This is a genomic window from Streptococcus troglodytae (genome assembly GCF_002355215.1).
Taxonomy (GTDB): Bacteria; Bacillota; Bacilli; order Lactobacillales; family Streptococcaceae; genus Streptococcus; species Streptococcus troglodytae.
Genome location: NZ_AP014612.1, coordinates 1,153,426 through 1,211,096, shown reverse-complemented (window position 1 = coordinate 1,211,096; position 57,671 = coordinate 1,153,426). Strand labels below are relative to the sequence as shown.

General features: G+C 38.5%; 45 protein-coding genes and 13 pseudogenes (2 of these 58 only partly in view). 41 read left to right on the top strand and 17 right to left on the bottom strand.

Going from position 1 to position 57,671, the window contains the following annotated elements:
* Both SRT_RS05875 and SRT_RS05870 read left to right on the top strand, forming a co-directional pair.
* Nucleotides 1–16 carry the end of an aldo/keto reductase gene (locus tag SRT_RS05875; protein WP_128833388.1) on the top strand. The gene continues 836 nt to the left of window position 1, outside the view, so only the last 16 of its 852 coding nucleotides appear in the window; its start codon lies off the left edge, out of view; its stop codon occupies nt 14–16.
* 308 nt (nt 17–324) lie between these two features.
* Nucleotides 325–1,327, top strand: a pseudogene (locus SRT_RS05870) (aldo/keto reductase).
* A gap of 60 nt (nt 1,328–1,387) precedes the next feature.
* Here SRT_RS05870 and SRT_RS05865 read toward each other — a convergent pair.
* Nucleotides 1,388–2,272, bottom strand: coding sequence for a LysR family transcriptional regulator (locus tag SRT_RS05865; protein ID WP_128833387.1), 885 nt, complete (start codon nt 2,270–2,272; stop codon nt 1,388–1,390).
* Between the two features lie 139 nt (nt 2,273–2,411).
* Between SRT_RS05865 and SRT_RS05860 the strand changes: the two are divergent.
* Together SRT_RS05860 and SRT_RS05855 are read left to right on the top strand one after the other, a co-directional pair.
* Nucleotides 2,412–3,382 (top strand): annotated as a pseudogene (locus SRT_RS05860) (alpha/beta hydrolase).
* Nucleotides 3,383–3,493: 111 nt separating this feature from the next.
* Nucleotides 3,494–4,338: pseudogene (locus SRT_RS05855) on the top strand (alpha/beta hydrolase).
* A gap of 295 nt (nt 4,339–4,633) precedes the next feature.
* Here SRT_RS05855 and SRT_RS05850 read toward each other — a convergent pair.
* Nucleotides 4,634–5,782, bottom strand: coding sequence for a low temperature requirement protein A (locus SRT_RS05850; protein ID WP_128833386.1), 1,149 nt, complete (start codon nt 5,780–5,782; stop codon nt 4,634–4,636).
* A 217-nt stretch (nt 5,783–5,999) separates the two neighbouring features.
* Between SRT_RS05850 and SRT_RS05845 the strand changes: the two are divergent.
* The 5 genes and pseudogenes from SRT_RS05845 to SRT_RS05825 all read left to right on the top strand — a co-directional run bounded on the left by SRT_RS05845 (nt 6,000) and on the right by SRT_RS05825 (nt 10,008).
* Nucleotides 6,000–6,568, top strand: a pseudogene (locus SRT_RS05845) (DapH/DapD/GlmU-related protein).
* Between the two features lie 57 nt (nt 6,569–6,625).
* Nucleotides 6,626–7,612, top strand: coding sequence for a Gfo/Idh/MocA family protein (locus SRT_RS05840; protein ID WP_128833385.1), 987 nt, complete (start codon nt 6,626–6,628; stop codon nt 7,610–7,612).
* Nucleotides 7,613–7,670: 58 nt separating this feature from the next.
* Nucleotides 7,671–7,882, top strand: a pseudogene (locus SRT_RS05835) (DapH/DapD/GlmU-related protein); the annotation flags it as partial.
* A gap of 127 nt (nt 7,883–8,009) precedes the next feature.
* Entirely contained in the window at nt 8,010–8,906 is an 897-nt protein-coding gene (locus tag SRT_RS05830; RefSeq protein ID WP_230401480.1) for an alpha/beta hydrolase, read from the top strand.
* A gap of 163 nt (nt 8,907–9,069) precedes the next feature.
* A complete protein-coding gene (locus SRT_RS05825; RefSeq protein ID WP_128833383.1) occupies nt 9,070–10,008 on the top strand; it encodes an alpha/beta hydrolase family protein in 939 nt (312 codons plus the stop codon).
* A 49-nt stretch (nt 10,009–10,057) separates the two neighbouring features.
* Here the strand turns inward: SRT_RS05825 and SRT_RS05820 are convergent, their stop codons facing one another.
* Nucleotides 10,058–10,273, bottom strand: coding sequence for a hypothetical protein (locus SRT_RS05820; protein WP_128833382.1), 216 nt, complete (start codon nt 10,271–10,273; stop codon nt 10,058–10,060).
* 564 nt (nt 10,274–10,837) lie between these two features.
* Here SRT_RS05820 and gtfD point away from each other — a divergent pair.
* Entirely contained in the window at nt 10,838–15,229 is a 4,392-nt protein-coding gene (gene gtfD, locus SRT_RS05815; protein ID WP_128833381.1) for a glucosyltransferase-S, read from the top strand.
* Between the two features lie 199 nt (nt 15,230–15,428).
* Here the strand turns inward: gtfD and SRT_RS05810 are convergent, their stop codons facing one another.
* Entirely contained in the window at nt 15,429–15,953 is a 525-nt protein-coding gene (locus SRT_RS05810) for a DUF308 domain-containing protein (RefSeq protein WP_128833380.1), read from the bottom strand.
* 530 nt (nt 15,954–16,483) lie between these two features.
* Between SRT_RS05810 and gdhA the strand changes: the two genes are divergently transcribed.
* Nucleotides 16,484–17,833 (top strand): NADP-specific glutamate dehydrogenase, encoded by a 1,350-nt coding sequence (gdhA, locus tag SRT_RS05805; RefSeq protein ID WP_128833379.1) that lies wholly within the window; start codon nt 16,484–16,486, stop codon nt 17,831–17,833.
* Between the two features lie 103 nt (nt 17,834–17,936).
* Here the strand turns inward: gdhA and SRT_RS05800 are convergent.
* From SRT_RS05800 to queC, 5 genes and pseudogenes are all read right to left on the bottom strand, one after another.
* Nucleotides 17,937–18,314, bottom strand: a pseudogene (locus SRT_RS05800) (DUF3021 family protein); the annotation flags it as partial.
* Between the two features lie 109 nt (nt 18,315–18,423).
* Entirely contained in the window at nt 18,424–18,912 is a 489-nt protein-coding gene (gene queF, locus SRT_RS05795; RefSeq protein ID WP_128833378.1) for a preQ(1) synthase, read from the bottom strand.
* A gap of 12 nt (nt 18,913–18,924) precedes the next feature.
* Nucleotides 18,925–19,641 (bottom strand): 7-carboxy-7-deazaguanine synthase QueE, encoded by a 717-nt coding sequence (gene queE, locus SRT_RS05790; RefSeq protein WP_161940030.1) that lies wholly within the window; start codon nt 19,639–19,641, stop codon nt 18,925–18,927.
* Nucleotides 19,638–20,084 (bottom strand): 6-carboxytetrahydropterin synthase QueD, encoded by a 447-nt coding sequence (gene queD / locus SRT_RS05785; RefSeq protein WP_128833376.1) that lies wholly within the window; start codon nt 20,082–20,084, stop codon nt 19,638–19,640. The genes queE and queD overlap by 4 nt, the downstream gene beginning before the upstream one ends.
* The gene (gene queC, locus SRT_RS05780; RefSeq protein WP_128833375.1) at nt 20,059–20,736 is read right to left on the bottom strand and encodes a 7-cyano-7-deazaguanine synthase QueC; all 678 of its coding nucleotides are present in this window, start codon (nt 20,734–20,736) and stop codon (nt 20,059–20,061) included. The genes queD and queC overlap by 26 nt, the downstream gene beginning before the upstream one ends.
* 544 nt (nt 20,737–21,280) lie before the next feature.
* Between queC and SRT_RS05775 the strand changes: the two are divergent.
* From SRT_RS05775 to SRT_RS05740, 8 genes and pseudogenes are all read left to right on the top strand, one after another.
* Nucleotides 21,281–21,714 (top strand): annotated as a pseudogene (locus SRT_RS05775) (MarR family winged helix-turn-helix transcriptional regulator).
* Between the two features lie 3 nt (nt 21,715–21,717).
* A pseudogene (locus SRT_RS05770) lies at nt 21,718–23,520 on the top strand (ABC transporter ATP-binding protein).
* Nucleotides 23,510–25,264 carry an ABC transporter ATP-binding protein gene (locus SRT_RS05765; protein ID WP_128833374.1) on the top strand — a complete coding sequence of 585 codons (1,755 nt, stop codon included), beginning with the start codon at nt 23,510–23,512 and terminating at the stop codon, nt 25,262–25,264. Before SRT_RS05770 ends, SRT_RS05765 begins: the two are co-directional and overlap by 11 nt.
* Before the next feature lie 197 nt (nt 25,265–25,461).
* Nucleotides 25,462–25,947, top strand: coding sequence for a thiol peroxidase (tpx, locus tag SRT_RS05760; RefSeq protein ID WP_128833373.1), 486 nt, complete (start codon nt 25,462–25,464; stop codon nt 25,945–25,947).
* A gap of 165 nt (nt 25,948–26,112) precedes the next feature.
* A pseudogene (locus tag SRT_RS05755) lies at nt 26,113–26,559 on the top strand (hypothetical protein).
* Between the two features lie 232 nt (nt 26,560–26,791).
* On the top strand, nt 26,792–27,415 hold the full coding sequence (locus tag SRT_RS05750; protein WP_128833372.1) for a GTP pyrophosphokinase: 624 nt from the start codon (nt 26,792–26,794) through the stop codon (nt 27,413–27,415).
* On the top strand, nt 27,416–28,102 hold the full coding sequence (locus SRT_RS05745; RefSeq protein ID WP_128833371.1) for a response regulator transcription factor: 687 nt from the start codon (nt 27,416–27,418) through the stop codon (nt 28,100–28,102).
* A gap of 5 nt (nt 28,103–28,107) precedes the next feature.
* Nucleotides 28,108–29,338, top strand: a pseudogene (locus SRT_RS05740) (sensor histidine kinase).
* 57 nt (nt 29,339–29,395) lie between these two features.
* Here the strand turns inward: SRT_RS05740 and SRT_RS05735 are convergent.
* Entirely contained in the window at nt 29,396–29,746 is a 351-nt protein-coding gene (locus tag SRT_RS05735) for a DUF1304 domain-containing protein (RefSeq protein WP_128833370.1), read from the bottom strand.
* Nucleotides 29,747–30,022: 276 nt separating this feature from the next.
* Nucleotides 30,023–30,934, bottom strand: a complete 912-nt coding sequence (locus tag SRT_RS05730) for a LysR family transcriptional regulator (RefSeq protein WP_128833369.1) — start codon at nt 30,932–30,934, stop codon at nt 30,023–30,025.
* 251 nt (nt 30,935–31,185) lie between these two features.
* Here SRT_RS05730 and SRT_RS05725 point away from each other — a divergent pair, with 251 nt between their 5' ends.
* From SRT_RS05725 to fni, 12 genes and pseudogenes are all read left to right on the top strand, one after another.
* A complete protein-coding gene (locus SRT_RS05725) occupies nt 31,186–32,193 on the top strand; it encodes a uroporphyrinogen decarboxylase family protein (protein WP_128833368.1) in 1,008 nt (335 codons plus the stop codon).
* A gap of 23 nt (nt 32,194–32,216) precedes the next feature.
* Nucleotides 32,217–33,070 (top strand): annotated as a pseudogene (locus SRT_RS05720) (amino acid ABC transporter substrate-binding protein).
* Between the two features lie 9 nt (nt 33,071–33,079).
* Entirely contained in the window at nt 33,080–33,772 is a 693-nt protein-coding gene (locus SRT_RS05715) for an amino acid ABC transporter permease (protein WP_128833367.1), read from the top strand.
* An 8-nt stretch (nt 33,773–33,780) separates the two neighbouring features.
* Nucleotides 33,781–34,455: an amino acid ABC transporter permease gene (locus SRT_RS05710; protein WP_128833366.1), complete on the top strand. Its 675-nt coding sequence runs from the start codon at nt 33,781–33,783 to the stop codon at nt 34,453–34,455.
* A gap of 9 nt (nt 34,456–34,464) precedes the next feature.
* Nucleotides 34,465–35,229 (top strand): amino acid ABC transporter ATP-binding protein, encoded by a 765-nt coding sequence (locus SRT_RS05705; RefSeq protein WP_128833365.1) that lies wholly within the window; start codon nt 34,465–34,467, stop codon nt 35,227–35,229.
* Nucleotides 35,230–35,382: 153 nt separating this feature from the next.
* Nucleotides 35,383–36,228, top strand: coding sequence for a transporter substrate-binding domain-containing protein (locus SRT_RS05700; RefSeq protein ID WP_128833364.1), 846 nt, complete (start codon nt 35,383–35,385; stop codon nt 36,226–36,228).
* A gap of 12 nt (nt 36,229–36,240) precedes the next feature.
* Complete coding sequence (locus tag SRT_RS05695; RefSeq protein ID WP_128833363.1) at nt 36,241–36,726, top strand: GNAT family N-acetyltransferase; 486 nt, start codon at nt 36,241–36,243, stop codon at nt 36,724–36,726.
* A gap of 152 nt (nt 36,727–36,878) precedes the next feature.
* A complete protein-coding gene (locus SRT_RS05690) occupies nt 36,879–37,841 on the top strand; it encodes a glutathione S-transferase family protein (RefSeq protein WP_128834043.1) in 963 nt (320 codons plus the stop codon).
* Nucleotides 37,842–38,846 carry a glutathione S-transferase C-terminal domain-containing protein gene (locus SRT_RS05685; RefSeq protein ID WP_128833362.1) on the top strand — a complete coding sequence of 335 codons (1,005 nt, stop codon included), beginning with the start codon at nt 37,842–37,844 and terminating at the stop codon, nt 38,844–38,846. It abuts the gene before it with no gap.
* A 184-nt stretch (nt 38,847–39,030) separates the two neighbouring features.
* On the top strand, nt 39,031–39,963 hold the full coding sequence (gene mvaD / locus SRT_RS05680; protein WP_128834042.1) for a diphosphomevalonate decarboxylase: 933 nt from the start codon (nt 39,031–39,033) through the stop codon (nt 39,961–39,963).
* A 1-nt stretch (nt 39,964) separates the two neighbouring features.
* A complete protein-coding gene (locus tag SRT_RS05675) occupies nt 39,965–40,963 on the top strand; it encodes a phosphomevalonate kinase (RefSeq protein WP_128833361.1) in 999 nt (332 codons plus the stop codon).
* Nucleotides 40,964–40,972: 9 nt separating this feature from the next.
* The gene (fni, locus tag SRT_RS05670; protein WP_128833360.1) at nt 40,973–41,968 is read left to right on the top strand and encodes a type 2 isopentenyl-diphosphate Delta-isomerase; all 996 of its coding nucleotides are present in this window, start codon (nt 40,973–40,975) and stop codon (nt 41,966–41,968) included.
* An 82-nt stretch (nt 41,969–42,050) separates the two neighbouring features.
* Here fni and trhA read toward each other — a convergent pair whose 3' ends face one another.
* The 4 genes and pseudogenes from trhA to SRT_RS05650 all read right to left on the bottom strand — a co-directional run bounded on the left by trhA (nt 42,051) and on the right by SRT_RS05650 (nt 45,728).
* On the bottom strand, nt 42,051–42,707 hold the full coding sequence (gene trhA / locus SRT_RS05665; RefSeq protein ID WP_128833359.1) for a PAQR family membrane homeostasis protein TrhA: 657 nt from the start codon (nt 42,705–42,707) through the stop codon (nt 42,051–42,053).
* Nucleotides 42,676–43,149, bottom strand: coding sequence for a DUF1836 domain-containing protein (locus SRT_RS05660; protein ID WP_128833358.1), 474 nt, complete (start codon nt 43,147–43,149; stop codon nt 42,676–42,678). The genes trhA and SRT_RS05660 overlap by 32 nt, the downstream gene beginning before the upstream one ends.
* A gap of 142 nt (nt 43,150–43,291) precedes the next feature.
* Nucleotides 43,292–44,563, bottom strand: a pseudogene (locus SRT_RS05655) (hydroxymethylglutaryl-CoA reductase, degradative).
* Nucleotides 44,553–45,728, bottom strand: a complete 1,176-nt coding sequence (locus tag SRT_RS05650) for a hydroxymethylglutaryl-CoA synthase (protein ID WP_128833357.1) — start codon at nt 45,726–45,728, stop codon at nt 44,553–44,555. Before SRT_RS05650 ends, SRT_RS05655 begins: the two are co-directional and overlap by 11 nt.
* A 206-nt stretch (nt 45,729–45,934) precedes the next feature.
* On the opposite strand from SRT_RS05650, the gene SRT_RS05645 reads away from it, so the two are divergent.
* The 8 genes and pseudogenes from SRT_RS05645 (at nt 45,935) to mmuM (ending at nt 52,951) form a co-directional block, all read left to right on the top strand.
* Nucleotides 45,935–46,774, top strand: a complete 840-nt coding sequence (locus SRT_RS05645) for a thymidylate synthase (protein ID WP_128833356.1) — start codon at nt 45,935–45,937, stop codon at nt 46,772–46,774.
* 78 nt (nt 46,775–46,852) lie between these two features.
* Nucleotides 46,853–47,632 carry a nicotinamide riboside transporter PnuC gene (gene pnuC, locus SRT_RS05640; protein ID WP_128833355.1) on the top strand — a complete coding sequence of 260 codons (780 nt, stop codon included), beginning with the start codon at nt 46,853–46,855 and terminating at the stop codon, nt 47,630–47,632.
* An 82-nt stretch (nt 47,633–47,714) separates the two neighbouring features.
* Nucleotides 47,715–48,227: a dihydrofolate reductase gene (locus SRT_RS05635; protein ID WP_128833354.1), complete on the top strand. Its 513-nt coding sequence runs from the start codon at nt 47,715–47,717 to the stop codon at nt 48,225–48,227.
* Nucleotides 48,228–48,244: 17 nt separating this feature from the next.
* Nucleotides 48,245–48,415 carry a hypothetical protein gene (locus SRT_RS10425; RefSeq protein ID WP_002262815.1) on the top strand — a complete coding sequence of 57 codons (171 nt, stop codon included), beginning with the start codon at nt 48,245–48,247 and terminating at the stop codon, nt 48,413–48,415.
* A 24-nt stretch (nt 48,416–48,439) separates the two neighbouring features.
* Nucleotides 48,440–49,671 (top strand): annotated as a pseudogene (clpX, locus tag SRT_RS05625) (ATP-dependent Clp protease ATP-binding subunit ClpX).
* Nucleotides 49,672–49,680: 9 nt separating this feature from the next.
* Complete coding sequence (gene yihA / locus SRT_RS05620) at nt 49,681–50,274, top strand: ribosome biogenesis GTP-binding protein YihA/YsxC (RefSeq protein WP_128833353.1); 594 nt, start codon at nt 49,681–49,683, stop codon at nt 50,272–50,274.
* Between the two features lie 340 nt (nt 50,275–50,614).
* Nucleotides 50,615–51,991, top strand: a complete 1,377-nt coding sequence (locus SRT_RS05615; RefSeq protein WP_128833352.1) for an amino acid permease — start codon at nt 50,615–50,617, stop codon at nt 51,989–51,991.
* 9 nt (nt 51,992–52,000) lie between these two features.
* Nucleotides 52,001–52,951, top strand: a complete 951-nt coding sequence (gene mmuM / locus SRT_RS05610; protein ID WP_128833351.1) for a homocysteine S-methyltransferase — start codon at nt 52,001–52,003, stop codon at nt 52,949–52,951.
* A gap of 139 nt (nt 52,952–53,090) precedes the next feature.
* Here mmuM and SRT_RS05605 read toward each other — a convergent pair whose 3' ends face one another.
* Nucleotides 53,091–54,353: an aminotransferase-like domain-containing protein gene (locus SRT_RS05605; RefSeq protein ID WP_128833350.1), complete on the bottom strand. Its 1,263-nt coding sequence runs from the start codon at nt 54,351–54,353 to the stop codon at nt 53,091–53,093.
* A 97-nt stretch (nt 54,354–54,450) separates the two neighbouring features.
* On the opposite strand from SRT_RS05605, the gene SRT_RS05600 reads away from it, so the two are divergent.
* Nucleotides 54,451–55,302, top strand: coding sequence for a pyridoxamine kinase (locus SRT_RS05600; RefSeq protein WP_128833349.1), 852 nt, complete (start codon nt 54,451–54,453; stop codon nt 55,300–55,302).
* Nucleotides 55,299–55,871, top strand: a complete 573-nt coding sequence (locus SRT_RS05595; RefSeq protein ID WP_128833348.1) for an ECF transporter S component — start codon at nt 55,299–55,301, stop codon at nt 55,869–55,871. The genes SRT_RS05600 and SRT_RS05595 overlap by 4 nt, the downstream gene beginning before the upstream one ends.
* A gap of 19 nt (nt 55,872–55,890) precedes the next feature.
* Here the strand turns inward: SRT_RS05595 and SRT_RS05590 are convergent, their stop codons facing one another.
* Nucleotides 55,891–57,671, bottom strand: partial view of an AAA family ATPase gene (locus tag SRT_RS05590; protein ID WP_128833347.1) — the 3' portion only. It continues 325 nt past the right edge of the window; 1,781 of the gene's 2,106 nt are visible here — the last part of the coding sequence; the start codon falls outside the window, past its right edge — the gene reads right to left on this strand; it ends in the stop codon at nt 55,891–55,893.

Genomic DNA, 57,671 nt, shown 5'->3' with positions numbered 1-57,671 from the left:
TAAGATTCATGATTAGGCGGGCTTAGCGAGAAAAGAATGAAGGCAATAATTTTGAAGCAATTTTTCAGTAAAAGCAAGGGCTTTTAACTCCATTTTCAGCTAAAAAAGATAAATACACTCATGGCGCTAGTTAATTTTAACTATAGAGAAAAAGCCCAATTGGACGATACTGTAAGTGACTGAACAAACAGGAGATTATCCAAATGAGTCACTTACAGTATATCGGCTTAAAATGAGATAGATAACAACTGTCAAAAGTCTGTCATCTGCTCTATCAGAACTATTGTCCAAATCCGATAAAACACCGTCATAAGGAGAACTACTATGCAATACACACATTTAGGAAATACCGGACTTGAAGTATCAAAGCTTTGTCTAGGCTGCATGAGCTTTGGCGATGCCAGCCGCGGTTTTCAGTCTGGCTGGCTCTTGAATGAAGAAGATAGCCGTGTCATCATCAAGAAAGCTTTGGATTCAGGCATTAATTTTTTTTGATACGGCTAATATCTATGGTTTTGGAACCAGTGAAGAAATTTTGGGCCGTGCCATTCGTGACTTCGCAAAGCGTGAGGAAGTGGTCATCGCAACCAAGCTCTTCTTTGGTGACAGTGTCTTCGGTTCCGATGCCAAACCAGCTCCCAATACGACTGGACTTTCTCGTAAGGCAATTTTCAATCAGGTAGAAGCCAGTCTCAAGCGTCTGGGAACAGACTACATCGACATTCTCTATATCCATCGCTGGGATTATAAGACACCGATTGAAGAAACTATGCGGGCCCTGCATGATCTGGTTCAGTCGGGCAAGGTCCTCTATCTGGGAGCTTCGGCTATGTATACTTGGCAGTTCCAAAAAGCTCAGTATATTGCAGAGAAAAACGGCTGGACCAAGTTTTCTGTTATGCAGAACCACTACAATCTCATCTATCGGGAAGAAGAGCGGGAGATGATTCCTTTCTGCAAGGACTCAGGTGTGGGGCTGGCGCCATATAGTCCGCTGGCGGCAGGCCGCATCGTCCGTGATTGGGATGCCGACACCGCCCGTAGTAAGACTGATCAGGTCAATAAGGGCAAATACGACAACTCTCGTGAACAGGATTATCCTATCGTTCAGCGAGTAGCCGACTTGGCTGGTAAGTATGGCAGAACTCGGGCCCAAATCGCCTTAGCCTGGCTCTGGCAAAAAGGCATTGACAGTCCTATCATGGGTGTCACTAAAGAAAAATACTTGGATGATTTCCTCGGTGCCTTTGATGTCAAACTGACAGATGAAGATATGGTCTATCTGGATGAACTTTATCAGCCTCATCCGGTGGTTGGGGCTTTGTGATATTCAATAAAAATCAAAATCACTACCTAAGTGGTTTGATTTTGTGGAAAAAAGCTAGCTCTACTTGGACAAGCCTTGATTTTCAAACTCTTCTTCATACAGCTGGGCCTCGACCTCCTCGACAAAGGCTTGCTCGGTTGCCGTTTGGTCGTGGCGGTCTTTCCAAATCAAGTGGAATTCTTCATCACCATTTTCATCTAAAGGAAGAAAACGGAGTTTAGAATTATCCACGATACAGTCCAGACAGAGGGCGATACCCACTCCTGCTTGAACCAGACGGCTGGCAGTATAGAGGAGATTGTAGCTAGCAACGATGCGGTAATCGTAGTTGGCAAAGGCAGTTTTATCAATGTCGGTCTGGCTAGACACAATCAGGGGATAGGCCACGATGTCTTCCAAAGTCAGCTTGTCCAACTGTGTCAGAGGGTGCTCAATCGGAACAAGTACGCCCCAGCGATCTTGTCTGGGCAATTTCAGATTCTGGTATTTGCTGGGAATGCTGCGTCCGAAAATCAAGCCAAAATCCAGCGTGCCCGTGTCTAAGCCTTCGTAGACCATATCTGCATTGCCTGCCTGAAAGTGTAGATGAACCTGCGGGTAGAGCTCCAGCATGCTCCGGGATGCCTGAGCAATCAAGTCAAAACTGGCTGTCTCAGCCGTCCCTATAAAAAGGTCGCCGCCAATATCGCCCTTGCGGGTCAGATTTTCCTCAGTTTTATTGACCAAGGCCAAAATTTCCAAAGACCGATTGTAGAGATACTGGCCATCCTCGGTCAGCTGGAGTTCCCGGCTGGAGCGGCGGAAAAGGGTCACGCCCAGCTCTTCCTCCAAGTCCTTAATCTGTCGGGACAAGGTCGGCTGGGTGACCAAGAGTCGGTCCGCAGCACGCGTGATATTTTTCTCCTGAGCAATGGTGACAAAGTAGTTGAGAACACGGATATCCATAGCAGCTCCTTATCAAATATTTCTGAAACCAGTATAGCATAAAATGCCTAATAAGCATAGAAACCATAAAAAAGAAGCATTGGATTATATTTTGTACAAGAGGTATAATAAAATCATCAATAAAGAAAAGAGAAATATGATGACAGAAACAATCAATTTTACGAAAGAATGGGACAAGACTTTTACACTTTCAGACCAAGTAAACCACGAGAAAGTAACCTTTACCAATCACTTTGGAATGACTCTGGTAGCTGACCTTTATAAACCAAAAGGTGTAACCGGTAACCTTGCAGCCCTAGCGGTTTCAGGTCCTTTCGGTGCGGTCAAAGAGCAGTCTTCTGGGCTCTACGCTCAAGAAATGGCTAAGCGTGGTTTTTGACCATCGCTTTTGATCCATCCTATACAGGAGAATCAGGAGGCTTCCCACGCTACATGCAGTCGCCTGATATCAACACAGAAGACTTCCAAGCTGCTGTTGACTTTCTTATGAACCATGAACAAGTGGATGCTGACCGTGTTGGGATCATTGGTATCTGTGGTTGGGGCGGGATTGCTCTCAATGCTGCTGCCATTGATCCTCGTATTAAGGTAACGGTCGCCTCTACCATGTATGATATGTCACGTATCGCTGGCAATGGTTATTTTGATCAAGCCGATAATGAAGAAGCACGCTACCAAGCTCGTCTGGCTCTGGCTAAGCAACGGACCGCTGACGCTAAATCTGGCGACTATGCCCTAGCTGGCGGTGTGCCAGATGTCCTGCCTGATGATGCGCCGGACTTTGTCAAAGATTACTATGCTTACTACAAACAGCCACGCGGCTACCATGCTCGCAGTCTTAACTCCAACGGCGGCTGGGCTGTTCAGTCCAATACTAGTTTTTTGAACACCCGCTTTTTACACTATATTGATGAAATTCGAAATAGCGTCCTCATCGTCCATGGAGATAAGGCTCACTCTTACTATATGGGTAAAGATGCCTTTGCAAAACTCACTGGTGACAATAAGAAAATGATTACCGTAAAAGGTGCCAGTCACACCGATCTCTATGACCAGCTGGATATCATTCCATTTGATCAGATAGAGGCTTTTATCAAAGAGAATATGTAAACACTGCTTATTTGGATACTAATTTTGATTACAATATTTATCAGGACCTCAATTTAATAAAAAGTATCATTTAGCAAGACAAAGAAAGTTATTATTAGAAAGAGAGATATCATGACAAAAAAACATATTGGGATTCTTACAGGATTTGCTGCAGCTATTTTCATAGCAGTAGTCTGGTACTTCAACTTTCGACCTGTAACTCTCAAAGCAGATACCTATGTCCAATCAAGCAGGCCTACTATTTTTTTCCATGGTTACGGAAGCACGAGCAATGCCGAAAAACACATGGCCAATGCTGCAAAAAAGAAGGGGGTAACCAATACCATTGTTGAGGCCAATGTTGCAAAAGACGGCAAGGTAACCATGAAAGGTTCTATTTCCAAAGACGCCATCAATCCGATTGTTCTTGTCAATTTCGACAATAATCGAGGGGCTAGTACCCAAGACCAAGGGGACTATGCCTACGCCGTGGTTAAGGCCCTTCAAGACACCTATGGGATCACTGAGATGAACATGGTCGGCCACTCCTATGGCAATATGGCCATTGTCTATTATATGCTTCAGCATGGTACGGACTCTAGTCTTCCCAAATTGGTTAAACAAGTGGATATTGCAGGTCATTTCAATGGGATTATTGGCATGGACGAACCAGACAATGTCACTCTGGATGATCAAGGTAAACCATCAAGTATGACGGACTCCTATCAGGAACTCTTGAACCTTGGAGACCACTATCCTCAAGGTCAGGTCGGTGTACTCAACATTTATGGGAATACTGGTAACGGTAGTGACGAGAGCGTGACCAATTTGTCCAGCCAATCATTAGCCTACCTCCTTAATGGGCATGTCAAGTCTTATCAGGAAAAGAAATAACAGGACCGGACGGCCAACACAGCAAACTTCATGAAACATCCAAGGTAGATGATGTGCTTATTCCATTTGTTTGGGGGAAATAATAAGTTTAGGAATAGAATTGGTCAGCTAGAGGCGGAAAGTCGATAAATACAATAAGTCTGTACCAATCATCTATTTGGGATTTCTATGAAATCTATGCCAGTGAAACTGCCTGCGCCAGTCACCAAGAGATCTAGCATTTTAAGGCTTGTATCACAGACCTCATAGATTTACTAGTGGCTAAAGAGTTGCTGGATTTAACCAATGATGTCATGATCACTCAGGAAAAAATACAGTAGAAAAACGATAGCAGGTGTTCTTGCTATCGTTTTATGCTATATTTGAAAACGAGCTCTTTTATTTAAAATTCCAATCCGTTTTCCCTTTCTTAGCAATAGTTCGCCGAGTGTAGAAGATTGAAAAATGGCTTTCAAGCGCTAGGACCATGATAGTCGTTATGACAATCACAATAGTCGGTTGTTTGTTAAAGAAGAGGCTAGCCATCATACCCAAGATGAAAATCAGTGCTTGAATCAGGTAATACTTGCTGTCAAAGCGTAAATAATCCTTGTTGTGCTTGCTGTTTGCTAGAACTGCCCATTGGAAAAGTCCTAATCCTAGATAGAAAAAGCTGGTCGCAAAGAGATGGTTGACTTCTGGATTGACCAAGAAACTCATGGAAACGGTGACCATAATCAAGCCAATAAAGATAGGATAGTGACTGTAAATAAGGAAGATTCCTTTGGTATTAGCTTCCTCGTCAAGGGCGTGGTCAAACTGTCCAAAATAATAGAGGAAGAGGGTCGCCATAATGAGGAAGAAGAGAACAGAGTTCAGAGAAAAGTTCTCTACTGTAAAGAAGTCAGCAATGCCCATGATCATCTCACCAAAAGTGATGATGACTAGCAGCGAAATGCGCTCAATTAGGTGAGGGAGATTCACTTCAAAGTGGCTGGTTTTTCGGTTGAGGAATAGCGGCATGATAAAGGTGACAAGGATGCCAGTCAGATAGAATTGCAAGCCTATGTTCATCGGAAGAAGGGCAGCCAGATAAACTGCTATCGTACGTAGACCAGTCATGACCAGAAATCCTTTGATAATCTTTTTATCTTCCATCATAGAGGTCGGACTTCGGTATTCCACAAGATACTGGATAAAAAGAGTCAAGGTCAGGGTCCCAACTGTCCAACAAAAGGCATGAAAGTACCCTTGCCAGTCATTGGTCACCATATTTGAAATCAAAAGCAGCATGGCCATGTCAACAAACATGACAATTATATTGAGAAGGGAGTTTTTACCATAACGATTGGTAAAGACCGTCTGAATCATCCAGTTATTAACGAGTACCAAGAGGGTAATTAAAAAAGCTCCAATAGCCTCCCAAGAAAGCACTCCGTGATGGAGGTGGTGGATGAGGGCCGTTGTTTTAGAGATAGCGTAGACGAAGACTAGATCATAAAAAAGCTCGGTAAATTCGACCCGCTTATGTTTGATAAGATTTGTCATGGGTATTCCTTTCCTATTTTTTAACCTTCTCATTTTACCAAAAATCCTCCGGTCTGGGAAGGGCGAGGCAGGCCTTACATGGCAGTTTACTGCCTATAGCTGCTTTGGAAAAGTTTTGAACTCCATACCTTTCATCTATAGTAACGATAGAAAATAAGTATTGGTTATTTTGTTCTGTTTGCCTTATAATCATGATAAGAAGAAGGAGGACAAGGTGATGACTGATTTACTGAGCAGACTGCTGGATAAGGATGAGATTGTGACAGGTGATGCCCTTTTTAAGGAGATTCATGAGGTCAAGGCGCAAAATGAGCCCTTGATAGCAGAGCTCAACACAGGCTATAAGACGGCAGACCAGGTGCGAGAGCGTATGAAGCTGATAACAGGCCAGGAGCTTGACCGTTCTACTAGTATTTCCCTGCCTTTTCAGACCGACTTTGGCCGTCATATCCGCTTGGGCAGGGATGTTTTTATCAATAAGGAGGCCTTCTTTGTTGATTTGGGGGGGATTACTCTGGAAGACAGGGTTCTGATTGGGCCGCGCGTGACCCTGATTACGGTCAATCATATACTGGATCCGGCAAAGCGCTGTGGGCTGGCGGTCAAGCCCATCCTCATCCAAAAAATGCCTGGCTGGGGGCTGGGGTGACAGTACTTCCCGGGGTGACCATCGGTGAAAATGCCGTTGTCGGAGCCAACAGCACTGTAACCAAAGATATGCCAGCCAATACCATCGTTGCTGGGACACCAGCTAGGATTCTCAAATCTTTGTCAGAGATTGACTAGTTCATTTTATTTGTTAGAATAAAAGAATAGACAACCTTTGCGACAAGGAGAAAAAGGATGGAAAAACAAATTCAGTACAAGTGGGCCAGTCTGGGCACTGGCGTGATTGCTAACGAATTGGCTCAGGCCATGGAGGCCTTGGGCGGAAAGCTCTATTCCGTAGCCAACCGGACCTATGACAAGGGTCTGGCCTTTGCGGAAAAATACGGGATTGACAAGGTTTACGAGACGATTGACCAGGCCTTTGAAGACCCAGAAGTAGATATTATCTATATCTCAACGCCCCACAATACCCATATCGGCTACCTGCGCAAGGCTCTGGCAGCTGGCAAGCATGTTCTTTGTGAAAAATCCATCACTCTCAACAGTCAGGAATTGGAGGAGGCTATTCAGCTGGCGGAAGACTATCATGTCAAATTGGCGGAGGCCATGACTATTTTCCATATGCCCATCTATCGCAGACTGAAGGAAATCGTTGACAGCGGCAAGCTGGGCCCTCTCAAGCTTATCCAAATGAACTTTGGTTCTTATAAGGACTATGACATGACTAACCGTTTCTTCAACCGAAATCTAGCTGGAGGAGCGCTCTTGGATATTGGAGTATATGCCCTATCCTTTGTGCGTTGGTTTATGACGTCAAGTCCGGATCAAATGCTGTCGCAGGTGCAGCTGGCACCAAGCGGTGTCGATGAGCAGGCAGGGATTCTCCTGACCAATGCGCAAGGGGAGATGGCGACAGTCACCCTCAGTCTCCACGCCAAGCAGCCCAAGCGAGGCACCCTTGCCTATGACAAGGGCTATATCGAGCTCTATGAGTATCCACGAGGCCAGAAGGCTGTCATCACCTATACAGAGGACGGCAGCCAGGAAGTCATTGAAGCTGGTGAAACGGCCAAGGCCCTGCAATACGAAGTCTTGGACATGGAAGCAGCAGTGGCTGGTCAAAATGACCAGCTCTATCTGGACTACAGCCGGGATGTCATGAGCATCATGACCCAGCTCCGAAAAGACTGGGGTCTGATATATCCCGAAGAGGAAGCCTAGGAAAGTCCCTATCAAGAAAGCAGAAAGTGAGAAGAGTCTAAGGACTGTTCAAGGATACAATCATATCCTGGACCCAGACCAGCGTCGTGGCTTGGAAGTCAAACCCATTCATATCCAGAAAAATGCCTGGCTGGGGGCTTGACGGTCCTGTCGGGTGTGACCATTGGTGAGAATGCTGTCGTAGCAGCAAACAGCACCGTGACCAAGGATGTACCAGCCAATACTATCGTTGCTAGGACATCGGCGAGGGTAATCAAGACACTGTCATAAAATATGTTATAATTGAAAGAAAAAGGAGATACACATGACCTTAACATTTGAAACCTACCCACAAATCGAACGCCAATCTGTCCGCTTTGCCAATCGCTACGGAATCGAACTGGCAGGCGACCTCTACTTGCCAGAAAACTACGCAGATAAGAAAAATCCTGCCCTCGTTGTGACTGGACCATTCGGAGCGGTCAAGGAGCAGTCCGCTGGTCTCTACGCACAGGAACTGGCGACCTATGGCTTTGTTGCTCTTGCTTTTGACCCGTCAAATACAGGTGAAAGTGGTGGCGTGGCTCGTAACGTCGCCTCACCAGAACTCTTCACAGAAGATTACAGCGCAGCAGTTGATTTCCTCGGTAGTTTGACTTACATTGATCGCGAAAAAATCGGAGCGCTGGGTATCTGTGGTTTGTCTGGTATGGCTTTGACAGCAGCATCTATTGATACTCGTATCAAGGCGGTGGCAACTTCTGTTATGTATGATATTTCTCGTTCCGTTTCAGAGGGGGTCGGCGGTATGATGACCCCAGAGCAAAAGGAAAACTTCAAAGACTTCCTTGCTCAGCAACGTTGGAACTTAGTTGACGGTGGAGACCATGTGACTGGTCCGCACGAGCCGATGTTTGATGAGAACAATCAAGTCATTCACACGCACGGACTTCCTGACCAGCTCCCTGAAAATCCTCATCCAGTCCTCGCTGCCTTTTACGACTACTACAAGACACCTCGTGGCTGGCACGAAAACTCTGTTAACTCAACAGGTGCTTGGGAGTCCACTACACCTCTGCCATTTCTCGCTTTCCCTCAGTACACAGCCATTTCAGAGATTGCACCCCGTCCTATTCTTTTCATTACTGGTGAACATGCCCACTCACGCTATTTCCCAGAGCAGGCAGCTGCACAAGCTGGCTACAATGCTGAGTTGGTTGTCGTGCCAAATGCAGACCATGTAGACTTGTATGACAAGAAAGACTTGATTCCATTTGCCGAGCTGGCAGACTTCTATACCAAAGCCTTTGCATAAATATAATGCCTGAGACCAAGCGTGTCTCGGATTTTCTTTTGCTCTAACTATGTCTAAAAAGCATTTTATTTATATTGTATAGGTATTGGTAATATTATAAAACCTCCTGTATAATAAGTCTTGTAAGTCAGCTATGACTTGAAAAAAGAAATGAGGAATAAACATGAAAAAATTAAGCAAAAAAGGTCTTTGGACAGTCATTGGCGGAGTCAGTTTGGCAGCGGCACTTGCTGGTGGGACTTACTATTATGTGTCTCAGCAGGGTCGGTCTGCTGGCGACACCATTAGCAGCTCTGCTATTTCACAAAGCAATCAAGGAGGAAGTCAAGTGAGCGGTCAATATCAGGTGGAAACACGAGAAATTTCTTATGAAAGTAATGGCAACCGTATCTATGGTGTAGCGCGAATTCCCAAAAAGGCTGGGCGAGTTCCCACAGTGCTCTTTGCCCATGGTTTTGGCGGAAATCATGAGCAAGAAAGTACCCTTCAGCAACGTCTGGCAAAGAGCGGTATTGCTGTTTATGCGATTGACTTTGCGGGCGGGACAGGCTACAGCCCAGGACAAAGTGAAGGTGAGATGACAGACATGTCCGTTCTTACAGAACAAAAAGATTTGGAAGGAGCATTGAAAACCATGCACAAACAAAGCTTTGTTGATACCAGCAATATCTTCTTGTTAGGTGCTAGCCAAGGCGGTGTCGTTTCTTCATTGACAGCTGTTGCAAATAGCAGTCATATTCGTGGTTTAGCTTTGCTCTATCCTGCTTTTTCTCTCATTGATGATGCTCATAAGCGCTTTGACAATGAAGATGCAATTCCTGATACTTATAATCTGATGGGATTAACAGTCGGTCGTCGTTATTTTGCAGATGTTTGGAATATGACTATCTTTAATGAAATATCTAAATATAAGGGGCCTGTAAGTATTTTCCATGGGACTGCTGATGATTTGGTACCAATGTCTTACGAAGAACGAGCTAGCCGTACTTTCCCGCATGCGACTCTCACACGTATTGAAGGTGGAGGTCACGGTTTTTCAACAGCTATCCAGAAGAAAATTGCACCACGGATTATTCGCTTTGTCAAAGATAATAGGCATTGATAATTATGTGGAAATTAATATTAAGTAAAGCCTTTCTCTTTTAGTATGTTTAAAAAAGTGATAGTCTTTCTTGATTTTCCTTCTTGAAAATCAAATAATAATCCATCTTGGCAGATGAGTCTGCCAAAGGACGAATAATTTTATGAGGCGGTTTACCCTCAACAGCGTTCATAATATCAGAAGTAAAGTGAAGATGATAGTCAGCATTAGCGATGCTTTTAAAAGCTAAAAAATCCTCCATCAAAAGGTAGTTAGACTTTGGCATTGCCTGTTCACAGATGGTTTTCCAAATGCCAATTTCTTTGTAGAGTAATCAATTTTCGCCATCTAAATCTTTGAAAGTTATTTTTTCTTTTCGAACCAGTGGATGCTCAGAGTTCATGCAGATTTGAAGATTTTCTGGACACAGTGGCTATGGCCATTTTCACGTCTTAGTTTTCAGGTTCAAATCTTTAGCAGTTCCTCTCAACAAACTGTTGGCAGAAATCTGAATCTCATCAAGGTCCGCTCCTGTTATTTCCCTAATCAATTTTTGAGGCAGGGATGATCTTATCTCAGTGGATGATTTTACGCGAACCTTAAAATAGAAAGAGCGAAGAAAATCGCAATTGCTAGTTACTCTCATTTTAGCTTATTAGAATACGAAAAAGTGCTTTTTATATTTGTTACATTGACAAGAAACACAAATCTAATGAATTCTGACAAAAAGCATCCTCCTTTTTATACTTAATATGTTAGAAAAATAAAGAAAAGGGTTTGTAACGTATATGTTATCGCTTTTGTAGCATTATAAAGCTATAATGTTGAACTAATAAAAGGAGGGAATCTTATGGAAACCAAACGACGTTACAAAATGCACAAGGTTAAAAAGCACTGGGTGACAGTAGCTGTTACCTCTAGCTTGATTACTTTGAGCAGTACAATGCTGGGAGTTTCTGCTTCCGCAGAGACGGAATCGCAGACCTCAGATAAAGTTGTAACTCAAAAAAGTGAGGATGATAAGGCGGCATCTGAACCCAGCCAAACAGATGCTCAAAGAAGCGAGCAGCCACAAACAGCTCAAACACAGGCTCAAAGTCAAACAAACACTGCCGATTCAAGTCCTGACGGGATCAAGGAAACCTTGTCACAAAATGTTACGACAGAAGCTAGTTCTGATGACAAAACGGTGACAGACGCAAAAGCAGCGCAAGCTCAAACTTCTGCCGCACAAACAGAGCGGGCAGAAGAAGCTCAGACTTCTGCTTCCAGTCAGGCTTTAACACAGGCTAATAAGGCTGAGCAAACAAAACAAAGACAGACAGCGGCTCAGGGAAATGATACTTCTGTTGATTTAACAACAGTTCCAAATGTCAAACAAATTGATGGCAAGTATTATTATATTGGTTCTGATGGTCAGCCTAAGAAAAATTTTGCTCTAACCGTTAATAACAAAATCCTCTACTTTGATAAAAATACAGGTGCTTTAACGGACACTTCTCAATATCAATTTAATCAAGGATTAACGAAATTAAACAACGATTATACTCCCCACAATCAAATTGTCAATTTTGAAAATAACAGTCTTGAAACGATTGATAACTATGTCACAGCTGATTCGTGGTACCGTCCTAAGGATATTTTAAAAGATGGCAAAACATGGACAGCTTCTTCTGAGTCTGATCTTCGTCCGCTTTTAATGTCTTGGTGGCCAGATAAACAAACGCAAATTGCTTATCTTAACTATATGAATCAGCAAGGACTAGGGACTGGTGAAAATTACACAGCAGACAGCAGCCAAGAAAACCTCAACCTTGCTGCACATACCGTTCAAGTTAAGATTGAAACTAAAATTTCTCAAACAAAGCAGACCCAGTGGTTACGTGATATTATCAATAGTTTTGTTAAAACGCAGCCAAACTGGAATAGTCAAACAGAATCAGATACTTCTGCCGGAGATAAGGATCACTTACAAGGCGGTGCTTTGCTTTACAGCAACAGTGATAAGACAGCCTATGCAAATTCTGATTACCGCCTTTTGAACCGCACACCAACTAATCAAACCGGCAAACCAAAATATTTTGAAGATAATTCTTCTGGTGGTTATGATTTCCTCCTAGCTAATGATATTGATAATTCAAATCCAGCGGTTCAGGCCGAACAATTAAACTGGCTTCATTATCTGATGAATTATGGTTCTATTGTCGCTAATGATCCCGAGGCTAATTTTGACGGCGTTCGTGTTGATGCCGTTGATAATGTTAATGCCGACTTACTGCAAATTGCTTCTGACTATTTGAAAGCCCACTATGGTGTTGATAAGAGCGAGAAAAATGCCATTGATCATCTCTCCATTTTAGAAGCTTGGTCAGATAATGATCCTCAATACAATAAAGATACGAAAGGTGCACAGTTACCGATTGATAATAAACTGCGCCTATCGCTTTTATATGCTTTGACGCGTCCTCTTGAAAAAGATGCAAGCAATAAAAGTGAGATCCGCAGCGGACTTGAACCTGTTATCACAAATAGCTTGAATAACCGTTCAGCTGAAGGTAAAAATAGTGAACGTATGGCTAACTACATTTTTATCCGCGCTCACGACAGTGAAGTTCAAACGGTTATTGCTAAAATCATTAAAGCTCAGATTAATCCCAAAACAGATGGTTTGACCTTTACTTTGGATGAATTGAAGCAAGCCTTTAAGATCTATAACGAAGACATGCGTCAGGCTAAGAAAAAGTACACACAATCCAATATTCCGACAGCCTATGCTTTGATGCTGTCCAATAAAGATTCAATTACGCGTCTTTATTATGGTGATATGTACAGTGATGACGGCCAATATATGGCGACTAAATCTCCTTATTATGATGCTATTGATACTTTATTAAAAGCACGTATTAAATACGCTGCTGGTGGTCAAGACATGAAGATCACCTATGTTGAAGGTGATAAGAGTCAGATGGATTGGGATTATACAGGCGTTTTGACTTCTGTTCGTTACGGTACAGGAGCTAATGAAGCTGCAGATAAAGGCAATGAAGCAACCAAAACACAAGGTATGGCTGTCATTACCAGTAATAACCCTAGTCTTAAATTGAATCAAAATGATAAAGTGATTGTCAATATGGGGGCTGCGCATAAAAATCAAGAGTACCGTCCGCTCCTCTTGACAACTAAAGATGGTTTGACAAGCTACACTTCTGATGCCGCTGCTAAATCCCTTTATCGCAAAACCAATGACAAAGGAGAATTAATCTTTGATTCCAGTGACATTCAAGGTTACTTGAATCCGCAAGTATCAGGTTATTTAGCCGTTTGGGTTCCAGTAGGAGCTAGTGACAATCAAGACGTTCGTGTAGCAGCAAGCAATAAGGCAAATGCTACTGGTCAAGTCTACGAATCATCAAGTGCTCTTGATTCTCAATTGATTTACGAAGGTTTTTCAAACTTCCAAGACTTTGTGACCAATGACTCGGAATATACCAATAAGAAGATTGCTCAAAATATTGACCTCTTCAAATCTTGGGGTGTCACTTCCTTTGAAATGGCACCGCAATATGTCTCTTCTGAAGATGGTTCTTTCCTAGATTCTATTATTCAGAATGGTTATGCTTTTGAGGATCGTTATGATCTGGCCATGAGTAAGAATAATAAATACGGTTCCCAACAAGACATGATTAATGCTGTCAAGGCCCTGCATAAAGGCGGTATTCAAGTCATTGCGGATTGGGTGCCAGATCAAATCTATAATCTTCCGGGCAAAGAAGTTGTGACGGCTACACGTGTCAACGATTATGGTGAATATCGCAAAGATTCTGAAATCAAAAATACACTCTATGCTGCCAACACTAAGAGTAATGGTAAGGATTATCAAGCGAAATATGGTGGTGCTTTCCTTAGTGAACTCGCTGCTAAGTACCCAAGTATCTTTAACCGCACGCAAATTTCAAATGGTAAGAAGATTGATCCAAGCGAAAAAATCACAGCATGGAAAGCAAAATACTTCAATGGGACAAACATTCTAGGCCGTGGTGCTGGTTATGTTCTTAAAGATAATGCCAGTGACAAATACTTTGAACTGAAAGGGAATCAAACCTATCTACCAAAACAGATGACCAACAAAGAAGCTTCGACTGGTTTTGTTAATGATGGCAATGGGATGACTTTCTATTCAACTAGTGGTTATCAAGCCAAGAACAGCTTTATTCAAGATGCCAAAGGAAACTGGTATTACTTTGATAATAATGGTCATATGGTTTATGGCTTGCAGCATCTAAATGGCGAAGTGCAATACTTTTTATCAAATGGTGTTCAATTACGTGAGTCTTTCTTGGAAAATGCTGATGGCAGCAAGAACTATTTTGGCCATCTAGGAAATAGATACAGTAATGGATATTATTCATTTGATAATGATAGTAAGTGGCGCTATTTTGATGCCAATGGAGTCATGGCTGTAGGTTTGAAAACCATTAACGGCAATACACAGTACTTTGATCAAGATGGTTATCAAGTCAAAGGTGCTTGGATAACAGACAGCGATGGCAAAAAGCGTTATTTTGATGATGGTTCTGGGAATATGGCTGTTAATCGTTTTGCAAATGATCAAAATGGTGATTGGTACTATCTCAATTCAGATGGTATTGCCTTGGTTGGCGTCCAAACTATTGATGGTAAGACTTATTACTTTGGTCAAGATGGCAAGCAAATCAAAGGTAAAATTATTACAGATAATGGTAAGCTGAAATATTTCCTTGCCAATTCAGGAGAATTAGCACGCAATATCTTTGCAACAGACAGCCAAAACAATTGGTATTATTTTGGTTCAGACGGTGTTGCGGTTACAGGAAGTCAGACAATTGCTGGTAAAAAGCTCTATTTTGCAAGCGATGGAAAACAAGTCAAAGGCAGCTTTGTCACCTATGACGGAAAAGTTCATTATTATCATGCTGACTCAGGAGAATTACAAGTTAATCGCTTTGAAGCAGATAAGGATGGTAATTGGTACTATCTTGATTCAAATGGTGAAGCTCTGACAGGCAGTCAACGCATTAACGGTCAGCGTATCTTCTTTACACGAGAAGGAAAACAAGTTAAAGGTGATGTGGCTTATGATGAACGAGGGCTTCTTCGTTATTATGATAAGAATAGCGGTAACATGGTTTACAACAAAGTCGTCACTTTAGCCAATGGAAGACGTATTGGCATTGACCGGTGGGGTATCGCTAGATATTACTGACAGTATTTTAAACGTGATCAGCAAGTCTGATCGCGTTTTTTATATAGGATGCGACGGTAGCCAGTCAAATTGAAGAAACCGTTGATTTGGATGAGTCCTTCAGTTTTTTGGCAAAATAAAAGCCCTTAAAATCACTAAGATAGCAGTGATTCTAAGAGCTGAGTGAAACTTTGTTTAGCTTTTGCAAATGCCTATGTTTTTACGAATAAAGCTTATTATCAAGGTAAACGCAAAAAACAAGGAAGCTGGAAATACCTGTCGCCATCAAAAGAAGAGCCACAAAGCGACCGATAATAGCTGAAGAAAGGAGAGGCTGTCCTAATAGAATAAGTCCCAATAAAAGCGCAAAACCACCTGTCCAAAAGAACCGATTGCTTTGCGGAAAGCCCATCTGACGCAAACGGTAGCCGGAAATAAGTCTTAGAATACCGATTAAGATAACCCAATAGGCGGCAATAGCAACAACCGCTGTTGTCAATGAAAAGATGGAAGATGTTAGAAGAATGAACCCGAAAATAATAGAAACAACACTTTGCAAAAGATTCCAGACAGTTCTTTCTTCACGCGATTTAGACATATAATCAATAAACCCTGTAATACCAACTAAAAAAATGATTAATGCTAGCAGCCAACCAATTGAAGCAGTGACAACAAGCGGATTAGCAAAAATCCAAATCCCGATTAAAAATGTTAAGACTCCTGAGATAAGTGTAAACCATTTCATATATGAACTCCTTAAACTGTTTTCTTAATTGTATAAAATGATGGAGAACTTGTCAAAAAACAAATTTCTAGAAATGCCATTTTAAGCTTGAAAAAGATTATATCTTAAATTGAGCCAACCTTTTCTTTTGAGTCTTTCTTTTAAACTCAAACAGTTCCCTAAACTGTTTGAGCTTGCCGGTAGGTGAAATTATTCAGTGGATAATTTCAGAAAAACCATAGAATTCCATGCCTAACCCAAGATACAAAGGGCGTTAAACGGACAAGAACAAAATAGAGAAATAGGACGCGAAATCATTAGGAGTCTAGGAAAACACTCCAATAAGAGAAATTAGAAACAAACAGTTGCAGAGCTAAAAAAGATTACGTTGAAAATTAAGTTTGCTACATTTTAATCTAATGAATGTTATTTTTATAACATGAAACAATAAATTTTTCAAAAATAAGAAAAATGCTTGACAAGAATATTCAGAAAATTTATAATATTCTACGTAATCAAAATTACGAAACTAACTTTCGGAGGAATATATTATGACAATAGGTAAAGAGTATGTTGCTAGTGTTTTTGAAAAAGTTAAAGCACAAAATGCTCATGAACCAGAATTCTTACAAGCTGTAGAGGAAGTGTTTGAATCACTTGTCCCAGTGTTTGATAACTATCCAAAATATATTGAAGAAAATCTGCTGGAACGTTTAGTTGAACCAGAACGAATCGTCTCATTCCGTGTACCTTGGGTAGACGATAAAGGTCAAGTCCAAGTTAACCGCGGTTTCCGTGTGCAGTTCTCATCAGCAATTGGTCCTTATAAAGGTGGTCTTCGTTTCCACCCATCTGTAAACCAATCTATTATCAAATTCCTTGGTTTTGAACAAATCTTTAAAAATTCTCTTACTGGCCAACCAATCGGTGGTGGTAAAGGCGGTTCAAACTTTGATCCTAAAGGAAAGTCAGACAATGAGATCATGCGTTTCTGCCAAAGCTTCATGACTGAACTCAGCAAGCATATCGGTGCAGACACAGACGTGCCTGCTGGGGATATTGGTGTTGGCGGACGTGAAATTGGCTATCTCTACGGTCAATATAAACGCCTCCGCAATGAATACACAGGCGTCCTTACTGGTAAAGGTTTAACTTGGGGCGGTTCTCTTGCTCGTACAGAAGCAACTGGTTACGGTGCAGTTTACTTTGCAGAACAAATGTTGAAAGCGCGCGGTCAAGACTTTGCAGGAAAAACTGCTGTTGTTTCAGGTTCAGGAAATGTAGCTATTTATGCTACTGAAAAACTGCAGACACTTGGAGCTAAGGTTGTAGCTGTTTCCGATTCATCCGGTTATGTTTACGATCCAGATGGTATTGATGTTGCTCTTCTCAAAGAGCTTAAAGAAGTACAGCGTGCGCGTATCGTCAAATATGCTGATGCACGTCCAAATGCAAGCTTCACACCTGCAGGTGGTGATTCAATCTGGACAATCAAAGCAGATCTTGCTTTCCCATGTGCTACTCAAAATGAATTGAATGAAGCAGATGCTAAAACGCTTGTTGCTAATGGGGTTATCGCTGTTTCTGAAGGAGCTAACATGCCTTCAACTCTTGAAGCAATTGATGTCTTTCTTAAGGCTGGTGTTTCATTTGGTCCTGCCAAAGCGGCTAATGCTGGCGGTGTAGCTGTATCGGCTCTTGAAATGGCACAAAATAGCCAACGTACACCATGGACGTTCGAAGAAGTGGACAGTAAACTTTATGATATTATGAAGGGTATCTATGACAATTCTGCAGCAGCAGCCAAAGAATTCGGTCAAGAAGGCAATCTCGTAGTTGGTGCCAACATTGCTGGTTTCCTTAAAGTGGCTGATGCTATGTCAGCACAAGGAATTGTATAAGTATTAGTAACTTAAGAATACAATAATCTTAAGTTACAGCTTTCTTAAATAAGTCCTTCAATAAATATATATAAGGCCTGGAAGTGAGTTTCCAGACCTTATTTTTATTTCGAAAAGCAAGGTATCCGATTGTCCAGCAAAGCAGACCGCTGAACAAAAAGATAGCAATCATTAAAACGATGTCACCGAAAGTTTTTATTGGGAACCAGCCGCTTAATAGAAGTGTGGGTAAAATAGTAATGACCATTAATAAAAAATGAATAAGACTGCGCTTAATGAGAGACAGAGAGTTAAGATCGTAGATATTCCAAGCGCCAGCAATTGCTGTAATGATTATTCCAGTACATAAAACATTTCTGGCATTAAAGCGATCCCTTTCTCCCCAGTATAAGAAAGCCGACAGCAGAAAGGTGATACTTAGGATAACAATCACTCTAAGAAGAGTTGGTTTAAGAAAAGTTTTCAATTCATTTTTCATCATAGTGACCTCCTGTCTTTATTATAATATAAAGGAAAAAGGGGGTCTATAGCTTTATATGCCAAATGCAGACAGTAAGGGCATTTACTGCTAATTATTTTAATCAAAAAGCTTAACGATTATTAATTGTTTCTGGGTAGAGATCATGGTTCATCAGACGATAAGCCGCCATTTCTTCATATTTGGTATTTGGGTGTCCGTAATTATAATAAGGATCGATAGAAATCCCGCCGCGCGGTGTAAATTTACCCCATACTTCTAGATAACGAGGCTGTAATAGATCAACGAGATCTTTGCCAATCGTATTAATGCAATTCTCATGAAAATCACCATGGTTACGGTAACTAAAGAGATAAAGTTTGAGTGATTTGGATTCAACGCATTTTTTATCTGGAATATAAGAGAGGTAGATAGTTGCAAAATCAGGCTGTCCCGTTATAGGACACAGAGAGGTAAATTCTGGACAGTTAAACTTGATGAAGTAATCGTTATCTTGATGGCGATTATCGAAAGCTTCCAAAATATTGGGATCATAATCAAAGTTGTAGTTAGTCTTTTGGTTTCCCAAAAGAGTTAAGTCTTTTATTTCTTCTTGTGACATATTTGTTCCTTTCTAGACACCACGTTTATTATCATAAACAAGTGTATGCAATTGCGGTAAGACGCGAACATTTCCCCAAGAATCATCTTGAGCAATGTGTTCCCATAACTTTTTTAAGCGTTTCAGCTGATTTTGGACAATATCACCACTGGCTTTTGGTTCTGGATTTCCAACAGACAGATAAAGGACATCTGGCTGATAGCGTTCTTGGATCATTTGGGCGAATGCTAAATCGGCCTCGTCAAAGATAGGGATTTTGTAAGTTACTTTTTGTGGATCTAAATTTGATACGATAAAATCAAGAGTTTGTAAGTTTACTTTCATTTTGCTGGACGGCGGTTTAGGGCTTAGAGTTACTTGATCAATGGCTTTCAGCCATTCCTGCCAACGGGAACCTTGGGTCTCAACCGCAAGAGTGACTTGTCTTTTTTTGAGTTTACTAACGAGTTGGGCCATATTAGCAGCCAGAAGGCAAGGATTGCCACCAGAGAGTGTCACATAATCATAAGTACCAAGTTTATCTAATGCTTCAATAATTTGGTCACTGGTCATCATAGTTGGCTTTTCAGAACCGTCCCAAGTAAAAGCAGAGTCACACCAATCGCAGTGATAATCACAGCCGCCTGTACGAACAAACATAGTTTTTTGACCAATAGCTCGGCCCTCTCCTTGGAAGGTCGGCCCAAAAATTTCTAAAATGGGTAACTTTAACAGATGCTGTTTTTTCATGATTTTAAGTCCCATTCTCTTCTAAATTCAGCATAAGCTGAGGGTGTTTCGTAGAGACGGACGCGTTCCATTTGCAAACCGCGCTCATCAGTTAAAGCTTTCTCGATTGTTTTGTAAATCCAATAAACCATGTTTTCAGCAGTTGTATTCATGTAGGGCAGACTTTCATTAAGGTAGCGGTGGTCTAGTTTTGGTTCTAAATATTCTTGGTAAATCCTTTTCAAGTCTCTAAAATCATAAGCCATTCCGCGCTCATCAAGAAAAGCACTAACAGCGATTTGTAAATGATAAGTATGTCCATGTAAGGCTTTGCATTTCCCTTCATAATTGAAGAGATGATGGGCAGCATCAAAGGTGAATTCTTTAGATACAAGAACGCGTTTGGGACAGTAAACGAGTGATTCTCCTGTCTCTTTTTTAATTTCTTTTGGAGCTAAGAACATTAATTTTTCCTTTCTGACTAAGATATTTTTCAAGTCCAGCTTGACGTAAATGGCAGGCTGGGCATTGTCCGCAGCCTGTCCCGCGAATACCATTGTAGCAGGTCAGAGTCTTTTGACGAACGTAATCAAATTTCCCTAATCGGTCTGCCAGTTCCCATGTTTCCGCTTTATCTAGCCACATCAAAGGTGTCTGAATGACAAATTCATAATCCATAGCAAGATTTAAGGTAACATTGAGAGACTTGACAAAAACATCACGACAGTCAGGATAACCTGAAAAATCTGTTTGACAGACTCCGGTGACAATATCTTTTATATTGCGCTGTTTGGCAAGGACTGCAGCAAAGGAAAGAAAGAGATGATTTCTGCCATCAACAAAAGTATTGGGGACTTCACCGTCTTTTGTTTCTATAGCTATGTCAGAAGTTAAGGCATTTTCTGTTATTTGTCCCAGTAAAGACATATCAAGGATATGGTGTTTCACGCCTTGTTCTGCAGCAATTTCCTTGGCAACCTCTAATTCTTGACTGTGACGTTGGCCATAGGAAAAGGTAACCGTTTCGACATATTCATAATGCTTCATTGCCCAAAAAAGGCAGGTAGTTGAATCCTGACCGCCACTAAAGACAACAAGAGCTGATTGACGTTTCATAAAAACTCCTTTGGATTTCATTAAGGATATTTGAACAAAAGAAAAACCCCTATTACAAATAGGAGTGCCAAATAATAGACTGGTTTTTTTATAGATGGCTTCTCCCAAACATCCTAATATAATTCTTCAATATGGTAACATGAAAATAAGGGAAAAGCAAATATGTTCAATAAAGCCAGTCTTAGAAAGTAGTCAGAAGGATTAGGCTTGTTTGGAAATGAATTATTCTTTTTATGATTATGGCTTTCCTTAAGTAATGAAGGCGAAAAAGTGAATAGTCCAGCGGACTATTTTAGAAATTCAAGGGAGTTCCATTCTTTTTAGCGACCCTAGGTCTTACCAACTCCTCATAATAGAACTATAAGCAGTTTGAGCACTTTCACCACAGCGAAAAAGCAATCGTTTAAAGTGATTTTATCGCCATCAAGCCATAAAAATGAAATTAGTTCTCATAGAAACTTTTTTCTTGACAATAGTTTTAGGAATCTTTATAATAGTTTTCATGAGAACTATTGCAATGTTCTCATAAAGAGTGAGGTGTTTTATGAAAGAGCCTTTTAGTGAGTTTAAAACCTCATTACAGCAACAGAAAGATATATTCAAGAATTATCCAAAAGCCATGGTGTTGAACATCTGTCCGGACCTCAGGGATGGACAGTTATGTTTTTAAAGGATAATCAGGGAAAGGAAATTTTTATTAAAGATATTGAGAAAAGGTTAGATATCTCAAAATCCGTAACCAGCAATCTCATTAAACGAATGGAAAAAAATGGTTTTATTTCTGTTATTCCTTCCAGAAGAGACAGACGATACAAGCAAATTGTTTTAACACCATTAGGGCATGAGAAAGCTGGAAAAATGACTGTTTTTTTAACAGATCTTAAAAAGTTGCTTCTAAAAGATATTAGTCAGGAAGACTTATCAGTTGCTCGAAAAGTTTTTAAACAAATCAAACAAAATTTAGAAAAGAAGGAGTAATTCATGTTTAAAATTTTTAAACGTCTAAATGCTAGAGAGTGGGGCATGATTCTCCTTAGTACTGCCTTTATCTGTTTGGCTGTTTGGATGGATTTGAAGACACCCGAATATATGTCCAACATTACAACCTTGCTGCAGACTAAGGGAACGACTGCTTCAGATATTATGGATCCGGGTTCTAAGATGCTCATGTTTTCATTTGGGAGCTTTTTAATGGCCATTCTAGTTGGTTTTTTAGCTTCAAGAACCGCTGCCAGCTTCACAACTCGCCTTCGATCTGATATTTTCAATCAGGTTATGGATTATTCAGAGGCAGAAATTAAGAAATTTTCCATTCCCAGTCTTCTCACACGGACGACTAATGATTTGACACAGCTGCAAATCATGATCGTTATGGGAATGCAAGTGGTGACACGCGGTCCAATCATGGCAGTTTGGGCCTTGACTAAAATTTGGGGTAAAAGTGATGAATGGACAGGAGCAGTCGGTGTTGCCGTCTTAATTGTCTTTGTTATGCTGTCTGTTTAGATGTTTATCGCTTTTCCAAGACAGCGTCAGGTGCAGAGCTTGACGGATGCTCTAAATTCTACAACTCGTGAATCTTTGAGTGGTGTTCGTGTTGTTCGGGCTTACAATGCAGAAGATTATCAGGACGCTAAATTTAAGCGGGAAAATAAAAGCCTGACGAAATTGAATTTATTGGTCTACCGTCTGATGTCGCTAATGAATCCAGTTATGACAGTTGTTTCAAGTGGTTTAACACTAGCTATTTATTGGATTGGTGCTTACCTTTTGAACGATATCAAAATTCCTATGACCAGTGCAATTGCTGCTAAAGGTGCAATTGCTAATCGTATCAATGTTTTCAGTGATATGGTTGTCTTTTCATCTTATGCCATGCAGGTTGTTGTCGGTTTTATGATGATGGTTGCTATCTTTATCATTTTACCGCGTGCTTTAGTTTCTGCTAAACGGATTAATGAAGTTTTGGCTCTGGACTCATCTGTACACTTCAAAGAACATTCTAAAGCAGACAATGGCCACGAGGGAGAAATTGAATTTCATGATGTGTCTTTTCGTTACAGTAAAAATTCTCGTGCAGTTATTGAGCATGTCTCTTTCAGTGCCAAAGCTGGCCAAACGGTTGCTTTCATTGGTTCCACTGGTTCAGGAAAATCAACTCTTGTTAATCTGATTCCTCGTTTTTATGATGCTACAGAAGGATGGATTAAAATAGATGGCATCAAAGTGCAAGATTACAGTCATGATGACCTCAACAATAAAGTCGGCTATATTCCGCAAAAGGCAGTTCTTTTTAGTGGAACCATTCGTTCTAACATTGCATTTGGGCAAAGCGATCAAACGCCGCTTGAAGATGCTAAAATTTGGGAGGCTCTTGAATTAGCCCAAGCCAAAGATTTTGTTGAAGAAAAGGAAAAGGGGCTTGATACCGAGGTAGCTCAAGGCGGTACCAACTTCTCTGGTGGTCAAAAGCAGCGCTTAGCTATTGCCCGTGCACTTGCACGCAAACCAGAAATTCTTATTTTTGATGACTCCTTCTCAGCTCTTGATTATAAGACGGATCGCATTCTGCGAAATGATTTGGCAAAGAAAACCAAAGAAATGACTAAGTTGATTGTCGCCCAACGCATTTCAACTATTATGGATGCTGATCACATTTTAGTCTTGGATCAAGGAAAAGTTGTTGGTCAAGGAACACACAAAGAATTACTGGCTAATAACGATATTTATCAAGAAATTGCTTATTCACAACTATCTAAGGAGGAGTTAGAAAATGGAAAATAAGAAGAAATCATTATTAAGCCAAATGGCTCCTTACCTTAAAGGCTATAAGGCTTTATTCGGACTTGCTGTCATTTTTACTATCGTTTCAAGTACGATTACCGTTATTGGACCTGACCGGTTGAAAGAGATGACAGATACCATGACCAAAGGGCTGGCAGGAAAAATTGATTTAGATAAAATCGGTGAGATTGCTCTAACCTTGGCTCTCTTATACTTTGCTGGTGCTTTGGTTTCTTATACTGCTAGCTTTATTGTGTCCACTTTGATTCAAAAGTTTTCGCAACGTCTGCGCAATGCCATTGCAGATAAAATCAATAAGGTACCGCTCAAATATTTTGACAGCCATTCACAAGGAGATACCTTGTCTCGAGTGACCAATGATGTGGATTTAATGACACAGTCTTTCAACCAAAGTTTAGTTTCAATGGTAGCAGCTACGATTCTCCTGATTGGCTCTATTTTCATGATGATTAAAACCAATGGAGCTCTTGCAGCGACTGCTATTTTGTCTGTTTTTGCTGGTTTTGCGGTATCCACTGTTATCATGGCCAAGAGTCAGCCGCTTTTTAAGAAGCAACAAGCTAATCTAGCCGATGTCAGCGGTTATGTTGAAGAGGTCTATTCAGGTCATAATGTGGTTTCTAGTTATAATGCGATTCAGCAAAGCAAGAAGCAGTTTGAAAAATTGAATGACCAATTATTTGCAAGTATGTGGAAATCACAATTCTTTTCTGGAATTATGATGCCCCTTATGCAATTCATCGGAAATTTTGGGTATGTCATGGTCTGTATTGTCGGTGCTACCATGGCTATTAACGGCGATATTACCATGGGAACGATTGTTGCCTTTATGACTTACGTCCGTATTTTTACTCAGCCCATTGCGCAGATTGCTCAAGGAATCACTCAATTGCAATCAGCTAATGCTGCTATGGGACGTGTCTTTGAATTTCTTGATGAGGAAGAAGTAGAAGACGAAAACCATAAAGTCAAACAACTTGAAAAAGTTGAAGGAAACGTTAACTTTGACAATGTTTTCTTTGGTTATAGTCCTGATAAAACCATCATTCATGATTTCTCGGCTCATGCCAAGGCTGGTCAAAAAATTGCTATTGTAGGACCGACTGGTGCGGGTAAGACAACAATTGTTAACTTGCTTATGCGTTTCTATGAAGTTGATAGAGGGATGATTTCTATTGACGGTGTTAATATCCATGATATGACACGAGAAGAAGTGCATGATGCCTTTGCCATGGTACTCCAAGATACTTGGCTCTTTGAAGGTACAGTTAAGGAAAATCTGATTTATAATCAAAAACATATTACTGATGAGCAAGTGATTGCAGCAGCTAAGGCAGTTGGTGTTCATCATTTCATCAAGACTTTACCTAAGGGTTATGATACTATTTTAGATGATTCGGTCACCTTATCAGTCGGTCAAAAACAACTCTTGACCATTGCACGTGCTCTCCTTAAAGATGCACCGCTTCTGATACTTGATGAAGCAACTTCCTCTGTTGATACTCGTACGGAAGAACTTATTCAAAGGGCTATGGATCGTTTGATGGAGGGGCGGACATCATTCGTTATTGCCCATCGTCTGTCAACTATTCGCAATGCTGATCTTATCCTTGTCATGAGAGATGGTAATATTATTGAACAAGGCAGCCATGACCAATTGATGGCAAAAAATGGCTTTTATGCCGATCTCTATAATAGTCAATTTACAGAAGAAGCGGCTTGATGAATTTAAAGAGTGGTCAAAAAATGAACATAATTTTAATGTTATTTTTGGCTGCTTTTTTTATTATTTCTTAATAAAGTGTGAATTTCGTTTATCTGGTTCTATTAATATTTAAAATCATTTTTCCAATCAAATCATTAGATTAAAAGGAGGAAATATCCTACAATAGGAGCTAATAGAGAAAAGGAGACTATTTTATGACAACTTTTAATGGAAATACAGTGACGCTTGCTGGTAAGAAATTGCAGGTTGGTGATACAGCACCTGATTTTTCTCTGACAGATACTGATTTGTCTAAAAAAACTTTGGCAGATTTTGCTGGTCAGAAAAAAGTGATTAGTGTTGTGCCATCTATTGATACAGGCGTTTGTGATGCACAAACACGTCGTTTTAATCAGGAGTTATCAGATGCTGATAATACTGTTGTCATCACTGTATCGGTTGATTTGCCATTTGCACAAGCACGCTGGTGCGGTGCAGCTGGTTTGAATGATGCCATAACCTTGTCAGATTACTATGATTATTCGTTTGGAAAGGCTTATGGTTTATTGATTAATGAACTCCATCTGCTTGGACGTGCTGTTTTTGTTCTTGATGAAAATAATAACATTACCTATCTTGAATATTTAGATGAAATGACTAATCATCCCAATTATGACGCTGCCCTTGCAGCAGTGAAATAAGTTAGTAAAAAGGCACAATTTCTGTGTTTTTTTACCGTTTAGGACAAAATTGCTACCATTTAGGATTTTTGGCTCTGTTAGAGGATATTTTCTGTTATACTAAGACTATCTTTATGTTATTAATAAGGAAAGCTTAATGCTGCATTGTATTGTACAGCCAACTATATGAATATTGTTTTAGGTGAGGAAAAAGAGATGTCCAAAAAGAAAAGTCAGAAACTGAAGCTATTTAGACTTTTAACAGCACAGCTTATTGCTGTTTGTTTATTAATTATGGTTTTGACACAAGCTATTTTTAAATCTCCTCTGCTTGTTCAGATTTGCTTTTTAATTATAACGCTTTGTACAGCTGGTTTAAATTATTATTTCATTAGAGAAATTAGAGAGGTAAATGCACAAAAAGTTCTGCTGCTACCGTTACTAGTCAAGTTATTTTGCTGTCATGTTTTTGCTTTTGATGATTTTAAGCAGTTATAAGGCTATTCAAGTAAGCGCATTTGCCAGCAAAATCATCTTCTCAGCTGCTGCTGTAATCAGTTTTATTGTCTCTCTTCTTTTATTATGGGGGATAAAATATGTCAAAAAAGTCCAGCGTTCTTTAGAAAACGCTAATGACTGATTGAGCCACATTAAGCCGTACCATTATCTGCATGGTAGGCTTTTTGTGTTTATGGTAGCTAGTTAATATTCTTCAAAAATCTAAATGATACCTTGTTGCTGACTTCAGCGCTATTAAGTCTGTTTGTGACCTCATATGGATTGGAACTTTCCATACCATTTGGCAAAATAAGAATTCTTTAATTTTCTATGTTATAATAGAACAAGCATGTAAAAAGGATGAATTATGTCACAAGAAACAATCTATGGGAAATATCAAGCTTATTTGTCTCAGATTTTAGATCATTTCAGTCAAAAAATCCAAGAGGAAAATCAACGCGTAAAATCAGATACTGGTTTTAAACTGTTTGAACATTTTCTTGCACGTATAAAGACCAATGAGAGTATGATTGAGAAATGTCAGCGTAAACAATTGCCTCTAACGGCACAGTCGGCTCTAAAAGAAATTCGTGATGCGATTGGCATTCGCATTGTCTGCGGTTTTGTTGACGATATTTATAAAATGGTTGCTATCCTTAAAGCATTAGATGGTGTCAGCATCTATAATGAAAAAGATTACATTTACAATGCTAAACCTAATGGTTATCGTTCTTACCATTTGATTTTAGAAATAGAAACGCCATTTGAGGATTGCTTGGGACAGCAACCGGGAAAATATTTTGTTGAAGTTCAGTTGAGAACAATAGCTATGGATTCTTGGGCTAGTTTGGAGCACCAGATGAAATACAAACACGACATCAAAAATCCAGAGCGCATTGCTAAAGAATTAAAGCGCTGTGCGGATGAGTTAGCTTCTTGTGATCTCTCTATGCAGACCATCCGAAATTTGATTGTAGGAAGTGGTGAATAAATGTCTTTGACGATTTTACTAGCAGAAGACGAAGAGCAGTTATCACGTGTTTACACAGCAGCACTAAAGCATCAAGGTTATCAAGTTGATCAAGTTTATAATGGACAAGATGCTATCGAAAAAGCACACGAAAATGCTTATGATGTCTTTATTTTAGATATCATGATGCCAGTCAAAACAGGTCTGGAAGCTTTGCGTGAGATTCGTGCCAGTGGGGATCATACGCATGCTATTATGTTGACAGCTATGTCGGAAATTGAAGACAAAGTAACGGGTTTAGAGGCAGGTGCTGATGATTATTTAACCAAACCTATTTCTTTAAAGGAACTTTTGGCGCGTCTGGCTTCCTTAGAGCGGCGTCTGGATAGTTTTACAGATAAAGTTTTAACTTTTGGCAGTGTCAAACTTGATCTTGCCCAGCAGGAAATGGTATCAGGCAATTCTATTCGTTTAGCAGGAAAAGAATCAAAGTTAATGGCTTTTTTTATGCTCAATCCTAATAAATCTTTATCAACTAAGGAAATTTTTCAGCACGTTTGGGCAAAAGATGATGATCCTGAAATTGATGAAGGTTATGTCTTTATCTATATTTCTTATCTTAGACAAAAACTAAAATCTATTAAGGCAAATCTTGCTATTATGGGAGAAGAGAATGGCGATTTTACCTTGGTTAGAATTGGCAGGTGATGATCATGTTTCGTAAGATTAGATTCCGTTTCATCCTTGTAGCCTCTTTTGCTATCTTATGTATCCTCATTTCTTTTGTTGGTGTTTTCAATTCTGTTCGTTATGTTCAAAATAACGATGAGATCAATGCTATTTTGACCATTTTATCTAGAAATAAAGGCGAATTTCCTGACCCGATAGAAATTAACAGGGAGGTAGGGAATCGAGGATTGTCAGTAGCTGTTATTAATCAATACCAATATTACAGTTTTGTAGTAGATAGGAAAAAAGATACCGTTTCTCTTAATCTCAGTCATATTTCTCATTTGACAAAAAAGCAGGCAGAGTCTTATATGAGAAATATTAATCTCCATGAAAGAGATGGACGTTTTAGAAAAACAATCATTTTTATTCTTACCGTGTGACAAAATTGAATTCATCTGGCCGTTATTTAGTTGTTGTCTTGGATGCTACTCATTTTTTTGCTGACCGTTCTGAGCTAATCAATCTTTCTATTCAAATGTCCTTTTACAGTTTGCTCTTTTTATTTTAGTTGTCTCTGTTTTTTCAGGTTATGCCATTAAGCCTTACCTTGAAAATTATGAGAAGCAAAAACGTTTTATTACTAATGCTGGTCATGAATTAAAGACCCCTTTATCCATTATTTCTGCTAATAATGAATTACAAGAATTGATGACTGGCGAAACAGAATGGACCAAAAGTACTAAGGATCAAGTTGACCGCTTGACCCATTTGATCAATCAATTGGTTATTCTGGCTAGGTTAGAAGAGCAGCCGAATATTGTTCTTGAAAGAGTTAGTTTTTCGGAAATTGTGCAAGATGCAGCAGAAGACTTCAAAGCTCCTATCATTAAAGATGGTAAAAAGTTTGAGATGCTGATTGATTCTGATATTTATGTCAAAGCCGAAGAAAAATCTCTCTTTGAATTGGTCACTCTTTTAGTAGATAATGCCAATAAATATTGTGATGATAAGGGAGAAGTAAGTGTCAAACTTAGCAAAACCAGTGGTCTTAAAAAGGCAAAACTAGAGGTTTCAAATACCTTTAAAGGCGGTGCTAAAATTGATTATAGCCGTTTCTTTGACCGCTTTTATCGCGAAGATGAATCGCATAACAATCAGACATCAGGTTATGGCATCGGATTATCAATGGCTCAAAGTATTGTTAAAATTTTTAAAGGAAAAATTTCGGTCTCCTATAAGAATGATACCATTACTTTTAAGGTTGTTTTATAAATTTTGATATAAAAAATGAGGTCAGGATATTTTTATCCTGACCTCATTTTTAACCTATTAAAAGAGATAAAGTAGTGCAGCGATAATGGCTAACCCTCCCTGTGTCAGCAAAATTTTTGGATTGCTGCTATAAGCACCATACGCAGCAACAAGAATAATGTAAATCAAGATTGGTAAAATGATAGCTGTATTAAAAGCCAAACCATAAAGCAGGCCTAAACCAAGAAGACCATTATAAATACCTTGATTTTTAAACAGTGTATCAATTTCTTTTTCACCTAATTTTTCTTGAGTCATGCCAAAGACTTGAGACGTCTTTGTAGACTGTGTGGCTAAAGTTTCCAGATACATAATGTAAAAGAATTCTAAAGCGACTAGAATGATAATAAGTATTTTAATAATTGACATGATTGCCTCCTAATAGTAATGCTTTAGTATTATAGAATTTGTTGTCAAACTTTGCAAGAAATTTGTCTGTCCTTATAAGAAGCTTGAAGGAAATAAAATTTGAAAGTCTGCTTGAAACAAATGGACATTTTTAAGAGTGTAGACAAAGTCTCAATTAAGGCTCGCTTCGCTCGCAATCAATGCTATTTAAATTGGCATTTTCAGAGTTTCAAAACATATATGTATAAAAAAGCAGTTCAGTCTTCAGTCTGACTTTTTTATACTTTTTCTGCTAAATCACAATTGTGCTCCACTTTCGTATGTTCTAAGACTGTTTTTAACAGCAGTAATGAATTGCTGAGTAATATCAGTTTCTTGTTTACGTTTATTGCTAACAAAACCAAGAGTATGCATTTTACTGTCTTTAAGAGGGATTAGAACAATTTGATCCTTGATAAAACTGTTAACAATACCCAATCCTGAAGCATAAGCATCAGAACCACAGAGAATATTCATGATAGTACCGCGATCATTACTGTAAAAGACAGATTGATTTTCAGGAATATCAAGGGTATCTTCGTCAAAGTTGAGTCCTGAAATTTCTTGTCTGAAACGGACCTGTTTATAATCTTTTAATTGCACTTTTTCAATGACCTTTTGCTGGGCGAGTGGATGTCCTTTTCTAAGGAAAATACGTGTTGGAAACTCTCCAAGAGCTGTAAAGGTGAGATCATGCTGCTTAAAATAACGTTCTAGAATATGACGGTTATCGCTGTTAAGATAAAGAATACCTAAATCACTTTCAAAATGTAAGACACTCTCTAGCACTTTTTTGGTTGTTGTTTCATTCAGGTGAAAATGTTGGTAGTCATTTTTGAATTTTTCGGCTATTTCAAGAAGCGGAATGGATAGAAAATCATAATGATGCGAACTAATGGTAAAGCTCTTTTTGTAGTTGTCTTGGTAACGTTTTTTAAGAAGGTCAGCTTCTCCCAAAATGCGTTTAGCATACTTAAGAAAATCATAACCATCATCTGTTAGGCGAGCACCCGTATTAGAGCGAATAAAAAGCTGTACTCCTAAGTCATTTTCTAACTCTTTAATTGAAGAGGAAAGATTGGGCTGTGTGACATAAAGTTTTTTAGCGGCCTCGCTAAAAGAACCTGTATTGGCAATAGCCTCAACATAACGGCATTGTTGAAAATTCATAATAATCTCCCTTGTTAGAACTTTTATGACATTATAACAAAAGAAACACTTGGCAATCGAAAAAAACTGATAGAAAAACAAAGAAGTGATAACTTTTTCTTATGGCCTGCTATTGTTTTTCTTTTCCTTGATTTGCACTGTTTTTATTGCTATAAATGAAATTTATAGCCAACCATAAAAAAGATAGATTATGCAAGGTGTTGAGGAGATGTTAGGATAAAGGCATATTATTTTCAAAGGAGTTGGACTTTATGGCAAACAGTAAGAAAGAATGGGTCTTAAAGGCTTTTAAAGGTGAAAAGGTAGACAAAGTTCCTGTTGGTTTTTGGTATCATTTTTTAGCAGAAGAAGAATTTGGACAAGGTCTCAATAATCCAGAACTTTTTAAGAAGAATCTTCAAGGGCATCAAAAATTTATTAAAGAAGTAGAACCTGATTTTATCAAATTGATGAGCGATGGTTTTTTCACTTATCCTAACGAATTGATTCATAAAAATGTTACGTCAATTCAAGAATTAGCTAATATTTCTTCTATTGGTGACAATCACCCTTGGTTTGATCAACAAGTGCAGTTAGTTAAGGCTATTAAAGAAAGTTTTACTGAAGATATTGTGGCTATTTATAATATTTTTGCTCCAGTCACTTATCTTAAGTGGCAATTATCGGGACAGGTAGCTCACGGTGATGCCATTATTGCTCAGTTTTTGAAGGAAGATGCCCAAACTTTAAAAAAGGTTTTAAATGTCATCGCTGGGGACATTGCTATCTTGACGAAAAAAATTATTGAAGAAGCTGGTATTGAAGGGGTTTATTTCAGTGTACAATCCATTCAAGACAGCAATGTAACGTCTGAGGACTATCGGAACTATATTACACCTAGCGATTTGACCATTATTGAGGCTGCTCAGCAAGTTCAAGGTCTAACTGTTCTTCATATCTGTGGTTATGAAGGAGCAAGCAATGATATCAAACTCTTCAAGGATTATCCAGCTCAAGTCTTTAATTGGGCTGTTGGTCCGGAAGGTATCAGTTTAGCTCAAGGCCGTAAACTTTTTGGCGGTAAAACCGTTTTGGGAGGGTTTGTTAACACTAAAGACGGTATTCTCTATAAAGGAAGTAAGGATGACATTCAAACTGAAGTAAGAAAACTCTTGCAAGAGTCTGGTCCGTTAGCCACTGTTATAGGAGCAGATTGTACGATTCCAAGTGATATTGCTGCTGAGCGTATTGCTTGGGTTAAAGAAGCGGTAACTTTATAAGATGAAAGAAGGAGACTATTCAAATGACTAAGAAAACATGGATTGTTGCAGGAGGCGTATTGCTGCTTCTTATTGGCGGGACGATTATTGGACGTCAATTGGCGGGAAACGGTGCTAATAGGAAAGTGACTACTTTAAAGGTGGCTCATACTCAAAATTATGCTCCCTATGACTATGTGAATGACAAGGGAGAAAATACAGGCTATGAAGTAGACGTTTTAAAAGCTATTGATAAAAAACTGCCTGATTATAAATTTAAATATACAGGAACAAGTGATGAGGATTTGCTTATTGGACTCGAATCGGGAAAGTATGATATTGGGACTAAAGGGGCTTGGTATACAAAAGAGCGTGCCCAAAAATTTATTATCCCTAAAGATGCTCTTGGTGCCAGTGTCATCGGCTTGACTATTAGGAAAGATGAAGAAAAACAATTACTGGTATTAATTCTTTTGCGAAATCAGGGGGCAAACTTGTTCCTATCTCTCCGCAAAATGCCCAGTGGAATGTTATTGAGGCTTACAACAAAAAACATAAAGATACTCCAATTGACTTGAAATCAGCAGAAAGTTTTACGGTTGCAGATGCTTATGCCTGGGTTTTAGAGGGGCGTTATGATGCTTATTTTGATATAAAACTCTCCTTTAAACAGGCTGTGAAGGATAAGGATGGTGCTTATCATAAGTACGCTGATAAGTTGACTTGGATTCCTTATAAAGGTATCGAAACTTACCCATTGATTCATCGTAATAAAGCCAATCAAAAGTTTGTTAAAGCTTACAATAAGGCTGTGAAAGAATTGAAGAAGGATGGAACTTTAGCCAAACTGTCTAAGAAGTATTTTGGAGAAGATGTCTTTAATTATGTTACAAAATAGGGGGTCTGTATGGTTTCTTATACACCATCTTATGTTTTTAAATTTTTACCAACTATTTTAAATGCTCTTCCTTTAACGTTGTGGGTCATTTTTTTAACTGTTCTTTTGGGTTCTTTATTAGGAGCAGGACTAGCTTGGGCACAAATGGATTCTAAAAGCAGCAGGGCAGCCTTTGCTAAAGGATATGTTTTTATTTTGAGATGCACACCCCCGATTGTTTTGTTGTTTCTAGTCTTTTACGGTTTGCCAGAATTTCTGACTTGGTGGCTTCATTTGGATGTTGACGATTGGCCGCGCACTATTTTTGTTGTTGTAACTATGGTATTACTATTTGCGGCTTCAATTTCTGAAGTTTTCAAATCAGCTTATTTAGCTGTACCTAAAGGGCAATTAGAAGCCGGTCTCAGTATTGGTTTAACTGGCTTTCAAACCTTTAAGCGTATTCTTTTGCCACAGACTTTTAAAATCGCCTTACCCAATATAACGACTGCCATTTTAAATTTGATGAAAGATGCAGCTCTAGCCTATACAATCGGTTTAGTGGATGTCATGGGAGCAGGGAATTTAATTATCAGCCGAAATTTGGGCAATTATTCCTTGGAAACTTATACAGCTGTTGCCCTTATTTATTGGGGAATTGCCTTAGTTTTATCACTAGTATCACATTTTATGGAACACAGTCTTAATAAAGGAAATGCTTAGGAGGTCATATGGATTTTTCTTATATTTTTCATACATTTTTACTTTCCTTAAAAGGTGTTCCTGTAACTTTAGCCATCATGATGGTCTCTATACTGCTGAGCTTTTTACCGGCTTTGTTTTTGGCTTTGGGTAGAATTTACAAGGTAAAAGGTGTGACGACTTTTTCGATTATCTATCTAGCTTTTATTAGAGCAACACCGCCTATTCTTTTGATTCTCTTTTTTTACAGTCTTTTACCCAGTGTTTTAAATACCATTTTAAAATCAAGCGGATTGGATATTTTTAAACTTAATCCTATTTATTATGCTTTTATTATCTTTAGTCTAATGACAACAGGAAGTCTATCAGAAATTTTACGCTCTGCTATTTTAACGGTTGATAAGGGGCAGCTGGAAGCAGCTCAGTCTATTGGTTTAACAACGACACAAAGTTATCTTAGAATTGTTTTCCCGCAGGCTTTGAGGTCTGCTCTTCCCAATCTTTGTAATTTGGTGATTAATATTGTTAAGGGAACTTCACTTGTTTTTGTCATGACAGTTAAGGATATTACAGCTATAGCTAAGGTTGAAGCAGCACATGGCTATCAATATTTTGAATCTTATCTTGTGATTTTCATTATTTATATTATTATCTGTGGTTTGATTCAGTGGAGCTTTTCAGCTTTAGAAAAGCGTTTTGCTTAAGGAGAATACATGTTAGAAATAAAAAATTTATCAAAACAATTTGGAGATAAACTTGTTCTTGACAATGTTAGTTTGACTGTTAACAAGGGAGATGTTGTCGTTATTTTGGGTCCTAGCGGTTCAGGAAAAACAACTTTTTTGCGCTGTCTTAATCATTTGGAAAAAGCAGATCAGGGACATTTAACTTTGGATGGACAATCATATGATTTGGCAACACTTAATCGTAAAGAAATTTTGACTATTCGCCAAAAGACGGCCTTTGTTTTTCAACACTATAATCTTTTTGCTAATAAAACCGCTTTGGAGAATATTTTAGAAGGCTTAATTACTGCAAGAAAGATTCCCAAAGAACAAGCGATTCAAATTGCAGAACAAGCTCTTGAAAAAGTAGGCTTATTGAGTTATAAAAATTATTATCCTAGTCAATTATCCGGTGGTCAGCAGCAAAGAATTGGGATTGCACGTGCCATTGCGGTCAAGCCAGATCTAATCTTTTTTGATGAACCAACATCGGCACTTGATCCTGAATTGATTGGTGATGTTTTGGGTGTCATGAAGCAATTGGCTGAGGAAGGCGTTACCATGATTGTGGTCACGCATGAAATGAGCTTTGCTAAAGATGTGGCCAATCATGTTGTTTTTATGGATGGTGGGCACATCATTGAAGAAGCTTCGCCAAAAGAATTTTTCTCGAAACCTAAAGAAGATAGAACGCGTCGCTTTTTAGCACGGATTTTGTCTGATGATAGTTACTCAGTTGATTATATATTGTAAGGAAAATTTCCACTGCATTGGCGTTAAGAATAGTTCAAAAAGTTAGTAAGGACTTTCTATATTTTCTGTCATTTCATAAGAAATAGATGATGTGAGGTATTTAAGCGATGGTCAGGTAAGAGGACATTATTATTTTATAAAGGAGAACATGCGATGAAGAAGAAAGCAGGAACAGTACTGGCGGTTTTTATTTTTTTGATTTTGGCAATTTTTGCTCTTTTTAGTCGACAGCAAACTAAAAAAGCAGCAGCTGCAAAGAAAACAGTGACGATTGTTGCTGCGACCGGCGGAGCCCCCAAACCTTTTACCTTTGTTAAAAATGATAAATTGACAGGGCACAATATTGAATTATTAAAGGCCATGTTTAAAAAGCTGCCTCAGTATCAATTAAAAATCGAAAAGACAAAATTTGAATCTATTTTTTCAGGTCTTAATTCAGATCGCTATCAAATTGGTGTGAATAATTTTGCTAAAAATGCTGAGCGTGAGAAAAATTATCTTTTTACAGATCCCATTTTTAAAAATGCCTATGTTGTTATTTTTAAGAAAAATAGTCCTTTAACTAAGAAGGTTGATTCATGGTCAGATTTAAATGGTCTGTCAACTGTTGGCTCAACAGGCGTTAATACGACAACTGCCATTGAAGAATACAATAAAAAACATACTCATAAAAAAATTGATTTTCATTATTCAGCGGAGGATTTGGCATCACAACTGCGCTCTATTGAAAGTGGCAAATATGATTTCTTGTTGATGGATAAGCCGATGTTTGATTATTATCAAAAAGAATTTAAATATAATCTGGAAACAAAGTCTGTCTCTGGCTCTCTTAAAAAGGAACTTTTAGCAGAACCTTACAGTTATTTAATTGTTTCAAAAGGTAATCAAAGACTTGTTAAAGATATCAATAAAGCTTTAAAAGAAGTTGTCAAGGATGGGACTTCTAAGAAAATTAATGAAAAATATTTTGGAGAGGATTATTCTCCAACGTATAAGTAGGATGGGAAACATATGACTTTTAAGTATACGATTGAAACAGATCCAAATAAAATTGATTATAAGCAAGCAGCAAAAATTTTAGAGAAAGTTGGACTGATTAGTGAACCCAATGAGAACAAACAAGAACAAGCTTTTAAAAACAGTGATGTGACTGTTTTTATCAAAGATGAACAGCGAATTATTGGCCTTGGCAGAGCTCTGAGTGATGGTGTTTCTCAGGCTGCCATTTACAATATTGCTGTTGATCCAGACTATCAGAAACAACATGTGGGTCACACGATAATACTTTACTTATTGGAGCAACTAAAAGGTTTAAATATTATTCTTTACACCCATCCGCAAACTCTAACGCTTTATGAAAAATATGGCTTTCGACGCAATAAGACAGCCTTTGCTCATTTTCAAGCGGGAACAGCAGAAGATCTTCAATGGATGGAAGAAGAAGGTTTCTTTTTACCAGAAGGTTTTCGATTCAACGATGAGAAGGGGAGGTATTGAGAGATGAAAAGGTTTTTCCGATACTTAAAAAATCAGCTGATTTACAAACGTTTTTATACAACATCAAATCATAAGCTTACAGTTAAATCGTTTTGGATTTGAAAGAAATGAATGTTATAGAAACCACTTTTGGGAAGAAGGTGATGTCTGATATGCCGACTGAATTTGTTGCTAAGGAAGTTGATAAGAGTGGGCGTTTTATTCGTCAGAGAAACCGGTTCACCACTTCGTTTGGTGATAAAGAAGGTCAACTTCCTGTTGAAAAAAATCGCTATCGTCTATTGGTATCTTATGCTTGTCCATGGGCTCATCGCCAGTTAATCGTATTGAAATTATTGGGTCTAGACGATGTTATTAGTATTGGTGTTGTAGATCCTATTCGTCCGACAGATGTGGAGCGAACGGATTGGGCTTTCACCTTGGATGAAGAAGGGGTAGACCCTGTTTTAAAAATTCATTATCTTAGTGATATTTATTTAAAAACGGATCCTACTTATCAAGGGCGTTTTACAGTACCAGCTGTTGTAGATCTTAAAACAGATCAATTGGTTAACAATGATTATTTCAATCTGACCCGTTACTGGGAAACGCAATGGACAGCTTTTCATAAACCAGATGCTCCCCTTCTCTACCCTCAGGCTTTGCAAAGCCAAATTGATGACTTGAATGACATCATTTTTCATGAGATCAATAATGGTGTTTACAAGGCGGGTTTTGCGACCAGCCAAGAAGCCTATGAAGAAAATTTTGACCTTGTCTTTAATCGTCTGGATTGGTTGGAAAAGCGTTTAGGACAATCGCGTTATTTGTTTGGAAATCAGTTAACGGAATCGGATATTCGTTTGTATGTTACCCTAGCTCGTTTTGATGTTGCTTATTATAATGGTTTTAATCTTAATCGCAATCGTTTGGTTGATTTTCCTAATCTTTGGGCTTATGCGCGTGATTTGTACAGTATTCCCGCTTTTAAAGAAACGACACACTTTGATCACATCAAGAAACATTATCATCTCAGTGCAACCATCAATCCGCATCAAATCTTACCTAAAGGACCGGATACAAATGAATGGCGACAAGCACAAAATCGTGCTTTGCTTAGCAAAAAGGAGGCGTAAATGATAAAACCTAAATTGAGGCCCATTGAAACTAAGGTAGAAATTGATGAAAATGGAGCTTTTCAACGGCAAAAGAATCATTTTACTCAGCCTTTTGGACAGGGTGCAACTGATCTAAAAGCCGAAAGTGGAAAATACCGTCTTTTTTGGGCTAAGGGCTGTCACTGGTCGAATCGTGCTGCTATTGTCAGAGAACTTTTGGGATTGGAAGACGCTATCAGCATCAACTTGGTTGGGCATTCTAAAGAAAATGTGAAATACGGCTGGGAATTTGTCTATGATGAAGATCATAAAGATCCTGTAACAGGTGTTCAGTTTTTAAGCGAGCTTTATTATAATGCAGATCCTGATTATCAGGGGCGTTGTACAGTTCCAGCTCTTGTTGATGTGACAAGTAAAAAGGTCGTTAATAATGATTATCATCGCTTAACCAATTATTTTGAAGTGGCTTTTAAACCTTTTCAAAAGGCAGGTGCACCAGATTTGTATCCTGAGGAGCTGCGTGCGCAAATTGATGATTACAATGATAATATTCTCTTTCTCAATGTTAATAATGGCACCTATCGCATGATGTTTGCTCAATCTTTGGCAGCATATAATGAGGCTTTTGATGATTTTTACAATACTTTGGATACTATTGAAGAGTGTTTAGCCAACAACCGTTTCTTATTTGGTGATTATGTGACAGATAGTGATATTCGTCTTTTTGTGACCCTAGCTCGTTTTGATACACATTATTATCGCAATCTTGGGCCAATTAAGCATCGTATTGTGGATTATCCTAATCTTTGGGCTTATGCACGTGATTTATATAGCATCCCTGCTTTTGCTCATAATACTTATTTTCATTCCATCGCGCGTGGTTGGGATAAAGATAAGGATAAATTATTTGTGGATTTCAATTCCCGTTTTGCTGATCAAATTGATTTTGATGCGATTTGGTCCCAACCGCAAGATAGGGCAGTTTTATCGCAAACACCGGAGCAGAAATTTTTACTGCATTGATAAAAAGAATTACAGTTCTCTAAGTTAGAAACGAACATTCTGACTTAGGGAATTTTTTAGTCAGATAGGCTTTTTTGTAAATGAGTTAAGAAATTTCTTTTTGCTTAAGGTCGCTTTTTTCTCATTTTTATATTAAAATGATAATGCAATCATAATGAATAATCTTAAGAAGGGAAGTTCTAAAGTGACCGAAAAATCTGTAAAAGTAAAGTCTTATGCAAATATTGCTATTATTAAATATTGGGGTAAGACAAATACTAAAAAGATGATTCCGGCAACCAGTAGTATTTCTTTGACTTTGGAAAATATGTATACTGAAACTAGACTGACTCTTTTAAAAAATGCAGAAGCTGATGAATTTTACATTGATCATATTTTACAAAATGAAGCAGAGCACCGAAAAATCAGTAAGGTTCTGGATTTTTTCAGAAAAAAGACTCCTTTTTTTGTTAAGGTAGAGACTTCCAACAATATGCCGACGGCAGCTGGTTTATCTTCAAGTTCTAGTGGTTTATCAGCTTTGGTTAAGGCTGCCAATATATTCTTTGAAACAAATGCAACTCAGAAAGAGCTTGCCCAAATAGCCAAATTTGCTTCAGGTTCTTCTTCGCGTTCTTTTTTTGGACCTTTGACGGCATGGGATAAAGACTCAGGTGAGATTTATCCTGTACCGTCAGATTTAAAGTTAGCGATGATTATGTTGGTTTTGAACGATAGCAGAAAACCTATTTCGAGTCGTCAGGGGATGCAGCGTTGTTCAGAGACCTCAACAAATTTTGCTGATTGGATTGCCCAATCTGAAAAAGATTATGTGGCTATGTTGGACTATTTAAAAGCTGCTGACTTTGAAAAAGTCGGCGAATTAACAGAAGCTAATGCTTTAGCCATGCATGCAACAACAAGAACTGCTAATCCTCCTTTTTCTTATTTAACTAAAACTTCCTACCAAGCTATGGAAAGAGTAAAAGAACTGCGACAGCAGGGTGAAAGGTGTTATTTTACCATGGATGCAGGTCCTAATGTCAAAGTTTTGTGCCTTGAGGAAGATTTAGAGCATTTATCTAATCTTTTTGCACAAGATTATCAGATTATTGTTTCTAAAACGAAGGAACTCTAATATGGTAGATATCATTCAAGTAAAAACAGGCGGTAAACTCTATATTGCTGGTGAGTATGCTGTCTTAACTCCCGGTCAGTCGGCTATTATTAAAAACATTCCCATTTATATGACAGCTACTATCAAATCTGCCAAAGCAATTTCGATTTGGTCTGATATGTTTGCTTATCGTGTTGGTATGGCGGTTGACTCCAATTATAGCCTGATCCAAGAAACAATTACGGTTTTGGCAAATTTTTTGGGAAAAGAAGTTGCTGATTTATTCCCTTTTTCCTTAGAAATTAATGGAGAATTGGGACGCGATGGGAAAAAATTCGGGATTGGTTCTAGTGGCAGTGTCACCGTTCTAACGCTAAAAGCTCTTTCTCGTTTTTATCAGTTAGACCTATCAACAGATACTATCTTTAAGCTGGCTGCCTATACTTTAATTAAGCGTGGTGATAATGGTTCTATGGGAGATTTGGCTTGCATCACCTATGATAATTTGGTTTATTTTACAGCTTTTGACCGCCAATTAGTCAGAACTTGGATAGTATCTGATGACTTAAGAACTGTTTTAGAGAGAGATTGGGGTTATCGCATTTCGGTCTTATATCCTAAAATCGCTTGTGATTTTCTCGTTGGCTGGACCAAACAGCCCTCTATCTCAAAGGAGATGGTTAACCTTGTTAAATCTTCAATCACCCCATCCTTTTTAAAAGTCAGTCAGGAAAATGTCGAAAAACTTTCCCAAGGCTTGCTAAATGGTCAAAAAGATGTGATAAAAGAAAGTTTAGCAACTAGCAGCCAGCTCTTAGAAAATCTCAATCCAGCTATCTATACCGAACGTTTACGGCAATTAAAAGCAGCTGAGAAGGGTCTGGATGTTATTGCTAAGAGCAGTGGTTCTGGTGGCGGTGATTGTGGAATTGCTCTTTCTTTTAAAGACAGGGACAGTCACCTTTTAGTGGAACGCTGGCAAAAAGCTGGTATTGAATTGCTTTATCAAGAAAAATTATAGGAAAAATCGATGACAAATAGAAAAGATGACCATATAAAATATGCCTTAGACTATCATTCGCCATATAATAGTTTCGATGACATAGAACTCATTCATCATTCTTTACCAGATTATGATTTAGCCGAGATTGATTTGTCTACACATTTTGCTGGTCAGGATTTTGATTTTCCTTTTTATATCAACGCTATGACAGGCGGAAGCCAAAAAGGGAAAGAAGTTAATGAAAAATTAGCTCAGGTAGCAGACACCTGTGGTCTTCTTTTTGTAACAGGTTCTTACAGCGCAGCTCTTCAAAATCCAGACGATACTTCTTATCAGGTAAAAAAAGACAGGCCTCATTTATTATTAGCAACCAATATCGGCCTTGACAAACCTTATCAGGCTGGCTTACAGGCAGTTAGGGATTTACAGCCTTTATTTCTTCAGGTTCATATTAATCTTATGCAGGAGCTCCTTATGCCAGAGGGGGAACGCGAATTTAGATCTTGGAAGAAACATTTATCTGACTATGCGAAGAAGTTGCAACTTCCCCTTATTTTAAAAGAAGTTGGTTTTGGTATGGACGTTAAAACAATCCAAACCGCTATTGACCTAGGGTTTAAAACTGTCGATATTTCTGGCCGAGGCGGTACCAGTTTTGCTTATATCGAAAATAGACGTGGCGGAAATCGTTCTTATCTTAATCAATGGGGACAAACCACAGCGCAAGTTCTATTGAATGCTCAGCCGTTTATGGATAAGGTAGAAATCTTAGCTAGCGGTGGGGTTCGTCATCCGCTGGACATGATAAAAGCTTTGGTCCTTGGAGCCAAAGCGGTCGGTTTATCTCGAACGATGTTAGAATTAGTTGAGCAGCATTCTGTTCATGAAGTCATTGCTATTGTAAATGGTTGGAAAGAAGATTTGCGCCTGATCATGTGCACCCTTAACTGTCAAACGATTGCAGATCTTCGAAATGTTGACTATCTTTTATACGGGCGCTTAAGAGAAGGACAGAGACAATAATGGCTTGTTTTAAAGGTGTCATTAAGGTGGTTATCAAAATTAAATAATAAGAAAACTCCGTTTTTGAAGCGGAGTTTTAATTTTATAGCATATAGTAGACAATAGCGATATATTGCAAAGCAGAAGCCAGTAAAATAAAGAGATGCCAAATCATGTGAAAATAAGGCCTCTTTTTAGCGTAGAAGAAGGCTCCAACAGTATAAGATAAGCCGCCACCTAACATTAAAAACCAAAAAGCTAGACCAGTCTTGCTGACAATAGCTGGAATAATAAAGATAACCAGCCATCCCATCAATAAATAAAGAAAAAGGCTGAATTTATCATTAATCTTCTTAGCAAAAATCTTATATAAAATACCAAAAATAGTAGTTCCCCACTGAAGAACAATAATAAAGTAGCCTAACCAACCTCCGACTAGTGAAAGTGCAACTGGTGTATAACTTCCTGCAATAGCAATATAAATCATACTATGGTCAATAATACGAAGAACATATTTTTGTGGTGAATCGTAAGTCATAGCATGATAAACAGTTGATGACAGAAACATCAAAAAGAGACTGATGACAAAAATGGACATTCCGATCGCAGCGGCTATTCCGTAATGTTGATAACTGTAAATGGCGGAAATAGGCAGCAGGACAAGCATAATAGCTGCACCAACAGCATGTGTCACACTGTTAGCGACCTCTTCGCCAAAACTCAATTGTTTACTTAGTTTCAGAGTTTGTGTTGGACTCATTGATATCACTTCTTTCTAGTTCTAAGACAAGCTGATGTGTTTGCTGATAAAGTTTTAGAGTTTGGCAAGCCGATACCACTACAGGGGCAATGTCCTGTTTTTCATCGGTGTTCATACAGGTGACAAAATCATTGTACAGTTTTTGAGAAGCTTCATGTGCTGTTAAAGCTGTCAAAGTTTGACTGATTTCTTGTATGGAAAAAACATTTTTGAGAGCAGTAATAACAATCAAACGAGCGACCTGTTTTCGATTATATTTTTTCTTGATTGGCTTTTCAATATGACCATGTTTAACATAATTGTTAATCATAGAAGCTGTTAGTCCTTTGTCTTTAGTAGAAGAAGCAGCGTCTGTGGTCTGATTAACATAGAGCAGGACTTGGTCTAAATATAAATCAAGTTCAGGTAAATCATCCCATTTTGGATAAAGTATGCTTTCCAAATTCTTATCTCCTTAACATCTAGTCTTCATAACTAGATTATATCTTTATCGAAAATCATTGTCAAGAAAAAAGTGGGGAATAGAAAAAATATCATCTTTGCAATGATATTTTTTAAAGGATTATAATATAATGTTTTTAAATTTATCTTAAATTTTTTAAAAGAGCTTGCGCAGTTTCCAAATTTATATGCTTAGCTTTAAGAAGCTGAGAAACAAGAGCTGATACTTCTTTTTCCTTAGCGCCTGCAAGCAAGGCCAAGGACTTTGCCTGAAGTTTCATATGTCCAGCTTGGATGCCTGTGCTGGTCAAGGCCTTAAGGGCAGCAAAATTTTGAGCCAGACCTACAGCAGCAATGATAGCAGCTAATTCTTTAGCAGTCGGATTTCCAAGCAAATCATAGGCGCATTGAACCGTTGGATTTAACCCAATAGATCCTCCCTTAGTAGCAATGGGTATAGGTAGGGTTATCTTGCCCTTTAATATCTCATTTTTGTCATCATATGACCAAGTAGACAGACCACGATAATGTCCACCTCTACTAGCATAAGCATGTCCACCAGCCTCAATAGCACGCCAATCGTTACCTGTAGCTAGTACAAGAGCATCGATACCGTTAAAAATACCCTTATTGTGGGTGCTGGCTCGATAAACATCAACTTGAGCCAGTTGACTGGCTAAGTCCATTTTTCGAGCTATTTTTTTGGCTTCTGCCTTATCACGACTGAGGAAACGAAGATTAACCTGACATTGACTAGTCACTAGGGCTTCTGTTGCGTAGTTAGAAAGAATAGCCATAAGACTTTGTCCATCAGATAGCTCTTCTAAAGGAGAAACTAAGGCTTCCATCATGGTATTGACCATATTTGCTCCCATAGCCTCCTGAGTATCAACACGAAGGTAAACAATAAGAAAAGTCATCTTTCCTTTCTACAAACAAATCACAAGCACCACCCCCTCGTTTAACAATGGAAGGGTGTGCTGCATTGGCTAAAGATAGGAGTAAGGCCTTCTTGTCCAAGATATTTTTGTGTGCTTTATCAAAATCAGCCACATCATAAAGAGCCACTTGGCCAAGCATTTGACGATTATGAATTTTAGTAGAAAAACCACCAGAACGTTTGATAATTTTAGCTGCAAAACTAGCTGCTGCAACAACAGAAGGCTCTTCAGTTACAAAAGGAACCTGATATTCCTTCCCATCAATAAGGAAATCTGGTGCTAGGGCGAAAGGCAGCGAAAAGGTTCCTAAGACATTTTCGACCATTTGATTGGCAGTCTCTAAAGGTAATTGTTGATTTTGACAGAGTTTTTTCAACTCTTCTGTGCTTAGCAGCTGATTTTTTTCTAAATGTTTCAGGCGTTCTTGCAATGTTTTTTAGAAAAACCTGACCAGTTCATTTTTTTAGGATTCATTGACTTTACCATAGATTCTTTGATGTTCAAGGATCTTTTTTAAGGCAAAAGGTCCTGTCTGATATTCTTTAAAAGAAGCATTTCCTTTGTCATCAAGTTGAGCCTTTTCAAAAAAGATTTTCTCATAATCCTCAACAGATAGGGGAATCCGTCTTTTGAGTTTGTCAAGACGATTAGTCTGTAGCTGTTCTTTGAAACCTTCAGCCAGTACTCCTGTAAAAATTTCAGCAACAGCCCCGCTACCATAGCTAAAAAGAGCAATCTTATCACCAGCCACAAGATTTTGACTATTTTCCAAAAGAGAAAGGAGTCCCAAAAAGAGTGAACCTGTATAGATATTTCCGATTTGCTTACTATAAAGAATGGAAGCTTCAAAATTCACCTTAAGTTTTTCCTGCAAATCAGATGGTAGATGCTTATCCATGATTTTATTGAAGCCTTTAAGGGCTAGTTTAGGAAAAGGAAGGTGGAAGCAAAAAGCCGCAAAATCAGCTATAGAAGTATCAAAACGTTTTTGGTATTCTGCCCAAGTCGTTTTTAGCATGTCCAAATATTGTTTGGTAGAATACATGCCATTAACATAAGGGGTTGTCGCATAATTTGGCCGCCAAAAATCCATAATATCACGTGTCTGAGCTAAGGTCTCATCATGAAGAATAAGAATACGGGGATCTTTTTTGACCAGCATGGCAATGCTGCCGGCTCCTTGAGTGGATTCTCCGGGAGTTCCAATCCCGTATTTGGCAATATCGCTAGCAAGAACAAGCACACGCGTGTCAGGATGTTTTTCTACATGCAGTTTAGCATAGTTGAGAGCTGCAGTAGCACTGTAGCATGCCTCTTTCATCTCAAAGCTGCGTGCAAAAGGCTGAATACCTAACAAGGAATGCACATAAACAGCTCCAGCCTTACTTTGATCAACGCTGGATTCGGTAGCCAAAATGACCATATCAATTTTTTCTTTATCCTCTGCAGTCAGAATTTCATTGGCTGATCCGGCTGCTAGGGTGACAATGTCGTCGGTAATGGGAGCGATGCTAAGAGCATCCAGCAAAAGTCCTTTGCTGAATTTTTGGGGATCTTCGCCACGGGCTTCAGCTAAATCTTTCATATTCAGGACATATTGGCTGCTTGTAAAACCAATTTTATCAATCCCAATTCTCATAAGTCAATCCTTCTTTTCTTTTTATCTGGTTTCTTTTTTGTAAAATGTCATAGTTATTTTATCACAATTTAAACTAAAGGTAATGAATAAACTTTTAAAGATTCAGCTTTTGAGAGAATCTGTCAGATCAGACGAAACCTATTTTTTCTGCTATAATATCTAAAAGAAGTTTAAATCATTTTCTTAGAATCATAGAAGGAGAAGCAATGTCTAAGGCAGATTTTATTTTCAAAAAAAATATAAAAAAAATCTTAACCGATGGTGTCTGGAGCGAACAGGCCCGTCCTAAATATAAAAATGGCAAGACAGCCAATTCTAAATACATTACAGGCGCTTTTGCAGAATATGACCTTGCAAAAGGAGAATTTCCTATCACAACCCTTCGTCCGATTGCTATCAAGTCAGCTATCAAGGAAGTATTCTGGATCTATCAGGATCAGACCAACGAATTAGCCATCTTAAACGATAAGTACGGTGTTAAGTATTGGAATGATTGGGAAGTCAAACAGACAGGAACCATCGGAGAACGTTATGGTGCTATTGTTAAGAAACATGATATTATGAATAAAATTCTCAAACAATTGGAAGAAAATCCTTGGAATCGACGCAATGTCATCTCTCTTTGGGATTATGAAGCCTTTGAAAAAACAGAAGGTCTCCTACCTTGTGCTTTTCAAACCATGTTCGATGTTCGTCGTGTAAATGGCGAAATTTATTTAGATGCTACCTTAACACAGCGCTCTAACGATATGCTGGTTGCTCACCATATCAACGCCATGCAATATGTCGCTTTGCAGATGATGATCGCCAAACACTTTGGTTGGAAGGTTGGTAAGTTCTTCTATTTTGTCAATAATCTCCACATTTATGATAATCAATTTGAACAAGCAGAGGAATTATTGCGGAGAGAGCCAATAGTTTGTCAACCGCATTTGGTATTGAATGTCCCAGATAAAACTAATTTCTTTGATATTAAACCTGAAGATTTTGAATTATTGGATTATAAACCGGTTAAACCACAATTAAAATTTGATTTAGCTATTTAAGAATAAATATATGTCTTGACACATGTAAAAAACGTTGTATAATGATTTTAAACATTAATGACAAGGTGGCTCAAAACGGTGTCTAGAAAAGCAAGTAATATCTGGGATAATTTTAAATGGTTGTGGCAAGAAGGGAAAAAGTTAGGCTTTTGGGGGATATTACAAGCGCTATGGGAGGATTTGGTTAAAAATAGGAGTCTGTCGCAGTGGCTATACCTTTTAGCTCTTAGTTTTCCAACACTGGTTTTAGAATTTATCGCTGGAACAAGACATATTGCTGGTTTTGCGGCAGCACTTACAGGAATTCTGTGTGTTATCTTTGTTGCTGAGGGGCGTATCAGTAATTATTTCATCGGTTTTATTCATGAAATGCTCTATCTTTATCTCAGTTTTGAAAATATGTATTATGGTGAAGTTTTAACAACCTTGTTTTTCACTATCATGCAATTTGTTGGTGCTTATTATTGGCTGATTGGACATCGTGAAGGACAGGAAAAGAAAGTTGAAGTAAAGGATGTTAAATCACGAAAACTGACACCCCTAGGCTGGTTGAAATCACTTGGAATTACAATTATTGTCTGGTTGGTTTTTGGCTTTATTTATCAATCAATCGGTTCGCATCGCCCTTTTTGGGATAGTTCAACAGATGGTACCAATTGGAGCGGTCAGTTTCTGCAAACAGGCATGTACAGTGAACAATGGCTCTTTTGGATTGCGACCAATGTTCTCAGCATTTTTCTTTGGTGGGGTGCAGAACCGCATGTTATGCTCATGTATATTATTTATATGATTAATAGTATTGTTGGTTGGGTAAAATGGGAACGTGATCTTAAAATAACTCAAGAACAGTTAGCTTAAATAAAGAGTTTAAATACAATAGACAAAAATGCATTTGAGTTTTTTCAATGCATTTTTTTAGAAATTTGATAAAATAAAAAGTATGAACAATAAGCGAGAAAAGAGAATTGTTGCCATTTGGGCAGAAGATGACAGGCACTTAATTGGAGTTAAAGGCAGTCTTCCTTGGCATTTACCCAAAGAGTTAAACCATTTTAAGGAAATGACCATGGGGCAGGCTCTATTGATGGGACGCGTTACTTTTGATGGCATGAACCGCCGTGTGTTACCTGGACGTGACACCTTGATTTTAACTCATGATCCACAGTTTAAAGCAGAAGGTGTAAGCATTGTCCATAGTGTCTCAGAAGCTCTTTCTTGGTACAGGCAGCAAGACAAAAGTTTATTTATTGTTGGTGGTGCATCTATTTATAAAGCTTTTGAAAGTTATTATGATAAAATAATAAAAACATCAGTTCATGGACAGTTTGAAGGAGATACTTATTTTCCTCTAAGAGATTTTTCCGGTTTTCAGGAAATTTCTCAAGCTTTTTTTGAAAAAGATGAAAATAACAGTCATGACTTTACTGTTACTGTACTTGAGAAAAAGGAATGAGGAGATTGACTTAAGATATGCAAAGAAGTATTTTTGGTGTATTTACTGCTTTTTTATTTGTGATTTGTATTTTATGTGCTGTTCCTGCATTTAAGAAAAATCGTTACGGTTTAGGAGTGTTTTTCTTGTTAAATGCTCTGACTAATATTGTAAATACCATTCATGCTTTTTATGGAACCCTGTTTTAAGAAAATTAGAAGTTAGAGGAAAAAATGGCTGGAAATAGAACCAATGATGTCACAGTGCATTGCTCATTCTGTGGCAAAAATCAAGATGAAGTTAAAAAATTATTGCAGGTAATGGCGTTTTTATTTGCAATGAATGTGTCGAATTATCACAAGAAATTATCCGTGAAGAACTAGCAGAAGAGATATTGGCTGATCTTTCAGAAGTTCCAAAACCAAAAGAGCTGTTGGCAATACTAGACAGTTATGTTGTCGGTCAGGACCGTGCCAAACGTGCTTTAGCAGTTGCTGTCTATAATCATTATAAGCGTATCAGTTTTACTGAGAGCCAAGACGATCAAGATGTTGACTTGCAAAAATCAAATATTCTTATGATTGGACCAACAGGTTCTGGGAAAACTTTCTTAGCGCAGACTTTGGCTAAGAGTCTCAATGTGCCCTTTGCTATTGCTGATGCAACAGCCTTGACTGAAGCAGGTTATGTAGGTGAAGATGTTGAAAACATCTTGCTTAAATTGATTCAGGCAGCTGATTATAATGTTGAACGTGCGGAGCGTGGCATTATTTATGTTGATGAAATTGATAAGATTGCTAAAAAGGGAGAAAATGTTTCCATCACACGTGATGTTTCCGGTGAAGGTGTCCAGCAAGCTCTGCTTAAGATTATTGAAGGAACAGTAGCTAGTGTGCCACCACAAGGTGGTCGGAAACATCCGCAACAGGAAATGATCCAGATTGATACGAAAAACATTCTCTTCATTGTCGGCGGTGCTTTTGATGGTATTGAAGATATCGTTAAACAGCGTTTAGGTGAGAAAATTATTGGTTTCGGTCAAAATAATAAGAAGGTTGATGATAAATCGTCTTATATGCAAGAAATTATTTCAGAAGACATTCAAAAATTTGGTCTTATTCCAGAGTTTATTGGCCGTTTGCCAGTTTTAGCTGCTCTTGAGCAATTAACGGTTGATGATTTGGTTAAGATTTTGACAGAACCTAAAAATGCTTTGGTCAAGCAGTATAAGACACTTCTATCATACGATGGTGTTGAGCTTGAATTTGATCAAGAAGCACTTCAAGCGATTGCTCAAAAAGCGATTGAACGTAAGACGGGAGCACGCGGTCTTCGCTCTATTATTGAAGAAACAATGCTGGATCTGATGTTTGAAATTCCGAGTCAAGAGGATGTCACTTGCGTTCGCATTACTAAGAAAGCGGTGGAAGGAACAGACAAACCTATTCTTGAGACAGCTTCCTAAGGAGATGTGATGAGTGAATTTTTAAATACCCACAATGCCTCTATTCTTCTTAGTGCGGTCAATAAATCGCATTACCCTCAAGATGACTTACCTGAAATTGCCCTAGCTGGCCGCTCTAATGTTGGTAAATCCACTTTTATCAATACGCTGTTAGGCCGAAAAAATCTGGCTCGTACGTCTAGTAAGCCCGGAAAGACACAATTGTTGAATTTTTATAATATCGACGATAAGCTTCGCTTTGTGGATGTGCCCGGTTATGGATATGCCAAGGTTTCAAAAAAGGAGCGCGCCAAGTGGGGCAAAATGATTGAAGAGTATTTAACTAGTCGTGACAATTTACGAGCAGTCGTGAGTCTGGTTGATTTTCGTCATGATCCCAGTTCAGATGATGTACAGATGTATGATTTTTTAAAATACTATGAAATTCCTGTTATTTTAGTTGCGACAAAGGCTGACAAGGTTCCTCGCGGCAAATGGAATAAACAGGAATTTGCTATAAAAAAGAAACTTGATTTTGATTCCAATGATGCTTTTATCATCTTTTCATCAGTTGATCGGACAGGTTTGGATACATCTTGGGATGCCATTTTAGAGTCTCTTTAAATTTCCCGAGGTGAAAATAGTTAAAGAGTAGATTAGATGAAGGGTGTGATTCCTATAGACATAGTGAATCATACCTTTTTGCTTTTTTAGATAAAATAAGTCTGTGGATGCTTTGTCTAGAGTGGAGAAAAATGAAGCAATAGAAACGTTTTGATGTGTGTAAGACTACGGCTTTTTTGATAAATTAATACATCCCTCTGAATTTAATATTTCCATGTAATTAGGTGTATTCAATGAAAAATCTTGTTATAGTCTCTAACTAACGGCTTGATAGAAAATAGCTATTATCTAAGATGAGTGAATTGTGTTATGATAAAGCTATTAAGCTTTAGGAGGACTTATGGAAAACCATAATTTTGAAAATGAAGGTCAGTTTAAGCGAAAAATGACCAGCCGTCATCTCTTTATGCTGTCCTTAGGCGGTGTGATTGGAACAGGGCTTTTCTTAAGTTCAGGCTATACAATTGCTCAAGCTGGTCCCTTGGGAGCGGTGATTTCTTATTTAGTTGGTGCTATTGTCGTTTACCTTGTGATGCTTTCTTTGGGTGAATTAGCAGTAGCTATGCCTGTTACAGGTTCTTTTCATACCTATGCTACCAAGTTTATCAGTCCCGGAACTGGTTTTACCATTGCTTGGCTTTATTGGATTTGTTGGACGGTTGCTTTAGGGACAGAGTTTCTTGGTGCAGGTATGCTGATGGGACGGTGGATTCCTTATGTTCCCACTTGGGTCTTTGCGGCACTTTTTGCCTTGCTTATTTTTGGTCTCAATGCTCTCAGTGTTCGTTCTTTTGCTGAAGCAGAATCCTTCTTTTCGAGTATAAAGGTTTTAGCTATTCTTGTTTTCATTATTCTTGGCTTTGGAGCTATGTTTGGTCTGGTTTCTTTTAATGGTAAGCACGAAGCATTTCTTTTTAGTCATTTGACAGCTCATGGAGCTCTGCCAAAGGGACTGCCAGCATTAATATCAGTCATGTTGGCTGTTAATTATGCCTTTTCTGGAACAGAGCTCATCGGGATTGCAGCGGGTGAAACGAACAATCCTAAGGAGGCTGTTCCCAAGGCAATTAAAACAACAATTGGTCGTTTAGTGATTTTCTTTGTATTGACAATTGTTGTCTTAGCATCGCTTTTACCAATGAAAGAAGCAGGTGTATCCAGTGCTCCCTTTGTTGATGTTTTTGATAAGATGGGCATTCCTTTTGCTGCTGATATCATGAATTTCGTCATTTTGACAGCTATTTTGTCTGCTGGTAATTCAGGGCTTTATGCTTCCAGCCGCATGCTTTGGTCTTTGGCTAACGAAGGTATGATTAGCCAGAAGGTTGTTAAAATCAATGAACATGGTGTTCCTATGCGAGCTTTGCTCCTATCGATGGCGGGTGCTGTTTTAGCCTTGTTTTCAAGTATCTATGCGGCAGATACCGTTTATTTGGCTCTGGTGTCAATCGCTGGCTTTGCTGTGGTTGTAGTCTGGTTGTCCATTCCTATGGCACAAATTAATTTTCGTAAGGAATGGCTGAAAAGTCATACAGAAGAAGACTTGTCTTACAAAACGCCTTTTACACCAGTTTTACCATATATTACGATTGTGCTATTATTGATTTCGATCATTGGTATTGCTTGGGATGCGTCACAAAGAGCGGGTCTTTATTTCGGTATACCTTTTATCCTACTTTGCTATCTTTATTATTATTGGCGGCATAAGACATTGTAAGGAGATCATATGGGACGTTTCAAAACATTATTAAATCAAGAAGACTATCTTATTTTACACGGTGCTTTGGGAACAGAATTGGAATTTTTGGGTTATGATGTTTCAGGCAAACTATGGTCGGCCAAATACCTTTTGGAAAATCCAAGTATCATTCAAACGATTCATGAAACTTATTTACGTTCAGGTTCTGATATTGTAACCACATCTAGTTATCAAGCCAGTCTCCAAGGATTATGTGACTATGGTTTAAGTCAGGAAGAGGCTGAAAAAACGATTGCTTTGACAGTTAGTTTAGCTAAAAATGCCAGAGAAAAAGTTTGGCAAGAGCTAAGTGAAAAAGAAAAACAAGATCGGCCCTATCCTTTAATTAGTGGTGATGTTGGCCCTTATGCGGCTTATTTAGCTGATGGTTCTGAATATACAGGGAATTATGGTCAGCTTGATAAGGAAGCTCTTAAAGATTTTCATAGGTCACGTATTAAAATCTTAGTTGGTAAGGGTATTGATTTATTAGCGCTTGAGACTATTCCAAATTTCCTAGAAACACAGGCCTTGGTTGAACTTTTACAGGAAGAATTTCCGTCTGTAGAAGCTTATATGAGTTTTACAGCTCAAAATGGCACTACGATTTCTGACGGAACGGCCATAGAAGAAGTGGCTGAACTGATTGATAAGGTGCCGCAAATTCTGGCTTTAGGTATTAATTGCAGCTCACCGTCAGTGTACAGCAGTCTTTTGAAAAAGATTGCCAATATAACAGATAAACCTTTAGTGACTTATCCTAATTCTGGTGAGGTCTATGATGGTCAACACCAAATGTGGACACAATCTGCTGATATATCACATACGCTTTTAGAAAATACTAAAATTTGGCATACATTCGGTGCCAAAGTAGTGGGTGGTTGCTGTCGTACGAGACCAAGTGATATTGAAAGTTTAAGCAGAGGTCTGAGAGGATGAGCAATTGACAGAGAATTTAAAGGTTATGGTGGATTGTTTTAAAATAAAGTAAGATTAAATTCTCATCAAAGAGCTATAGCTATAGTACTTTTAAGCTATCGAAAAATACAGGCTGGAATGATTGTTCTAGTCTGTATTTTTACTCTAAAATAGTTAGCAAATCCTGCCAGTTTTCTCCTGCTTGCAGCTGAATAAAGTGGTAAGGGCAAGTATTAATATAATTTTTTTCCAAAAAATTAGGCGAATGGAGTCTATATTTTAAAGGAGCAAGGTTAACTTTAGTTGGTAATTGTAATATCAAGGAATCTTGGAAAATATGATGAGGAAGATTAAGAGTGAAAGTTGAAAATTCTTTTTCTAACTCAAATGTTTTTTGATAATACATTTGTTTGAGACGTTTCTTATTTTTAGCAAACATACCATTATCGATATACAAAGAGAGTGCCTTTTGCATGATAAGATTGGTATCGTAATCAATCAGATTTTTATAATCAAGAAACTTTTTCAAGAGTTTCTTAGGAAGGATTAAACCTCCTAAACGTAAAGCAGGAAAAAGCGACATAGAAAACGATTTTAAATAAATAATCCGATCGTTGGTATCTAAGTAATGTAAAGAAACATTGCTGACTCTGTCAAAATCCGCCATATAGTCATCTTCAATAATGTAGACATCGTATTTATGAGCTAATTCTACCAAAGTTTGTTTTTCTTTGTGACTGTATGACAAGCCCAAAGGGTTAGACAGACGCGGAATAGTATAAAAGAACTTAATCTTTTCTTGTTTAAAAATCTCCTCTAGTTGATTAAAATCAAGTCCGTTAAAATCCCTTTTGATAGTTAAGTAGGGAAGATTTTGCGATTTAACCAAGGTGTTCATGCGATGGTAGGTCGGCTGTTCCAGCAAAATAGTCTCTTTTTGATTGGGAAAGGTCATCTGTGATAGGATGTAAAGGGCTTGTTGGCTGCCAGAAGTGACAACGATATTTTCTTTTTTGCTGTAAATGGCTTCGTCTACGAAAAGCGCCTGTAAAGATTGCGTCAGCTCTTCCAATCCTTCTTCTTGATGATAGTAATTGAAGAGATAATCTTCTCGCCCAACTAAAGTCTCATTCATGCAGGTTCTAAAATCTTCATAAGCAATATTGTGGTAATTAGAAGGAGAGATTGGAGGTAGGATCTCTTCTTCATGATTATCCTCAAAAACGTAATAACCGCTTTTGAGGATAGGATAAATATACTTTTGATATTTCAATTCTGACAAAGCTTTTTGGACAGTATCTTTGCTGCAGTGAAAATCTTGGCTCAGTTGACGAATAGAAGGCAGTTTATTACCGCGTTTTAATTGGCCATCTTCAATTTGCTGTATAATATTTGAAATAATTTCATGATATTTACTAACCATTTTGTCCCCATACAGTTTAAATTTCTTTCTATTGTACTCTATTTTGAAATTTCTTACAATATTTTTATCATTTTGAAAAATGCATTAAGGAGTTTATATGTTACCGCGTTTACTTGTCGCCAATGATTTACCGGGACTTGGCAAGGTTGCGTTAGCCAGCAGTCTGCCTCTTATGGCTGCTTGCCAAGTAGAAACAGCCATTTTACCAACAGTGCTCTTATCATCACATACTGCTGGTTTCAAACAGCTTCGTATAGATGATTATACAGTAGGTATGACAGGCTTTTTAGCCCAGTGGCAGAATTTAGGAATCGCTTTTGATGGTCTGGTAACTGGCTATCTCAAGAATAGTCAGCAAATAGACTTGCTCTTAGAATTTGCAAGGGCAAAACAGCTGCCTTTATTTGTAGATCCTATTATGGGAGATAATGGCTGTTTTTATCAGGGATTTGATCAAGACCATGCTAATCATATGCGACGACTATGCCAAAAAGCTGACGTTATTATTCCCAATTTAACTGAAGCTGCTTTTTTAACAAAAACAGCTTATTTGGAGGAGGATTATCAGCCTAGTCAAGTCGAAAGACTGTTAAAAAAATTAGCGGCTTTAGGCCCTTCTTATATTGTTTTAACAGGTGTTACTTTTGAAGCAGATAAGATTGGTTTAGCCATTTATGACCGTACAAAAGACAAAATGAGCTACTTGATGGCTAAACGTTATCCACAACATTTTTATGGTACAGGAGACATATTAACAGCAATCCTGTCTTCTGCTTATTTTAGAGGAATTTCTCTTGAGAAATCTGGTCGCCTTGCTTTGGATTTTTTGAATGAAGTCATGGTGACGACCCTAGCATTAGAAAGAGATTTAAGATATGGACTTTGTTATGAACCGCATTTACTTGATTTAATAAAGAATTATCAATTATTATTAGAGGAGAAAAAATGAAAAAACAAAAATTACGTCGTTTGATAGAAGTGAGTTTATTTGCAGCTTTGATTTTAGTCACTGTCCAATTTCTGCGTATTCAGGTGGGACCGCAGTTTGTTCATTTGGGCAATGCCTTAGTGGTTATCGCTATTCTTGTTTTTGGTTCAGGTTTTGGCGCTTTAGCAGCTGCACTTGGTTTGGGACTTTTTGATATTTTCAATGGTTATGCGGCAGAAGTTTGGATAACTATTTTAGAATCACTGCTTGTTTGCTATGTTTTGCATTTAGTCTATGAGAAAGCGATGAAAGCTAATGATAAGCCGGCGACTATTTTTACTGTTGGTCTTATTGCTGCAGTGACAAAGATTATCCTCAATCTTTTTAAATATACGCTGATTAACAGTTTCATTGGTGGCTTGACTCTACTTCCAGCAATGACGGGAGCCTTGGCTAAAATCACAGGTACTTTTGGAACTTCGATTGTTACCGTTGTAGCTGTTCCCATACTCTATCCCATTTTTAAAAGATTGTCCAAGGTAAAAAATAATTTCAAAAAAGCAAAAGAGAGGCTAAAACATTGGTTTTAGCCTCTCAAATTGTATAGAATTAAGCTTCTTCAATAACTAATTTGTCATTTTGCATATCAGCTTTGAGATGTTTAACATCTGTATGATCAAGATAGAAATCAGTTACTTTATCACGAATTTCTTGCTCAATAACTCGGCGTAATGGACGAACACCCATTGCTTCATCATAACCTTCTTCAATCAAGTGCGCCTTGGCACTGTCACTGACAACAAGATCAATTCCTTTCTTAGCAAGCGTGGTATTTACTTCAGACAGCATAAGATTAACGATTTCATCCAAGTCTTCTTTGCTTAAGTGAGAGAATTCAATGACTGCATTGAAACGGTTTAAAAATTCGGGGCGGAAGTAAGGAGCAATGCGATCCATGATCTTCATATCTTTATCTTCCTGACCAGTTAATGCTTCATTACCAAAACCAGCATTAGAAGTTGCAATAATCACGGTATTCTTAAAGTTAATGGTATTACCTTGTCCGTCTGTCAAACGACCATCATCCAATACTTGAAGGAGAAGAGTGATGACTTGAGAGTCAGCCTTTTCAATTTCATCAAGTAAAACAATAGAATAAGGATTGCGGCGAACACGTTCAGTCAATGTATTGCTGTTATCATCATAGCCAACATAACCAGCAGTAGTACCAATCAATTTGGAAACAGCCGTACGATCACTGTACTCTGACATATCAAGACGGATAATAGAGTCTTTAGAACCAAACATATCCAAGGCTAACTGCTTAGCTAATTCTGTTTTACCAACACCAGTAGGTCCGACAAAGAGGAAACTGCCGATTGGGCGATTTCCTTCATCAAAACCAGCACGGTTACGGCGAATAGCGCGTGAAACAGCTTCAACAGCTTCATCTTGACCAATAACTTTACCTTTGAGACGAGAATTCATTTCTTTTAGACGTTCAATGTCACTGCTTCCCATTTGCGAAACAGGGATACCTGTCAAACGTTCAACTGCCTCAGCCACATCGTTGATAGTGGCAGTGACCTTTTGCCCTTCAGTATGATTGTCAATTTGTGCTTGCAGTTTATCAATCTTAGTTTTTGATTTAAGAGCTTTCTCATAATCTTCTTTTTCAGCAGCAGCTTGTTGTTTATCTTTTTCAGCTTGAATTTCTTTTTCAAGTGTCTTAACATCAGTTGCCGGATGTTGGGCAGCCAAATGAGCAGCTGTCATGTCAACAAGGTCAATAGCCTTATCAGGCAGACTGCGTTGCGGAATGTATTGTACAGATAAGTCAACAGCAGCCTTTAAAACTCCCTTAGGCAAAATCACATTATGATGTTGTTCGTAGAGAGCTGAAATACCTTGTAAAATTTCATAAGTATCCTCAGCGGAAGGTGCATTCACTTTGACTTCGTTGAAACGACGGGCCAATGCAGCGTTTTTCATAATGGTATTGCGGTATTCATCTTGCGTAGTAGCACCGATAACAGTCAATTCACCGCGAGATAAAGCAGGTTTGATAATGTCTGCTAAGCCTTTAGAACCACTGTCACCACCAGTTGAACCAGCACCTAAAATTTGATGAATTTCATCAAAGAAGAGGATGATATTGCCAGCTTCCTTGACTTCTTTAACCAAGTTTTGAATGTTTTCTTCGAAAGCACCGCGGTATTGTGTACCAGCTTCTAATCCTGAAATATCAATAGAAATAATTTCCTTATTCTTAATACTAGCAGGAACATCACCGTTAACAATAGCTTGTGCTAAGCCTTCAACGACAGCTGTTTTACCAACACCGGCATCACCGACCAGAACAGGATTATTTTTGGTCCGTCGAGCCAAGA

Bases quoted from the DNA above. Each gene is read 5' to 3' on its own strand.
- SRT_RS05865 (WP_128833387.1), bottom strand. From the start codon at position 2,272: ATGGATATCCGTGTTCTCAACTACTTTGTCACCATTGCTCAGGAGAAA.
- SRT_RS05850 (WP_128833386.1), bottom strand. From the start codon at position 5,782: ATGACAAATCTTATCAAACATAAGCGGGTCGAATTTACCGAGCTTTTT.
- SRT_RS05840 (WP_128833385.1), top strand. From the start codon at position 6,626: ATGGAAAAACAAATTCAGTACAAGTGGGCCAGTCTGGGCACTGGCGTG.
- SRT_RS05825 (WP_128833383.1), top strand. From the start codon at position 9,070: ATGAAAAAATTAAGCAAAAAAGGTCTTTGGACAGTCATTGGCGGAGTC.
- SRT_RS05820 (WP_128833382.1), bottom strand. From the start codon at position 10,273: ATGCCAAAGTCTAACTACCTTTTGATGGAGGATTTTTTAGCTTTTAAA.
- gtfD (WP_128833381.1), top strand. From the start codon at position 10,838: ATGGAAACCAAACGACGTTACAAAATGCACAAGGTTAAAAAGCACTGG.
- SRT_RS05810 (WP_128833380.1), bottom strand. From the start codon at position 15,953: ATGAAATGGTTTACACTTATCTCAGGAGTCTTAACATTTTTAATCGGG.
- gdhA (WP_128833379.1), top strand. From the start codon at position 16,484: ATGACAATAGGTAAAGAGTATGTTGCTAGTGTTTTTGAAAAAGTTAAA.
- queF (WP_128833378.1), bottom strand. From the start codon at position 18,912: ATGTCACAAGAAGAAATAAAAGACTTAACTCTTTTGGGAAACCAAAAG.
- queE (WP_161940030.1), bottom strand. From the start codon at position 19,641: ATGAAAAAACAGCATCTGTTAAAGTTACCCATTTTAGAAATTTTTGGG.
- queD (WP_128833376.1), bottom strand. From the start codon at position 20,084: ATGTTCTTAGCTCCAAAAGAAATTAAAAAAGAGACAGGAGAATCACTC.
- queC (WP_128833375.1), bottom strand. From the start codon at position 20,736: ATGAAACGTCAATCAGCTCTTGTTGTCTTTAGTGGCGGTCAGGATTCA.
- SRT_RS05765 (WP_128833374.1), top strand. From the start codon at position 23,510: ATGGAAAATAAGAAGAAATCATTATTAAGCCAAATGGCTCCTTACCTT.
- tpx (WP_128833373.1), top strand. From the start codon at position 25,462: ATGACAACTTTTAATGGAAATACAGTGACGCTTGCTGGTAAGAAATTG.
- SRT_RS05750 (WP_128833372.1), top strand. From the start codon at position 26,792: ATGTCACAAGAAACAATCTATGGGAAATATCAAGCTTATTTGTCTCAG.
- SRT_RS05745 (WP_128833371.1), top strand. From the start codon at position 27,416: ATGTCTTTGACGATTTTACTAGCAGAAGACGAAGAGCAGTTATCACGT.
- SRT_RS05735 (WP_128833370.1), bottom strand. From the start codon at position 29,746: ATGTCAATTATTAAAATACTTATTATCATTCTAGTCGCTTTAGAATTC.
- SRT_RS05730 (WP_128833369.1), bottom strand. From the start codon at position 30,934: ATGAATTTTCAACAATGCCGTTATGTTGAGGCTATTGCCAATACAGGT.
- SRT_RS05725 (WP_128833368.1), top strand. From the start codon at position 31,186: ATGGCAAACAGTAAGAAAGAATGGGTCTTAAAGGCTTTTAAAGGTGAA.
- SRT_RS05715 (WP_128833367.1), top strand. From the start codon at position 33,080: ATGGTTTCTTATACACCATCTTATGTTTTTAAATTTTTACCAACTATT.
- SRT_RS05710 (WP_128833366.1), top strand. From the start codon at position 33,781: ATGGATTTTTCTTATATTTTTCATACATTTTTACTTTCCTTAAAAGGT.
- SRT_RS05705 (WP_128833365.1), top strand. From the start codon at position 34,465: ATGTTAGAAATAAAAAATTTATCAAAACAATTTGGAGATAAACTTGTT.
- SRT_RS05700 (WP_128833364.1), top strand. From the start codon at position 35,383: ATGAAGAAGAAAGCAGGAACAGTACTGGCGGTTTTTATTTTTTTGATT.
- SRT_RS05695 (WP_128833363.1), top strand. From the start codon at position 36,241: ATGACTTTTAAGTATACGATTGAAACAGATCCAAATAAAATTGATTAT.
- SRT_RS05690 (WP_128834043.1), top strand. From the start codon at position 36,879: ATGCCGACTGAATTTGTTGCTAAGGAAGTTGATAAGAGTGGGCGTTTT.
- SRT_RS05685 (WP_128833362.1), top strand. From the start codon at position 37,842: ATGATAAAACCTAAATTGAGGCCCATTGAAACTAAGGTAGAAATTGAT.
- SRT_RS05675 (WP_128833361.1), top strand. From the start codon at position 39,965: ATGGTAGATATCATTCAAGTAAAAACAGGCGGTAAACTCTATATTGCT.
- fni (WP_128833360.1), top strand. From the start codon at position 40,973: ATGACAAATAGAAAAGATGACCATATAAAATATGCCTTAGACTATCAT.
- trhA (WP_128833359.1), bottom strand. From the start codon at position 42,707: ATGAGTCCAACACAAACTCTGAAACTAAGTAAACAATTGAGTTTTGGC.
- SRT_RS05650 (WP_128833357.1), bottom strand. From the start codon at position 45,728: ATGAGAATTGGGATTGATAAAATTGGTTTTACAAGCAGCCAATATGTC.
- SRT_RS05645 (WP_128833356.1), top strand. From the start codon at position 45,935: ATGTCTAAGGCAGATTTTATTTTCAAAAAAAATATAAAAAAAATCTTA.
- SRT_RS05635 (WP_128833354.1), top strand. From the start codon at position 47,715: ATGAACAATAAGCGAGAAAAGAGAATTGTTGCCATTTGGGCAGAAGAT.
- SRT_RS10425 (WP_002262815.1), top strand. From the start codon at position 48,245: ATGCAAAGAAGTATTTTTGGTGTATTTACTGCTTTTTTATTTGTGATT.
- yihA (WP_128833353.1), top strand. From the start codon at position 49,681: ATGAGTGAATTTTTAAATACCCACAATGCCTCTATTCTTCTTAGTGCG.
- SRT_RS05615 (WP_128833352.1), top strand. From the start codon at position 50,615: ATGGAAAACCATAATTTTGAAAATGAAGGTCAGTTTAAGCGAAAAATG.
- mmuM (WP_128833351.1), top strand. From the start codon at position 52,001: ATGGGACGTTTCAAAACATTATTAAATCAAGAAGACTATCTTATTTTA.
- SRT_RS05605 (WP_128833350.1), bottom strand. From the start codon at position 54,353: ATGGTTAGTAAATATCATGAAATTATTTCAAATATTATACAGCAAATT.
- SRT_RS05600 (WP_128833349.1), top strand. From the start codon at position 54,451: ATGTTACCGCGTTTACTTGTCGCCAATGATTTACCGGGACTTGGCAAG.
- SRT_RS05595 (WP_128833348.1), top strand. From the start codon at position 55,299: ATGAAAAAACAAAAATTACGTCGTTTGATAGAAGTGAGTTTATTTGCA.